The following is a 57,671-nucleotide window of genomic DNA, read 5'->3' as shown; positions in this document are numbered from 1 at the left end:
CTGATTATCGATGAAATCAACCGCGGCAATATTTCGCGGATTTTCGGTGAGCTGATTACGCTGATCGAGCCCTCCAAACGGGCTGGCGCCGCGGAGGAGCTGAAAGTTACGCTGCCGTATTCCAAGGACAGCTTCTCGGTGCCCGGCAATGTTTACCTGATCGGCACGATGAATACGGCCGACCGTTCGCTGGCGGGGCTGGATCTGGCCTTACGCCGGCGATTTACCTTCCGCGAAATGCCGCCGCGCCCCGAGTTGCTGGCTGGTATCACTATCGAGGGCGCGGAAGGGCTAGACCTCGCGAAAATGCTGCAGGTAATGAACCAACGCATTACTGTGCTGCTGGATCGGGAGCATACCCTGGGGCATGCCTATTTCATGCCGCTGCAGGCCGAGCCGACGCTGGTAAGGCTGGCCACGATTTTCCGCCAAGACATCCTGCCCTTGCTGCAGGAGTATTTTTTCGAAGACTGGGAGCACATCCGCTGGGTGCTGAATGATCAGTGCAAGAACCCAGCCGAGGCGTTTATTGTCGCGGATTCCGCGCTCAAACTGCCAAGCTTGTTTCCCAAGGTGCACGACAAGTTGCGGCAGTCGCCCCAGTGGACTCTGAACGATGCGGCATTTGCCAATCCGGCAGCTTATCTGGGTATTTTGGCCACAGTGGCCACTGGTTATGTGACTGACGAGGCTGGTGACTAATGGCCATGCATGTTGTCGTGCGTGAATACGCGCGATTAACGACCTGCCAGGTTCAGGCCCCCTCACTGGATGAAGCGCAAATCAGCCAGACTGCGTTTGACTGGCTGTGCGAACTAGCCGGTCGTTTCCGCTCGACGGGCGCCACGTTGCTGCAACTGGAAGGCCGGCAATGGCTGAAGCTGGATAATCATGTCGGCATCCTGGAAAGCCCCTGCGGTCAGGTGATCGAAATCCTGCCTAAGCACCATGACGAGGGAGATTGCAGGCTGTCTTCGCGCAAGTTGCTGTGCAAGTTGATTGCCAGTGCGCTGGATTTGCCGGCGCGAGCAACTGAGGAAGCGAGCCTTAGCCTGTACAAGACGTCGCTGGCGGAGTGGGTGATGCGGCAGTTCTTGCAGGCACTGGATCATCTGTTCAAGCGCGGTATGCGCTTTGATTATTTGCGGGTTGAGGAAGAACAGCGCTTTCTGCGCGGTCAGCTGGATGTGATGAAGCAGATGCGCCAGCCACCCGGCCGGCAGCATTTCTTCCAGATTCGCCATGATGTGTTTGTGCCTGACCGGGCGGAAAATCGCCTGCTGAAAAGCGCACTGCTGCTGGTGTGCAAGGCCACTCAGGATGCCGATAACTGGCGTCTGGCACATGAGCTGGCCGGCATGTTGCATGAATTGCCGGATAGCCGCGATATTGCGCAGGATTTCCGCCAGTGGCGGAATGACCGACTGATGGCGCATTACCTTCCGGTCAAACCGTGGTGCGAGCTGATTCTGTACCGGCAGATGCCGCTGGCGGTGGCGGGCCACTATCGCGGAATCAGTATGCTGTTCCCGATGGAGAAATTGTTTGAAAGCCATGTGGCGCGTTGCTTGCGTGGGCAGCTGAAGACTGGAGCCACACTGAAAACACAGGCATCTGGGAAGTCGCTGTGCCGTTTTGGTGACAAGCACCTGTTTCAGCTGAAACCGGATTTGCTGATCACGATTGGAAACGGCAAGTTGGTGCTGGATACCAAGTGGAAGCGGTTGTACTCGGATGACATCGAGGGGAAATATGGGCTTAGCCAGGCTGATTTCTACCAGCTGTTCGCCTACGGTCACTGCTATCTAGATGGCCACGGCGAGATGGCATTGATCTATCCGAAGTGGCGCAGATTCGATCATCCACTGGTACATTCATTCGTGTTCAGCGATACGCTGCGTTTGCAAGTGCTGCCGTTTGATCTGGATAGCGATGAGTTGCTGCTGCCCGAGGGGCTGGATTGGCCAATTAAATTTGCTTCAGCAACCCAGTTGGAGCAGGGCGCACAACAAGTGCATGACGAGGTTACGTAATGATCAGATGCGCTGCAAACCCCGTCCTTCAGGGAGGGGAAGGATAGCGCGGATTGCAAAGCAATCCAGTTTTGGGGCTTAGTTAGTGTGGCGTTTGCTGTTGCTCGATGTATTGCTTAATCCCCTGATAAGGTGTCGCCATGGCTTCTCACTACTGGCACTCACCTATACACGCTCTTGGTTCAGTCGTACTAACCATTCATCCTGTGCGATAGCTCTAGCATCATCGATTAGGTGATAACACCACCAGCCATCTCCTTCTTCTACGCTGTAGCCCTCTAGAGTTCCTAGTGATTGGCTACAAACAACATATCGCGCCAGCTTGAACAGATAATCTAGGTTCTTTGGGGTGTCATTGATGCTGACATGGCAAGGGGACGCAATGTGTAAATCGCCACGGCCCATTCCTTCACTGTAGAACGAGATTTGCGCGCCCCATGCCGAGCAACGAATACCTAAATTGAAGGATTCCGTGGTATTGATGGGGAATGCAAGTCCTGGGGATAGGCCGGTTCGATAGGCCTCTTGACGCTGTTTGTTGCATAGCAAGCGAAAGATGGCGTAACTGCCGCTATAGGTCGTCACCGAGCGTATATCCTTTCTATCAAGCAATTCGCAGATCTTCCTGAAATATGCAGAGTCCGGATTGGGCTCCGCACTTGCATCGCGCACGACTGCAATCGCACGTTTGCGATCGAGCAAATTTAATCGATGTGTACCCTGCTTGAACTGGTAGAAGCAGTGCCGTTGCAAATCATCTCCTTTCGCCAGCATGGTCTGGGCTGCTTGAATTTCCGCAAACCACTGCTTGAGAAGAAGACTGAATTGTTCTGACTCCCTGTAGCTGAGCCAGGCATCATCTTCTGGGGGCGTGTCATCGCCTGCCCAGCAGAAAAACCCGTCGAACACTTGTAAGGGCAGTAGTACAGATTTGTCGTTTGCGAGGTTTGATCTCTGAATGGCTTGTTCGATGTAAGTCGTCACTCGTTGACGCACCCAGTCACTACATTCGTCCACTTCCACACATAGGTAGCTAAGTAGATCGCCCGGTCGGGTTAGGAGCATCAATTCGTACATTCGGTGTGCGAGTTCACAGGCGTCATAGATCAGCTTGTTCAGATGGTTAGGGCGTATCACTACTCGGAGCGTTTTCAAGCTGTCGTAACCCTGCTTGAGTTCGACCGATTGCTGCGGAAGCGACCAAAGAGTCATCACCTGAATCCACATGGATGAAGTATTCGTAGGATGCGCCAGAACATGGTGCATTAGATGAGCTACATGCAATGAGTTGATGGCTCAATAGGCTGAGCCCAAGGGGGAGGCTAGGTGAGTGATTTGGTTGGATGCCTGGGCCAGACAATTCAAGCGATCTCTACCATGACTTGACGTAATAAGATACATGGTATAGCGTTATATCATCAAAAAGATCGCATTAAGAGATCGTATTCAGCTGAACAAGCTGGTTTGGCATGCGTTGCTGAGGCATGTGCCTGGATTTTTGAGAGTCTGGTCATGAGTGAAATAACAAACAAGTCACACAGATGCATCCTCCGAACTGGTAATCACTTTCGGCAAAGTATCATTTTTCCTGTGGAGGTAAAGAATCTTGACTGCTATGCATTTCAACCTCATGAACGGCATGGTTTGAATATTATTTTTGAACTTGCAAATGGACAATGTTGCGCCGCAATCTTTGGTCCATCCAGTCTTTATCTCCGGCCAGATGAGATTGCAAGGGATATTTTGAGATTTAACTTTGATTCTGCAGAAGGTTATCGTTTGGCAATGCTTGAATTGTCAAAAAAATACCATGGCGAAAATTTGAGCATCGAGGTTGTTAAGCTTATTGGTGTGATGCCATTTTCGCATGGAATGCACTTGAATTTGAATATGTTAGGGGCGCCAGTAGAGCTGAAGAATGAAATTCGTGAATGTTACCAGGCTTTTATCGGACGATTGGATCAGAGAATTCTAAGCTATTTACATTGTGATGATTGGAAAGATAGCTCGGCATATAACAGCCTTATACAAAAAACACATGGCCATTATAGACGGCAGGCGGTGCAGGCTTATCCAATATTGGGGTCTGTCTATTCACAGAAAGTCTCACTTTACAATTTCATCGGAGAAATTGATAAAAGTCGGCATGCATTGATGGCAACGATAGATCAAGGAAGGCCATTGCAGGGGCTGCTTGCAGAAGCATTGAGTGTGGGGCCAGAGACCGTAAGGTGGGTACAGAAATATGCGAATGATCAGGTATGCAAACACTGGTCATACTGTCCTGAGAAGTTCTATCAGTATCTGGAACTTATTCCGTACAATTTGCGGCCAAAGCGTGAACAGGATTTTGTGTGCTTTGTTGGTATCTGTGATCGATTGCATTTTTGGCAGCCTTTTGACAGTAAGCCTATTGTGGGTTCATGGCTTATTTATGCTGCGAGTAAGGATTGGGAATTGTCTGATGATAAGGTGTATGAAATTGAATTGCTGGCAAGAATGCTGGCTTCTTTTCATCGTGTCATCTGTTTATATGGCGTTGAGGATAGTGAATCTTCCTCGTTGCTTATTGCGGCAGCCACAAAAGCATCTGCAAATTGGCTTGTTATGGCACGAAAGTGGAATCAGGAGATGCACTTTAACCTAAAAGATCCGGAGACTGATTTGGATCTGCAAGGAGGCTGGCCAGGGTTACCTATCTGCGATTTTGAATTTCAAGGTATGAGCTGTCATGAGCTTACTACGCGCAATACACTGGAAGAAGAGGGGCGAAAACAGGGACACTGTGTTGGTGGGTATTATTCAAAATGCCAATTTGGCCAGTTTCACATATTCTCAATATCAGATGATAATGGGGAGAAATTGTCTACATTGGCAATTGAGCTGGTGAAAAGTGATGGTCAAGTGGGGGTGCGTATTGCAGAGCACCGAGGCAGGAGAAATGAGCCACCTAGCGGTCGAGAATATGAAATTGCAGATCAGCTTCTCTCTGAGTTGAGTCGGCCTATATTTTCAATGAAAATTCAAGCCATCTATGATGGAGCTGAAAAACGGAGAATACGTAGAGTGTATGCCGAAGAAAGGCAGACGCGGCTGAATTTTGCATGGATTTTAAATTATAAAGAAAGCAAGCTTTTGAGATCTATTCAGATTGCTGTGTCAAGATTGAGTGGAAGTAAAAAGGAGGGTGAAACATGGGTTATTTAGATTCACTTATTGATGACTGTAAAGTGGCGATGGATGCAATCCCTGTCCAAGAGATTGTTGTCCGTGATCTCTCTGAGCTCGATGATATCGAAAGAGCAATCTATATATTCGAACAGGTTAATGGTTCGCCAGAAGTAACTTTCTTGGCGATGTCGCAGTATAAGAGTCTGAAGGAGAGAAGTTGTCCTAAACTGAACTTGCCATCCCGTTTTCTTTATGTAGGATCAACAACAACAGGGGTTAGGAAGCGTATCGAGCAACATATTGGATTGGGGCATAAATCAACATATGCTCTTCACTTGAAGTACTGGTTTGCTGGCGAATACAAATTGACAGTAATGCAGTACAATGTTTCCGATCGCGTTCTGCAACTGATCGAGGATGATATTTCTGATAGGTTGAAACCTGCCTTTGGTAAAATGGGTGGAAATAATAAATAGTGCAGGTGATTTGAGGCAATCTAGTGTTTTTATGAGGAGGTTTTTGTGCTCAACTTGATTACTGCCCAAGATCCAAGATGTTTGAGTGATTTATTTCGTAATGGATTTCTTGTTGGGCGACGTGAGCTTATTGACCCTGATTGGGAGCACGCTTATGTGTGGATGATGGAACAGATGCAATTCCCTAATCCATATGATGCAGAAGTGCCAATGTGGTCATGGCTGGGCAAGAAGTTGCGATGCCGGTCAAGCCGGGAAGATGTTGTCATTCAGTTTCGGGTCGACGAAGCACAAGCGAAGGTTAGCGACTTTATTAACTGGCACAATGTTCTTAATAACATAAACTTGACTATTAACCAGAGGGAATTCGAGGAACTCGATTTAAACGATGTGCTAGATAGGTCGACGTGGATGCGAATTTTTGAGGATCTGCATATCTATCCTGAATATGATCCATTGTGGATTGGTACAGGAAAGCCATATCAAGTATGTACATGGCACATTTTGCTTTCAGATATCACGAGAATTAAAACCACTAAAAATGTCCTTCTTTATACAAAGAAGCGAGGTATTATCTGGCGTAATGTTGAAAAAGAAGGGCTTAGTGCTCATTTTTTGAAAGGACCTCATAAAGAGTGAGTGCCAATTCTGCTGTAGAGGGGATTTCATGGATCGGCTTCTGGTTGATTTTTCCCGGGCGCAGATGTAAATTATTCTGTGTAGCTTATGAATTTTCAATGATGAGATAAAAATTGAGGTGTACGATAGTGTTTTTTTAATCTAGTATTTATTTGGCCGTGTGTTCACGTAGTAAGTGCGATAGTCAAGTTGGTTTCAATTCAGTGGTTTGGCCTGTTCGAATGCGCCACTCAGTGACTAGAAACCGAGTCCCTTTCTTGATCAATTATTCAAATTCTATTCCAAATCGGCAATCATGGATGGTTTGACCTGACCGGAAGCTTTTTGTCTGTGAATCTGCCACGCAGCCTCTCGAGGTTATAACAACTTCTGATTCTTTCCTGCCCTTGGTTGCAGGGCGGTAACTACTAACGCGTTACTTTTGCGCCATGATTGTCCGGAGGTCTCCTATCGGTCATGAGCGGTAGGTCTGGCGTCCTCAACTCTAGGCATTCGTAGGACCACTCAACTTAAAACGGTCGATGCCTTCGTGGAAAAGCGAACACTAGCTTTTTGCCGTGAGGGGCTCAACCCATTTTGCCGGGTCGAGTCCGCTCAATGGAAGAATTCGATTTCAACCGTACAGGGCCCGCTCAACATCGACGGCGCGCCATCGATTTTTGCTGCCGTCTCGGTCGATCCATTGCGCATGATTCGCATCGGTGTTTAGCGTGGTAGCTTTAGCCTGCAACCATAGACAGTACTCGCCATAACTTTCTCTGTTTGTCACAGTATCAGTAACGTACCCGTTTCGAAGCGAAAACCCAAGTTCGGGGAAGTTCTCAGCGATCTTGGAATCTATGACTCCGCACTTCTCTGGTGAAATGAAGGCACAAAGTTTTGAACTGAATGCGACTTGAATTTGTGGGAGTTTGTTGAGTTCCGCGAGAGCACTGCCGTAGCGATCATTATGTATGTGCTCAATGGCCGACCGAATGTGACCGACAACAGCGTTTTCTCCTACATCTAAGACACCTCGCATTTGTTGTTCCTTTCCTTTGACGGTACGCCGCTGGCCTTGGTAAGCAAGGCGTATTTTCCCATGTGCGCGCGCTCGAATATCCCTACCGTCTGCGCTGCTCGCATGTCCCCAAAATAGCGTGGCGATGTATCCATGAATCACTTCAGCATTTTCGCTGGAGTTGAGTTTTTTTGTCAGGTATGCGTCAAGCATCGACATACTCGGGAAGGTGATTTCGCGCCAGTTCGGCGCCTGACCTTCTAGCCCAATCGCGGGATATGAATACGAATTTCTGCGGCGGAGAAGAACTGCATGCTCGATTACGGGGAATTTCATTAAGTGGGCCTTTGAATTTGATGTTGGAATTATGGTTGCGTTTTCTGTCTCCGAAAAAACGCGTCACTTGAACGACTTTTTATGCTATAAAACTATGTGGAAATATAAGCCAAAATATTGTTTCTTAATCAGCGTTACAATATCGTCGAAATCCAGAACTCCCGAGAAAGGCTCCCATGTCTTTCGTAAGAGGATAGAGGGGCTAATATCCCATGGAATTTGTAAAAAAATGTCAGCCTGACAAATTTTTCAAAACAGGTTGGCACGAAGTGATGCTGGCTGGTTGCAGCTAGCAACAAGAGATGGACTTGGCTAAGAATATGGTGCCATATGTCTTTGAACCCACGCAATCGCGTTTTACAACAGCAGTGTAAATCCGGTGGCTAGCCGATCGATCATTGCATGCGTTCATTCAAACCACAACTGTTGCACTTGCTCGTTGAATACGCCATGGCGTGTTGCAAAAAGGGGACGTTCCATAAGTAAACATATCTCCGCCTTCCACCTCTATCCAGCCGTTGGCCCATGGCCGTGTCGACAGTAATCGTTGATCTGTTTGTCTACCCGTTGCAGTAAACTTAAAAAGGCGATAAAAAGGATCATCGTTTGGGCGAAGTGGATGAGGGGTGTAAGTAACAGCGAGAATTTCTTTGAACCATGTCTTCCGATATTCAGTGTCACTCTCATGCTGGGGGCCTCCGAATATTTTGCATAAGGTGGGGAAGTCGATATCGATGCGCGGATCACCATGCGGATCACGTATATATGCGACACGAAAAGCAGCCGCTATGATGCCAGGATATTTCTCAATGTAGCGATCAACAAGTTTCTTCAAATGGAGTGTCGCATAATCCTCGTGTTCGATTTTCGAACCATCTGGGTCAGGTATTTTTTTAGCAAGATAATCCAAATACCATGCAACTTGAAATACAGGAGGAATGAATCTTCCTTCTCCGCATGATGTTCTTGGGTCCAATATTAATTCGCAGGCTGGAAGATTCCAGTTAACTTCACCATCCTCAGCGTCTACTTCCGAATATCCATGCAAGGGAAATTCACCAAGGTAACCGGGCACTTCATGGGTATTGGAACAAATATAGTGTTTGTATGCTTTGTGTATGAAGAAAATATTCAATGAAACCCATGGTGTGGTAGCAAACCACCAATTTAGACTCGGTGATTGATTGGTTTCGTACATGCTGCTAGCAAAATCTTTGTTTTCAAATAAACATATCCATGGGTAAGAAATTGTAGCGTAGAGGTATTGAATAATATAGCCAATTCTGGTCGAGAGGTGCCCAAGCAATGATTTGTCGAACCAGCCGTTAGTGAATGCGTTGGCAGAAATTGATAAAATCCAGAGTGAAATTGGGAGGTAAATGATTGCCCATGCTAGTGATGTCATGTATTGTGTGAAGTTGTTCTTGTGAAGTGCTCGGGCGTCTGCAGATGTTATTGATCCAAATTCACTGACGGATTTTATTGCTGCTTTCTGTTGCATGTATTTATTGCTTCTATGTATAAAGTGCATTACCCCTATAGCGGCGAATATTATGAATATAAAAGGTCTGATGATCTTGTCGAATATCAGTCGTAATAATTTGATGGGGAAATAGTAATTCCAATTGAGTTCATATTGGACTCTGTTTATGAAATCTATGTCGTTCTGGGTTATGATGCGACTATTTTTCTCGAACATATTTCACCCATTTTGACGAGTGGCTCTAATAGATTTTCTGAAATTCATAGAAAACAATTTGCACACTCACATAGTGTTTGATCATGCAGCTCCAGCACGGGTCTGATCGAACCCGCTTCGTCCCGCTGGTAGCCACCAGCCAGGTTCCAGGCGACTGGCAGGGCAAAACGTCTGCAGTATTCGAACACGATCCGATCGCGCCGCAACATCTGTTCGCTGCTCAAAAAGCCGCCTAGCGGGTCATTGATGTGGGGGTCGGCACCTGCCTGATACAGCAACAGATTACAGCCCGCGAACGAGGTCATGATCTGTGGCAGATCGGCCAGGAATTGTTCTGCATGCTCGGGCAAGGTGGTCCAGTGCTGGCCCATACTGACATGCTGAATCCAGTGTTTAAGACCCAGTCGGTTGATAATGTCCTGGCTCCCGTCCCCGTAATGCACATCGCAATCTAATATGCCAATCGTGCTGATCAATCCGAGCTCTTTGAGTGCAAGCGCGGTCACCAGCAGACCATTGAACGTGCAGTAACCGAAGGCGGCGTTATGACTGGCATGATGAAAGCCGGATACGGGAGCGATTGCCACCTGCCGGTTGCGAACGGCTTCACGTGCAGCAGCAAGCATGGCCCCAACCGTATAGCGGCAGGTTTCTGCGAGCGCAGGGTCTTTGCTGCGAAAGCCATTGGCAATCGACCCCGCGAAAATGCCTTCCACATATTCGGTCGCATGCGCCATTACCAGCAACGCATTGGTGACTGGCTCGACATCGTGGAGCTCTAAGGGAATGTCGAGTTTCTGCCAGGAGGCCAGTACCGCGCGGGGCTTGCCGGCGCTGGGCGAAAAACTGGCTACGCTGCCGATCATCTTCTCGGAGTAGAACACGGGCAATCTTTTGAGTCGGGGGGGCTGCTGACGAGCAAAGTGAGTATTCTTAGCCATCTGTGACATGTTGATTTCCCGTGCAGCTGCAATTCAGCGTTTTTGATTCTTGCCACCATATTGCGCTCTGATCAGGCTCACCGAATGAGCTCGATGGTGAATTGAGTAGCTCAACATTCATGAGCCAGCAACGCTGAGTTCGGGTAACGCATGCCTTCATCCGGCCCTATGGGTATCAGTTACCCATTCTCTGACTGTGCCGTGCCGAGTCATATCTATGCACTCAAGTGATTACTAGGTGTCATCGGGGTTCCTGGCTTTAACAGAGGTCACTCGGCGGTAGTTGCACTGAATCCCCTTCAGCGCCAGTTCACCGTAGATACAGCGAATAAAGCCTGGGTAACAGACATTGCGTACATCCGCGCACATGATGGCTGGCAGTATCTGGCCGTTGAGCTCGACTTGTTCTCGCGTCAGGTCATTGGCTGGTCAATTCAGTCACGCATCGACAGAAAACTGCTATTGAATGACTTGATGATGGCGGGATAGTGATATGGTGGCGCCAACCCAAACAGGATGTACTTGTACATTTCGATCAGGGAATGTCAGTTCAGTAGTTACGACAAGCAGAACTTCCTGCTGGATTATCGCCTGGTTCTCAGTATCAGTCGGCGCGGGAATTACCACGACAATGCCATTGCGGAGAACTTCTTCCAGTTGCTGCAGCGGGAGCGCATCAAGCGAAAAACCTATCTCGACTGGGAAGAGGTCGGGCGGGATATCTCTGATTACATGTAGCTGTTCTACAGCTCGGGGCGTCGTCTTAGTTCCGCAAACGCACTATCGCTGGTAGAGTGTGAGAGGGTATTTCCAACGGCTCGAGAATGTCTAGAGACGCTGGGCCGATTCACTCATGCTAATAGTCAGATGCATGGAGACAATATGTCACGGATTTCATTTATTTATTCTTCAGGTGATTTCGATATCAATGAGCTTGTTGCATGGGTCAAGGGGAGCGGACGTACTTATGTAATTATTGGAGGGGATAACACAACTTTCGATACGCACAGCAAGCCTGGTTCTTTGGATTACTGGCTGCGATCAAAGTCTTCGTCAAAGGATGTTCGGCAGTCTTGCGCTGAACTGATCGCGAAGATTGTTGATACTGGCCTCTTTGTTGAGGCACAGGATATCTGTCCTGAAACAGAGCGTTTGTGCAATAGCCTTCGCCTCGTTAATAAAATGTAGTGATACATAGTCGGTTCTTTATAAAGTCTGGTGTTGTTGTTTGTTCATAAAAGAGCGCGAATTCAAAAAGTAAGTGCAACAGTCAAGTGGTTTTCAATTCAGTGACTTGGCCTGTTCAAATGCGTAATTCGGCGATTTGAAACCGAGCCGTTTCCTGGGGCGATTATTCAGCTTCCTTTCCACCTCGGCAATCTGGCTTGGCTTGACTTTGGCGAAGCTGGTTTTCTTCGGGAAGTATTGCCGGATCAAGCCGTTGGTGTTTTCGTTGCTCCCGCGCTGCCACGACGAGTACGGATCGGCGAAGTAGCAATCCGCCTTCAACCGGCGGGAGATCGTCGCGTGGCCGGCGAATTCCTTGCCATTGTCGAAGGTGATGCTCTTCACCTGGCCCTTCAGCGGCGCAAGCATGCGGCAGATGGCTTTGGTGACGCCGGCCGCCTCTTTGGTTGGAACGTGGGCTATCCGGGTCAGTCCGGTTTTGCGCTCAACCAAGGTGACCAGCGCCCCTTGCTGGCCGGCCCCAATCATGGTGTCCGCTTCCCAGTGTCCGATTTCCTCGCGGGTTTCCACTTTGGCTGGGCGTTCGCTGATGCTGCGTCGATCCTTGATTTGCCCGCGCCGCTCGGGTGAGCCATACCGTTTGCGTCGCTGTTTCTGGCAGCGCAACAAGCGGTAGAGCTGACCATCCCGGCGCTTGTCGTCGGCAATGCGCTGATAGAGCCATTCATGGCTGACTCTGCATTCACTGTCCCGAAACACGCCGCTGATCTGTTCGGGGCTCCAGCCTTCTTCGAGCAACGGGACAGCGGCTTCATCGAATACCTGATGCCAGCGCGGGCGCGGGCGCCCCTTGTCCTGCAGATGCTGACGATAGCGTTGCTCCGCACGTTCGGCGTCGTAGCGGTCACGCCTGCCATTGCGGCGAATCTCGCGCGAGAGGTTGCTGTCTTCGGGTTTGCCGAGCTGCCGTGTTGTAACTAGCGGTGTCCGATGACCATAGTGGTCGCAGTTGATCGGCCCAACCCTAGGTAACGCTGCTAGTCGTTTTGATGCTGCGCGCATCAGCGCCATGAATCTGGTAGACGTCCTTGGCCAAGTCGAGGCCAATGGTGGCGATGTTCATGGTGAACTTCCATGCGCGGTTAACGCTCTCCGTCTGGACCCGGCTATGCCGGTTTAGAAGGGAGTGTCCATGCCATTAACAACGTCGCTAAAGGTACCGCCCGCAATTACCAGCCCAGCGTCTCCGCGATGGCCTGCACGCCGACCAGCGCACCACTTTCCAGGCTGACGGTACCGGCGGGGCCGTCGGCTTCGGTCGGGTTGATGCGGATCAGGGTAGTCAACTCGACATTGTCCCGACTGAGCAGGCGCTCTCCGGCGCGGCGTACCGTGGCAATGGTGGTGCCGGCCCCCAGTTCGATGATGGCCAGGCGCTTTGGTTTATCCAGCCAGCGGTTCAGCCGTTGCCGCTGCTCATCGCTGCGCTGTCCCAGCCACTCCCAGTCACCGAACATCAGGATGTTCGGCCGCATCAGGGCGCCACACTGCGGACATCTCGGCAGTTTGCCCAGCCAGCGACAATGTTCCGCGTCGATCTGCGGCTCCAGCCAGTCAGCTGACTCGATCCGGGTCGAACAGGCATCCAGACATTGCAGATGATGAATTGAGCCGTGGCACTCGCTGATGCGCTGCGCCGCAAAACCGGCTTTCTGGAACTGGCCATCCACATTGCTGGTGAAGACCGCGGCACCATGCAGCAGGCGCTCTCCCCAGCGGTGCAGCACGTGGAAGCCCTCGTGTGGTTCGGTTTCGCGGTATAGCTTGAGCCGGTGGCCATAGAATCCCCAGGCCAGCTCCGGGTCAGTACGGAAGGTCTGCGGACAGGCAACATCCATGAAACTGAGCTGGGCGCGTCCGAGTGCCGGGTAGGCCTCCCAGAATCCTTGGCCGCCACGAAAATCCGGTAGGCCAGAATCCACCCCCATGCCCGCGCCAGCGGTGATCAGCAAGCCATCGGCATGGCGAATCCGGTCTGCGGCCTTGCGGGCGGCTGCATGCAGCGGGCTGAGATTCAGTGCAGGTGTGTCAGCAGGGGCTGGCTTGGCCAGCTCTGCCGCGTAATGCCCGAGCGCGGCCTGCAGCTGTGCCACCACCGCCTGACGCAGTGTGGGGGGATCGAGTACTTCGACATCGGCACCATGCCTGAGGATGTCCATCACCAGTTCCCGCTCCCCGCGATACGGCAGTTGCAGCAGATAATGCTCGGCGTCCAGCCATTCGCCGCTCTGGTCGGCATGCCAGGTTTCGCGGCTGACGTAATGGGCTGCCTTACCGCTGAAGCACAGGCGAGCCCACTGTCGCTCATTGCCACTGAAAATCCCGTAACCACCTTCCAGTGCCTGCTGCAGTTCAGCATCCGGCACATCCAGCGCGACCTCCTGGCTCAGCGCGACCGTCTCAACGCTATCCAGCGCAAACGAGCGGATGGCATTGCGCAGATGGCACCACGCTTCCAGATACCAGGCATTGCGATAATGGGTCAGCCGCTGCGGTGAAACGATGCGGGCCGTCGCCTGCTCGGCTCCGGGGGAGCGATACTGCAGACTGAGCCGCTGTCGTTGCATCACGGCATGCGCGATCGCCTCGAAGTGTGCCGGCGCAACCGGGCGATGCAGCGAGGGCAGCAGGCGAATACGCCGCTGCACCGCATCCGGATCCAGTCCTTCCTGGGCCAGCAGTGTGCGCAGGCGTGCCTGAAACGGTCCCACGTGACCAGAAAGCAATCCCGGCTCCAGCTGGGAGAGCACATGCTGCATCGACAGCAGTGCTGTGGCTTCCTTCGCGGAGAACCAGAGCCCCGGCATTTCGAACTGCCCGGCCTGTCGGTCCGATTCGAAGCGGTAGCCCCCGGCCTCGCGATCCCAGATGATCGGCGCCTGCAGGCGATCGCGCAGGTACTCAATATCGCGCTTGAACGTGGCCCGGGAAATCTCCAGCTCATCCAGAAACACGCCAATCGGTACCACGCGGCGCTCATGCAACAGCTGATTGATGCGGAAAAATCGTTCGGACTGGCTCATGATGGCATCTCAGCAAGTCGTGCAACTGACGGTTGACGGAATTAGTCAAGACTGATTGTTCGATGTAGTAAATGGAGATTAGCGGAATAGCAAGCGAGTCCCTTCATCAACACAGCCTGCAAACGACCGTCCATTAAGCAAAGCCAGTAAGAGCTCAGGGATGGCAATAACACCAGCTTCCGTGACCGTATATTGTTCAGCACTACCAATAAGTGAGCGCTGCATCAGCCGGTATTTGTGTTTGCCGATGGATTTGCGGTTAGCTTCCAGTTCTTTGAGCAGTTTGTTCCAGGCTTGCAGCTTGTAAATGGCTAGGCTGCGATCCGGCAAGAGCACAAGAACTAGTTCCTCCCCCTGCCGTGCCCACCCCATAGGTAGGTTCACATGGTTCATATCTCTTGCCTGGCAATAGGTATCACATGGAGCTCATGCAGCAGATGATTGCTGCGAAAAAGCACTGGGACTGGTTCATATGGACAGTCTGAATGTTTTTAGCGAATTCTAGCGCTAAACTGGCTCATTGCATAAGCTCAGAATCAGTTAGTGAAGGCTCATCATGTGAGCTACTGGCTGTTTCATACTGCCTTCATCCTGTGACCTGCTGCATAAGGAAGCAAACGTGGCTTATCCGCTCCCTCCTATTGAGATACTGGATAGTGGTGCAACGCGCCGCTGCGTCGCGTTGCTGGGCGACTCCATCTTCGACAATGCCAGCTACGTCCCCGGTCAGCCCGCGGTGATCGAGCAACTGCAAGTCAGTCTGCCCGAGCCGTGGCAGGGACTGCTGCTGGCTGTTGACGGAGCCGTGACCCGCGATGTGCAGGTGCAACTCCAGCATCTGCCCGAGGAAGTCAGCCATGTGGTCATCAGCAGTGGTGGCAATGATGCCCTGCAATGTCTGTACCTGCTTGGCGACCGGGTGAATACCATTGGTGAAGCCTTGACTCAGCTGCAATGGCATATCCGCCAACCGTTCCGCCGGACCTATCGGGATATGCTGCTGCAGGCAAAGTACACCGGACGCCCGGTTACGGTCTGCACCATCTACAACAAGATCCCTGATCTGGGGCTGGCTGAGCAGGCCGCGCTCGCGCTCTTTAACGAGATCATCCTCGAAGAAGCCGCCAGCCTGCACATCCCGGTGCTCGACTTGCGGGTGATCTGCGACGAAGCAGACGACTATTCCGAGGTATCGACCATCGAGCCTTCTGCCCGGGGTGGGCAGAAGATTGTTGATGCCATCGTGACCAGCTTGCTCAGCGAACCTGATCATCACCAGTACTCGATTGCCTGAGGCAATCCAACCTTCAAGAGGACCTCAATTCATGGCCAAATTGCCCAGCGGACGAAACGTGGCGATCACTCCCGATCTGATGTTCGAGCATCTGGAAACGAGCAATTTCATGACCTGGATGAGCCTGCAGCTTGAGCCGATGTCGCCCGCGCAAATGGCCGGGTACTTCGATGTCATCGAGTTCCGCACGCCACTGGTAGATCCTCCCACTACGGCCGATGAAGCAGGGCCAAGAACCTACTGTGGCTTTGGCGTTGCAGAGGTGATGACCGAAAAGTGCTCGTGGAGCCAAGAGGATAAAGCGGCATTCATGCACTGGCTAAGCAGCAAACCAACCCAGGACTGGATTCTGGAGCAGTACGGCGAATTTGAGAAAATCCTCGCCCAGGGGCCGGGTCAGGTGCATCACTCGGTGCTGAACCAGCTTGGCGCCTCAGATCCTGCGGATCTGGGACGAAAGATGCTGGATTCCTGAGCGCAGGTTAACTGAACTATCGAACACAGGAATGCCTGATGGACCATGATGATCTGCCGCTGCTGACCTGGCGGGAACTCTGGGAGCAGCACCTGCAGCATAATGAAGCCGATCGCGAGCTGGCCGAGCGGCTTGGTATTGACTGGGCGAGCTTGACTTTGCGGCCGGAGGAGAACATTCGCCCGCCAACGGATGCGGCCATCTTGCCGGCCTGCCTGGATCTGGATAATGGCCGCCAGGTGCGGGTGAATGATTTCAGGCAATACGACCCGAATGCCCATCGCCTCTGTGGCGGGAGGATGCATCCGCTGTTGCGGATCAGCAAGCTCTTCGAAGAGTTGCAGGCGCAATCAGGGCTCTTCGATCCGGATTTGGCCTTGGTACTCGAACCGGAGTACCTGATTCAGTTCATGGCCGTGCTGGTCATGCGCAAGGATTACCGCTGCTGGGGGGTTATGGGTTTGCTGCCCCCGATAACCTGTGTCTTGGAACTGCAGGGGGACGCTCTGGATCCGGATGAAACCTGGAGCACGGTGTTTGTGATCTGGTTCCAGTCCCATTACGGCATTAGTGCCTCAACCCTTGAACGCATTCGCGCTATCGAATGGCGGCGACATGCTCAGAATTGGACGCCATAAGCGGACAGGAGAAAACCCATGCTCGGATCAGATTGGCAGCTTGCCAGAGACATTGCCGCATACTGGATGGGACAGCTGCCTCCTCCGTCTTCTCTGTGTCCGCTTTTTGTAACGCCCGAGAAGCTGGTGAGCTATCTCGATCAAATCCGATTTCGGTCAGGGCATGCGTTGACGCCGTGTGTGGGCTGCGGTGAATGGCATCGTTGGGCGTTCTTCAAAAGACTGCTTGAGCGCCATCTGATCCACAGTACGCCAGGTGATAGTCCGATTTTGCAGGCGATTCAGAGCAAAATTGACCAGCAGATTGCGAGCGATGGTGGCCGGGAAGCGTATCTGCGCAGCGAACGGGCGACGGATGAGTTTTTCGCGAATCTGCCTGAAAACACAAGTAAGCCCAAGTGGCTTCGCAACGCAGGCGATACGGGATTGGAGTAGTGCAGTGGATATCACTTTGCATTCGAGGAATGCACAGTGATATTTCATAACATGTCAGACAAGGTATTTTCTGCGTGGCCTCAGTGGCTGCGATGGAAATTGATGCGGAGAGGAAAGGATATGACGGGTTTGCACATCACGTTTGGGCTCTATCTTGACGGTCAACGTACCGAAAAGGCGCGCAATGCACTGGGTCATGCGGCGGTTGGGCCAATGGGGTTGTTGCAGATCCTGGAGGATCAGTTGGGATTGACGGCTATCCTCCCCGCTCATGCCGAACGCGTTATTCAGTATCGGGATTGCTTGCGTCGTTGTGATCGTGCTGATCGCTTTTTCCATCAGAGTTTTGCCACGGATCCGTTGGGTACAGCAGCCACCTTGCTTGAATGGCGTGATCAGTGGTCCCTGCATGGCTGGAATGGACAAGTTGCCGCAGATGCCCCGTTGCGACTGGTAGATATGGCGGATGTGGAGGTGCTGGCTGCTGTTTCGGTAAGTCCGAATGTGGGGCAGCGTTTGCGCCGCGTGAGCGAACAACTGACAGTACGGCAAGCCAGAATTGATAGTCTTCGCTGTATTGACCCCCTGGCGACATTGCCCCTGACATGGCAGACCGTGCTTGCCAAACTGCCCGTTAAAGTGGAGCAGAATCTTCAGGGGGCCGGACACGGTTTTCTGGGTGAACTGCAGCAGCAGCTCAAACTGGCTAAATCCGGTCTTAAGGGCAATGTGCTCAAGTGGCGGGATGATGGTTCGGTACTTGTCGTGCAGTCAGAGACGGAATGCATTGCCGCATCCTGGTTGTCGGTACATTTGCCCGATGAAGCGGAGACGTTGCTGGTTGCAGGCGAAGCAGGGGCCGTCCTCGATGGTTATCTGGCTAGCGCAAATCAGGCTCGATTGGGCTTGAAAGCTAGCAGCTCATGCCGTCCTGCTTTGCAGGTATTGCCTATGGCGCTGGCGTTGCTTTGGGACCCTCTTGATTATGGTGCGCTGTTGCAATTTCTTACCCATCCCATCTGTCCGATTCGGTCGATGGCTCGCCGCAAGCTTGCTGAGAAAATTGCGGATGCGCCGGGTGTGGGGGGGGAGCGCTGGCAAAATGTTCTGAATGAGATCGCCGAATACTATGGTCCAGAACAAGCGGAAGCCGTACGCGCCCAGATTACAAGCTGGGTTGAACATCGACGTTTTCCTCTGGAGGAGGGGGTTCCTGTCGAGGTGGTTCTGGAACGGGTCAGAAATTTGCAGCGATTTTTCCGGCATCGCCTCGGTGATGAGGATGTTGCTGCACAGCTGGCTTTTCAGGCGGGTTATGCCCAATGCTCGGCATTCTGTGAGGCTCTGGATGAGTTGCTGAGACAGGGAGAATTTTCTCTGCGGCAGCGGCAATTGCAAAAACTGGTTATGCAGGTCGTTGGCGCGGGCGCACTCAATCCGCTCGGTGATGCTGAAGTAGGGGCTTGTCTGGTCACCCGTTATCCAGGAGCCGTCTTTGAACAGTCGCGACGCGTAATCTGGTGGCAGATGGGGATGCCGGTTTTGCCGAGCAATTTGCCTTGGTCCAACCAGGAAGTTCAGTCGCTGGCTCATGCAGGATGCCAATTGCCTGCTGTGGGTGATCAGTTGGATCAAGCTGCAGTGGAGTGGATACGCCCTGTGATGGCCGCGACGGATCAGCTTGTACTGGTTCTGCCCCCGCCGGGTCGTGAGGTGCATCCGCTCTGGCAGATGATCTGCTCGCTGGTGGACGAACCTGTGATTCAACCGCTTGAGCGCCTCATCGAACAAGGCGGGCAGGGCATGGTTCCTCTGAAGAACATCCGCCTGCCGTCAAGAAAACGCTGGTGGTCTCTACCGGAGGACGTGTCGGTCGAATTGCGAGCAAAGGAATCTTTCTCGAGCCTCGAGTCGATGCTGTTCAACCCCTATCAATGGTTGCTGAAATACCCCGCAGACCTCCGCCCTTCACGAAGTATCACACAGGGTCATTCCTTCCGGATGCTTGGCAATCTCGCGCATGCGCTGGTTGAGCGTTACTACCGGCGAAGCGATGCACTGCAGATGGACGATGCCCAATTTGCACAGTGGTTCGATGAAGAATTCCGCACGCTGATTATGCAAGAGGGCGCCACTTTGCTCGCACCGGGAAAACGGGCCGAGCTCGAAACGTTTCGTCGACGCCTAGAAAACGCCATGGTGTCCCTGCGAAAACTCGTTGAGTCATCCGGTATTGTGGATGTCATTCCCGAACAGCCCTTGTCCGGAACCTTCCCTGGTGGCGCGCTGGCTGGCTATGCCGATCTGGTGATGACCAATCAGCAAGGTGCTCGGGCGGTGGTCGACATGAAGTGGGCGGGAGCCACGAAGTATCGGGGTAAATTGAAAGCTAATCAGCATCTGCAGTTGGCGGTGTATGCCGAGTTGCTGCGCCAGGACACCAAGGCTGCACCGTCCGTGGCGTATTTCATCCTTGATCGGGCCCTTTGCTTGGCTGCGGATGATCATGTCCTGCAAGGCGCCGACGTGGTTAATTCCGCAGATGGTGAGGACACCGCCCAACTTTGGCGACGGTTTATCAACACCTGGCGCTGGCGTGCCAAGCAGATTCAGGAAGGCTTATTTGAGGTGGCCATGGATGGAACCGAGCCGGATGAAGACTCGACGCCTCCCGACAATGGCCTGGCAATGGAATATCTGAACGAGGCCTACAACGACTACCGCACCCTGGCCGGATGGAGCAACTGACATGAGTATGAATGCCAAGATCACCTTTATCAGTGCCGGTGCCGGGAGTGGCAAGACGCACCGGCTTACTCAGTTGCTGCATGAAGAGTTGCAGAGCGGTAGCGTGCGGGCATCCGGAGTGATTGCAACGACGTTTACTAAGAAGGCTGCGGCCGAATTGCGGGAGCGGGTGCGCGAGCATCTGCTGAAGCAGGGGAGCTGGGGCCTGTCCAATGCAATTGGACAGGCTAGGATTGGTACCGTGAACAGTGTGTGCGGGAAGCTGATCGAGCGTTTTGCCTTTGAAGCGGGTGAATCGACGGAGTTGCAGGTACTGGAAGAATCGCAAGCCAGCTTGTTGCTCAGCAGGGCTATTGATGCGGTGCTGGACGAACAAGCGATGCGTGAGCTGCTTGCGTTGTCTCATCGGCTGGGATTGGAGGACGAATGGAAGGAAGCGTTGCAGACGCTGGTAACGCAACTGCGTACCAATGATATCTCCCTCGGAAGAATCGCGGGTTTTGCCGAACAGAACTGCCAGGCACTACTGAGCCATTTCCCTGCTGTAACCAAACAGGATCTGAGCCAAGCCTTGTTGCAAGCGATCCTTGCTGTACTGCCCGTCATCGAGCTTATGGCCAATGAGGGCGGAAAGGATGTCACGAAGAAGTATCTGCAACAACTCCACGTGTGCACTAAGGGACTGCAGAGGGGGAGTTTGCCCTGGAGTGACTGGGTCAAGCTCTCCAAAATGAAACCCGAGGCAGCACTTAAAGCACAGGTTGAATCGATTACCTTGCTGGCCGAACGCTATGGGGAACACCCTCAGCTCCAGCAGGATCTGCGGTCATATCTCAAAACCATGTTCAGGCTGGCTGAGCAAGCTCTGGAAAACTATCGCCAGTATAAGCAGGAGCTGGGGGCACTCGACTTCGCAGATCAGGAGCATTTGTTGCTGAATCTGCTCGATCAGCCCGACGTTGCTACGGTGCTTCGTGATGAACTCGATCTGCTGATGGTGGATGAGTTTCAGGATACCAGTCCCATTCAGCTTGCCTTGTTTCTCAAGCTGGCTTCCTTTGCGAAAAAGGTTTATTGGGTTGGTGACATTAAGCAGGCAATTTATGGTTTCCGCGGCAGCGACACGGAGTTGATGCTGTCCATTATCAATGCGCTGCCAAAGATGGGGGCGAACAAGGAGGTGTTGCCATATTCCTGGCGCTCGCGCCCGGAACTGGTCAACATTGTGAATGCCGTGTTTGCCCCCGCATTTGCCAATAGTTTGACGAAAAATGAAGTCGAGCTTAGTCCGCGTCGTGCCGAAACCATGCCAAAGCCGGCATTCGGCAACTGGATTTTGCACGGAAAGAACGTATCGGATGACGTCCGTGCCGTAGCTCGTGGCGTGATTCAACTTGTCCAATCCGGTTACACCATTTTTGATAAGTCCCAGAAAAAACTGCGGCCGGTCCAATATGGCGATGTCGCTATTCTCTCTAGGACCCATGATGGCGTCGTCGCGTTGGCGGCCGCGCTGTCTGCACAGGGGATTCCGGTTGCAACTGCCCAGCCTGGCTTGCTCGCAACCCCGGAGGTGACCTTGGCTTTGGCCTGTTTGCGCCGGCTGAATGATCCGACCGATACCATCGCGACAGCCGAAATCGTCGCTATGCATGACGGACTGGAGCCGGAGGTTTGGGTCGCAGATCGTCTTCGCTATCTCAGGAAGTCCACCAAGCCTGATCAATGGATGGAAGTGGCGTGCGAAGATCATCCCGTCCATCCGCTGCTGGCCAAAATTGTGGCTCTTAGGGCTGATTTGCCGGTGATGTCGCCCACTGAAGCACTGGAATCCGTCATGGCCATCTGCCAGCTGCCGGAAACGGTGAGCGCCTGGTCTGAGACTGGTGATCGTGCGCGCGTCCGATTGGCCAACCTGCAGGCTTTGAGCGAATTGGCGCGACACTATGAAGAGGTCTGCCAGGTAGGGCAGATGGCTGCGTCGATTTCTGGGCTGCTGCTTTGGCTCGGAGAGCAGGCTGACAGTAATCAGGATATGTTGGCAGAACCTGCGGTTGATGCCGTCAGGATCATGACGCACCATGCGGCCAAGGGGCTGGAGTGGCCGGTGGTGATCCTCACTGATCTGGCCAAAGATGTGAATAGTCGTCTCTGGGGTATTAGTGCCCAGTCAACCAGTACTTTCGATGTGCAGCGGCCTCTGGCAGATCGATTTATCCGCTACTGGCCCTGGCCATTTGGGAAACAAAGGACTGTGGAATTGGCTGAGCGCATTGATGCGACACCGATAGCCGCAGCGTTCCAAGCATCTGCCATCGAAGAATCCAAGCGCTTGTTGTATGTCAGCATGACGCGTGCTCGGGATTTGCTGATCCTGGCGCGGCAGCGCAGGAAGCTTTCTGGAGAATGGCTCGACACTGTAGCTGCAGACTGGCTGCTGCAGGATGAAGAGAGTGACTCGATTACTCTGCCTTCTGGCGAGCAGATTTCAGCCATGCGCTGGGAGCTTGATGCAGGTAGTCTTGCAACCCAGCAGAAGGAGGAGGGGGAAGGTGTGTTGTTCGGCTTTGGCACTGTTTCATCCGCGCGTGACAAGATTCCGCTGAAATTTAATCCCTCGCAGGCCGCCTCAATGTCTGCAAGTGCAATGGATACGGTCCAGCTTGGTGAGCCTTTGGTGCTTTCTTCATACGAAGACAAGGATGTGCTGGGTACCGCTATCCATTCGTGCATCGCTTTGTCCTTCACAGATCATCAGGTGCCCTTGAGTGAAGGCGAAGTGGTTCGAGTGCTTGACGGGTACGGAATGCAAGGCGCAATTTCAGCGAACTTGCTCAATCAACGCATTCAGGAACTGCATCAGTGGATCGCTGGCCGCTGGCCTGCTGTGACAGCTCATGCCGAAATTCCCGTGCAGAGTGTGCTTGCGAATGGGCAGATTCTGAATGGGCGTATCGACTTGCTGCTCGACACGGCGGACGGCTGGATTCTGATTGATCACAAGTCCTCGGTGCTGGAGCCGGGGAAATGGTCAACGCTAGCTCCGAAATATGCGGCACAGATGTCGGCCTATGCATCTGCCATTGAGAAAGCGACGGGACGCAAGGTGGTGGAGGCATGGCTTTTTCTGCCGGTTGCGGGTGGTTGTGTGCGGATGTCGGTCGGTGCGATGGCAGAGGAAGTCGTTATCGGATTTTGCGCCTAGTGCTCCAGCCATAGCCGTTAAACTTGAGCGCAGCGAATCGGCTTGGGTGGCTAGGAGCTTGTGGGCGGGGCTCGAACGGCTGGCCACAGCAGGTGCAGAGGGTGCTGGACATCGAAGTTCTCCATATAAAAATCATATGGGAACTGCTGGCCGGTGGCTGCAATCAGGGAGACTTGATGCGAGGCGATGCAACAGGACGGCACGATCTGTGGGCAAACCACAAACACACCCATTTGCACCCGTTTAAAGGGCTACCGATTGGCCTCATCCTGAATGACACGGCACTGCTCGATGATGTCGGCAAAGCTCGGCTGATTCAGCGCCAGCAGACCATCCTTCAGCATCGCGGCGTAATCGTTTTCGAGCGCCATCATCGATTCACCCATGGGGATGAGTTGCAGTTGACCACTGGTGGCGGCGAAGTAATCTATCCTGGCGCCGGCAGCGTCTTTCTCGACGAAGAACACCGATTTGTGTTCTGCAACGGCCCGAGCCAGCGCCTGGTCGGCGCAGGCCGCTGCGAAGTGTGGCGTTTTTGCGATGGCGGCCAAGTCGTACCAGTGCCGCGAATAGCGTTCGCCGCGCAGCCGTCCCTGCAAGCAATACACGTGCGCTGCGGTGGCCTTTTCCCAGAAGGTGCGCTCTGCCGCCATCACCAAGGGCTGGGCGACGGGGAAGGTGATGTCTTCGATTTCCGGCGCAATGTCGCAAGCCACTGGCTGAACATGATGCGGCTCGCCCGTGGCGCGGGCACCAAACTCCAGCTGGATCGTGGGCGCTGAATAGCCGGTGCCGGTTTTGACCGCCGGATACGACAGGATCAGCTTGTCCCGATCTTTGCCCTCCAGCGTCAAGCTTGCGTTCAACCCATCTTTCGCCAGCGCCGCAGCAATGACCGGTTTGACCGTCGCATCGATCCAGTCGGGCAGGCGGTGGCGTACCGCGCTGCTGATCTTTCTCTCTTGGTTGGCGGAAGCAGGAATGGGGTTGCCTTCCTTCAACAGGTCGGCTGCCAGTTCGCGGATGTCATAGGTGAGATCCACGTCCTCAGAAAACCGATCGATGATGCGATAGACCTTGGACAACGAGGTGCCACCCTTGAAGGTGAGTTTGCGGGCCAAGTCAGATTCGTAAATGGCGGACAGCACCCAGACCACCCAGATGTCTTTCTCGAGCAGATGCGCGGGCCGCCCGCTGCGGGCGGCAGCAAACTCCAGGGCTTCAACCTGATCTTCCCGGCTGAGCGAAAACCAGGACTCAGCCATGTGCCGTGGCCTCGCTGACCACTTTGGCCATCCAGCTCGGCAGTGCGGCCCTCACGCCACGCACAGCTTCCCATTCGGACTCGGGCAGTTTTGCGCGCAGTTGCTTTAGCGCCGCCGGTGCGCCCTCTGGCCCCAGCCATGACAGCGCGCGGATCACCTTGCCCGCAGGACGTTTGCCCAGCAGCAGTTGCCAGCGGTTGCCGTGCTTGAGCTCCACGCACCGACTACCGAGATGCAGGGTACGGGATGCGCCGGAGGTGAGAAAGACCTCGCGGGTCGGCACCTGCGTGGTCAGTCCCAGCGCATTGGCTTCAGCCGCGCCGTTTGCCACGACCGTTTCACCGCAACTGGCCTCGATGGCCTGCACCACGGACTCGGTGGATGGCGGGCGGGAACCAAACCGGCCCTCATGGGGTGCGACATAGGCCCCGCGAGTCACGCGCAGAAGCTTCCCTTCCTGAGCCAGCCGGGACAAGGTTTTATCGATGGCCGCCCGCGAGCCCAGATGCAGGAACTCCTTGGGCGACAACAGCCCCCCCTCGGGCATGGCCCGGGCGGCAGACAAGATGTTCTCGGCAAGATGACTCATGGTTACGGCTCCTTTTGTCAGAAGTATAAATTAGTATCTGACATACTGCAATTTGCAGCAGACGTGCCCAGCTAATGGCCGCAGAGATGCCTCCATGGCCTCGGTAGCCCGGATCACGCACAAAAAGGGGTATTCGCCGAAAGCCAACACGGTTTCGGCCAGAACATCGAATTCACGGCCTTAAGGCCGAGGCGTTACTATCTGGTTCAGCCATGTTGCGCAGCAGGTAATCAGTTGCCTGATCCGAAGTGACCCGTTTCGTGCTTACCCGAAGCGTGTCTGCAATCACTTCTTCCAGAGCCACGGACTGAGGAAGCATCCGTGGGTGGGTCTTGCTGTCTTCTGCACAACGTAGGCGGATGTGAATCCGCCTCGGTCTGGTCAACCTCGGGCTATCAGCCTTACGACCTCAAGCCCTCCCTTCAGGGAGGGGGGGTTGACGGCTCATTTGGAATCACCCTTCTTTCTAGATTTCCGAACCCGCTGGCGTAGAACCAAATCATTAGTCTGCGCCATCTGAACAGGGTGGCTAAAGGGCATATACATAGTATCGTAAGGCCGACCGATGTCATCCAGCGTGCGGCGCAATTTACCGTGAACTGCGCCATTTTTTCGCGCTGATTTTGGCGCAGTTTCATAAATAGCGCCATAATTGCGCCACATGTATCCCGAACGGCGCCACAACGCGATGTCATCTACCTCAGAGTTACTGAACAGTATCCAAGCATCCAAGAACGGATTGACACTGGCCGAACTGCTGACCGCGCACCCCGGCATCGCCAGGCGAACTGCGCAACGCCTGATCGCAAAGCTGATTGATAGCAGGCAAGTCAAAGCTGAGGGCGAAGGTCGGGCTCGTCGCTATTTTCGTGCAGATACTCAATCTGGCAGCGGTGTACCAGCCACCATAGTCGACCGTTTCCCGCCTTTCATTCCACTGTCTGCCGATAGCCAGGACATCCTTGCCTATATCGACCAACCTCTGGAGGCACGCAAGCCGGTAGGCTACCAGCGAGATTTGCTTGATGCCTACCGCCCCAATGAGACATGGTATTTGTCGGAGCCGCTGCGCCGCCAATTACATCGGATGGGCAGGACGGCTGACGCTCGAGAGCCTGCGGGTACCTACAGCCGCGCCATTCTGAACCGATTGCTCATCGACCTGTCGTGGGCGTCAAGCCATCTGGAGGGCAATACCTACTCCCGGCTCGACACGCGTGAGCTCATCGAGCATGGCAAGGCTGCACGGGGTAAGGCGGCCATCGAAACACAGATGATCCTGAACCATAAAACAGCGATTGAACTGCTGGTCGAAAACATCGATGGCGCGGAACTCAACCGCTACACGCTGATGAACTTGCACAGTGCTTTGGCAGAAAACTTGCTGCCCAATCCCGCCGATGAGGGGCGAATTCGCCAGCACGCCGTCGATATAAGCAAAAGCGTTTATCGCCCGCTCTCAACACCGCAGCAAATCGACGACGCACTGGAGGTGCTTTTGGGCAAAGCCAACCAGATTGCCGATCCGTTTGAGCAATCCTTCTTCATGATGGTGCATTTGCCCTACCTGCAACCTTTTGCCGACATCAACAAGCGCACCTCGCGATTAGCCGCGAATCTGCCGCTGTTCCGAGCGAACCTATGTCCACTAACTTTTTTGGATGTGCCGGAGCAAGCTTACAGTCGAGCCACTCTCGGCGTATACGAAATGACTCGCGTCGAGCTTTTACGTGATCTGTATGTCTGGGCCTATGAACGTTCTACACAGGAATATCTGGCGATCAAACAAGACTTGGCCGAGCCAGACCCCCTTCGCTTGGCATGGCGTGATTTCATCAAGCAAACCATTCGTGAAGTCATTCGGCATCCGGAACTTGATTCGTTTTCCTGTATTCAGCGTGCCGTGGCTGAACGTATTCCCGAGGGTGAACAAGCTGCCGTACAAGCACTGATTGTTGAAGAACTCCGCAGGCTGCATGAGGGGGTGCTCGCGCGCTATGGCTTACGACCGTCCGAGTACACTACTTGGAAGGCCGCTCATCGGCATTAGTCCATGCCGTTGCTCCAGGATCAATGGACTACTACACCTGGCGCAAGGCCGATGAATGATTCGATACCTTGTTCTCTGATTTCAGAAAGGAACAGATCAAAGGCGTCCTGATCGCTTTCGAACTCACCATCGAAGATGGTGGAGTTGTTGTATTGATCCACGACCTCCAGTGTCCAGCCTGAATCTGGCAGGCGATAGATGCACACCTCCACCGTCTGATCGTTCTCAGTGTACTTCTGTTGCAGAGGAGAAAAGATCAGCTCGATATCATTATGCATTCCATGCCTCTAAACAGTTGAAGAACCGAATTGAATGATAGCAGGCAAGGCATGTAGGCGTAGTCTTACGCTCCCAGCTGTTTCATGAGTACCTGCTCAGCCTCCGCAGTCATCACCATACTGACGGCCATGCATGCGCGAGTCATGCCCACAAACAACCGACGCCGAGTTTGCTCATCCAGTTCGGTGAAATCCAGCTCGGTTAGCACGACAGCGGGCGATGATTGCCCTTTATAGCGGCTGATGCTGTCGATCAGGAGTTCCCCGTCCCGCCAGATCGGATTGCCGTCCTTGTCAAAACTGCCGGTATAACTTTTGACATTCCAGCTACCCAGTTGGTCCAGGGAACATAGTGCGGAGTGGTGATGGCCGCGGAAGGTCAATACCACGATGTCTGACAAGGGATAGCCTGCTTTTTCGAATTCATTCACCGCAGCACGGGTCGCGCTAAAAAGGTTATTGCCAGATTCAGAATACAGTCGGATGGACGGGAGCGAGCCTTCCAGAGGTGAAAGGGCTTCGATCACCCGGGTGCCCAGTCCCAGCGCGTTGATCATGGCGCAAACCATGCGAGGTGTTCGATAGTTATCTGGACTGTCGATGCAAATTGCCTCGGGAATATCGAAGGGTTCGCGGCTATAGACGCGTTGATCTTCGTCGCCCAGCACATACATCCGACCATTCTCTTTGAGTTGCTTCGCCAGAGCCAAAATCCATTCCGGTTCGAAGTCCTGCGACTCATCCACGATGAGCAGGTCATACCGTGGCTGAAATTCATGCTCGAGATAATGACGCTCGGACTCCTGGAAAAACGCGGGATCTGCAAAATCGGGTTCACCTTTCCGTTGGCGCCAGAGGCTGACACACCCTTCATGAAACGTTTGTGCCTGCACGCGGGGAGGCAGACTGGCAATCATTCGGTCTGCAAGGGCTCGGTTATAACAGACGTATAGCGCGTGTTCCTTAGCCGTAGATTGCTCCAGCAGCTGGAACGCAAGTTGCGTTTTTCCAGAGCCAGCTGTGCCTTGAACTTGGATGATGCCGCTGTTGTGACGAATCCTCGGTATCCAGGTAGACAGCCCACCAGCGAGTTGATGGACAGTATTTGCAAGCTGTTTCGCACGGGCTGACAAGTCCAACCGGATCTGGAATAGATTTTTCAGGAAAGCCGTAACCCGCTCGCCTTGTGCCGACAAACTTGTTTCAGGAAGCACTTCTCGCACCCGCTGTGCCAGTGCATGGCATTCTCTAGAGTCAACAATCAAGGACCGGGGTAGCGCCAAGCCTGCCCCCATGAGGCAACGGTAGTCCGGTAATACAAGGAACATCGCTACATGCGCTTGGTTGATTCCTGCTTCCTTCAAACGACTTTGCAGTACACGTTGCTGGATTTGGCACTGCCTGCTGACATTCTTCTCGCCGGACGTGTAGAGCTTGAAGTACTGCCCATCACGTTCCAACACATCCCCTGCCTTGATTTCGCAGATGACGAGATCGCCATTACCGTTCATGACGACGACATCTAGTTCGCCATGATGTTCGCGTCCAGCATCGATGAGTGCCCAATCCAGGTGATGGAAAACCGTATAGTGATCTGAAAGTTGCTGCTGCAGTTGCTCGATGATTTGCAGTTCACGATACATACCGCCATGGGTTTTCACCGAGGGCAGAGAACTTGGATGGAGTCTGGCCATGCTGAGTGCCGTGCGAGGTGATGATTACGGAAAATAACAGAAGCATGACGTTCTGTGTTTGCTTGTGTGAGCCGGGTTCCTATCGAACACGCTCTGTGTGGCATACGCAATGTGGTGCTGGGCATGTGCGCATGGACATTTAATGTCTATAACCTTCGGAAGGTGTATATGATCCGGTTGTAGATTCAGTGCAATAACCTCACAGCCCAGTTGCTGATAGAACGTTATGACACAATGGCACTCCTCATACCCGACCAGCCCATTCAGGACACGGAATCGGAACTTGGGCTACCAGATCAGGTGATATTGCCAATGCCGCAGGACGATTAGGAAAATCTGCTCATGTTGCTTACTTTTTGAATCCGCGCTGGGTTATTCGAGGTGTCCAGTTGTGCAAAGAATATAGATTCGTGGAATTTTTCAAAAATTCATTGAAGTAGCCTAGACTTTTGTCGGTTGAATTCTTCCTTGCTGATTAGTCCTTCATGAAGGAGGATGGATAATTTTTTGATTTCATCAGCAACATAGAGTCGTTCCTCTGTTGATACAGGTTTCTTGGGCATGATTTTGTCTTGAAGAGATGCCATGATATTTACAATACTCTTGATGGCCATATAAATGGCGAAGCAGATAAAGAAAAAAGCAATTAGGTATTGCATGGCCCTCTCCTGGATGTATTGTGTCTAATTAGGAAAACCAATCAGCAAGTTTCGCAGATGCCCGTGCTTTGACCTCTTCGTCTATGTACATGGCGACGGTGGCGAGGCGGTGAGAAGCACGGGAGTTATAACGTTAAACCCATAGCAGCAACGACGACCTGATGTGTTACTGATTCTGGCGGATATGAAAAGATGATTTTTCATGACGTTATATTACGTGAATGTAGTTCTGAGAAATGGTTCACAAGCTTGTGAAAAGGGGGATGGTCTCAAGGTCCATGTGATGAATTGAATCGCCCCTGCTTTCATAGCAGGCCAATGAAATTCCTGTGTCGGCATGAAGAAAGCTCATGGGGGTGATCCAGCCTTCTTCTTCCGGGGCTTCTTTTCATGAGTGGCGACGACTTTATGCAGGGCGCGATGTTTATTTATGTCGCCTCATCATCCGCGTACCGGTTGTGCATCCCTTGCGTCTACTCAAGCAGGCGGTCGATGCGATCCTGGCATCGATGAGCCCGGAGTTCGACGCTCGTTATGTCGCCGTCGGCCGCTCCTCGATTCCACCAGAGCTGCGGCAGCGGGTGCTGTTGCTGCAAGTGATGTCCTGCGATCCGCAGCAAGCGTCCGCTGGTCGAGCAACAGGATAACAACCTGCTGTTCCGCTGTTTTTCGGCTTGCGCATTGACGACCCGGTCTGGGATCACAGTACCTTCAGCGCCAGCCGTGACCGCCTGCTGGAGCAAACCCGGCTGCGGCAGTTCTTTGACCGGATACTGGCACTCGCGGATTGGGCGGGACTGGTCACTGACGAGCATTGCAGCGTCGACGGCACGATGATTGAAGCATGGGCCACGCACCAGTTGAAGACCGACTCGGAGGCGCAACTGTATAAGAAGGCCAAGTTTGCCGAGGCAAAGCTGCGCCACCTGAACCACATCCTGATGGAGAACCGCAACGGCCTGGTGGTGGATGTCAAGGCCACCCAAGCGACCGGCACCGTCGAGTGGGAAGCCACGGAAACGATGGCGGGGCACACCTTGAAGCCGAGTTGCACGCTGGGTTAAGACATAGATTACGATCTGGACAGTCACACATTGGTGCTCAAGGCACTGGGTATTCAGACGCACACCGCTACCAAGAAAATCGGTAGCGCAGTGGATGGTCGAACCAAGCGCAGCAAGGGCTACAAAACCGGCCTGCAGGTACGCAGGCGGATTGAGGAAAGCTTCGGTTGGCAAAGACGATTGGCGGGTTCCGCAAGACCCGCTTCATCGGCACCGCAAAGGCGTAAGCCCAGGCGCTGACGATCTTTGCGGCGTGGAATCTGACCCGGATGATGACGCCGTGCGGGTGGCGGCAAGGTGCAACATAAGGACGATTGCATCGTGAAGCCGACAAATAGCAGGAAAAGCCCGAAAACTAGTGAAGGTAAGGCTCGAAATAACGAGTTTTTACCTTTGACGGGAAAGGGCGTTTGCAACTGTAAGGCTACAGGAAGTCATTACTTCGGAGTGATGTCTTTTTCAACATCCTGTTAACCCCCTTCGGGAAGTCTGGGCGGGGAAACTAGATGGTATTTACATCCACAAGGTTAAACAGTCTTAATCCCCTTCGGAAAGTCTGGGCGGGGAAACTCGCCGGCGGCGCACTCAGCTTCACTGCAGTGTCTTAATCCCCTTCGGAAAGTCTGGGCGGGGAAACGACAAAATGTCCACTGCTGAGTTGGACGGAAGTCTTAATCCCCTTCGGAAAGTCTGGGCGGGGAAACCAAAGTAAGCACGTCGGTCATTGGTGTGTTTTTGTCTTAATCCCCTTCGGAAAGTCTGGGCGGGGAAACGTTGGCAGGCCGCGTGCAATTCACTAACAGGTCTTAATCCCCTTCGGAAAGTCTGGGCGGGGAAACTCTACCCTCTGGAAGCCGCGTGTTTATTGGCTTGCAGCGGGTGTTTGCGAGGCAAGTGCAACGTTTCTGCAACAAGCACCCGAAAACTGTTCCATCTTGCCATGAAAATGGCAAAAAGCGCTGCTTTTTCAATGTGCGAGGCAGCATTACTGAGACACTTTCGCAAATGGTGGGTTTCGCCGAGGTTGGCTGTTGCTTGCGGTCAGGCCGGCGATGGATTTGCGTCCGTCGCGTGCTTACAAAATCAGCTAGGACGACGGTCGCCGGTTCGAACGCTCGACGCGGGTGTGTGCACCGCACTTCGGACAGTTGCTGTTATGCGACTGATCGCGCAAGGAGTCAAGCCCGCGCGCCAGCAGGGCAACGGTCAGGATGGTTCGTGCTCGCAGCGGGTGCAGTGATACATCAGTGGCGCGGATTAGGTGTGCTGGATAAGAGGAACATGATGTGCTACTGGTGGATGAATGCGGATGACTCCGGTGCGCTCAAGATTTGTCGTGGCCATCTTCGTCGGCGTAGAACCAACCCTCTTCTTCCGAGCGGGAATAGTCGTCCATGTCGGACTGGGCGTCTTGCCATTGTTCCTGCCATTCCGGATTTTCATCCTCCGGCGCCGCTACGATCTCGTATTTCTGGTTGTGCGGGTGAAGGATTTCCTGCTCCGTCTGGTTGGCGTGTTCTTGCCAGTTCCGCAGCAGCTGTTCTTCCAAATGCACTTCGAGCGCTGTGTCCTGTGCGGCGAGATAGGCGTGTTCTTCCCAGTCCTGCAGCAGCTGTTCTTCCAAATGCGCTTCGAGCGCTGCGTCCTGTGCGGCGAGGTAGGCGTATTCTTCCCGGTCCTGCAGCAGTTGTTCTTCCAGATGCGCTTCGAGCGCGGCGTCCTGTGCGGCGAGGTAGGCATGTTCTTCCCAATCCAGCAGCCATTGCTCTTCCAGAAAAGCGTCGAGCGATAGTGCGCGCAGCGCTAGGGTGGTGCTGACGATTTGCGGGTGCGGGTGGTTCGGGCTGTGCATGGCCTTTCTCCTGGGCTGGGGTGGATGCTGGAAGTATTTACCCCTCTGGCAGCAACCGGGCGTTGGCAAGCTTGTGACGTGGTGAGAATGGTTGGTAGCGGTGCGGTTAGCCGAGCTGGTAGTGACTCACGTCGCTGGCGCGGGTGGCGGGGCCCAGGGTACGGATCAGCGGGACGTCTTTCGGGCATAGCGGGTAATAGCGGATCAGATCGCAGCGGGGATCGATCAGCCGCGCCAGGTTGCGGCGGAGTTCTGTGAGCTTGGGGGCGGTCAGCCAGCATTCGAACACGCTTTCCTGCACGCGGAGGCCCCAGCCTTCCAGTTCGCGCGCCACCCTATAATGCCGCTGGCGGTGGCTGATGTCGTAGGCGATGAGGTAGAGGTTGCTCATTGATGCGTATATCTCTGTAGGTTCTGATTATCAATGGCTGCGCAGCAATACCCTTAATAAATGCTGTACGGGTAGTGCCGATGCAGTCAGCCTATCTGCCAGTAGCCGGGGTCTTCCGGGCGTCGTCCTTCGCCTTGCCAGTGCACTTGATTGCGGCACCAACTGCACAGTGGATAGGCGCTGAGGATGTCCAGCTGCGGATCCAGTACCTGTTGCAGTTGCACCAGTAGCGCGTCGAGTTCGACATTGCGCAGGTATATTTCATAGGCACTGAGCTGCACCCGCTCGCCATGACGCAGCAGCAGGCGGGCCGCCGCCTGCCGGCGTTCGTCGTCGGCAATGTCGTAGCAGATTAGCCAGAGTCGGCGCACGCTCATGATCAGCGCCAATGAAAGCCGGAATAGGCCACATCCCGCCCCAGCAGCACATCGGCGTAGTGACGCACCTGCCAGGCGATCAGCCGCTGGTAATCCCCCCGGCCGGCGCCGGGCAACTGAATGGGCACGCGCAGGCGGGCTTCGATGGCGGCAACAATCTGCTTGCGGCCAGCCACGGACAGCCGGGTTTCGCTACCGGGCTCCAGCAGCTCAATCGGCCGTACGCCGCTATTGGCCAGTTGCAGGATGACGCTATCCACCAGTGGGGCGCGAAACTCTTCCATCAGATCCGCCGCCAGCGCGGCAAAGCCGGCCTTGGGCACATGCAGCGCCCCCAGCCAGGGCGACAGGCCGCGCCGGCTGATAAAGCTCCACACCATGCGGTACAGAATGCCGTAGCCATAGCTGAGTACGGCGTTGCCGACGTCGCGCGGGGGCTGGCGATTGCGCCCGGCGAAGCCCCATTCGGGCGGGAACTGCTGGCGCAGCAATTGAAAATACGCCCGGGTCGCCATCCCCTCGCAACCGCGCAACTGGTCGAGACTGCGTGCTTCGCGAGCCTGGTCTTTCATCTGTAGCAGGATGCGGGCGTGCTGTTCCAGCTCGCCCAGCTGCTTGCTGCGCCGGTAGCGCTGCAGCAGAGTAAGCATATTGTGGATTTTGGCGATGACGTGGGCGCGGGCGAAATTGTGCTGCCAGCGTTCATTCTGCAGGCGTTCGAACTGATTGGCCTGCAATTCGGTCGCGCCGCGTGGCAGATCCAGGCTGCCAGCCGGCTCGCCATGCCAGGAATGAAAATGCACCGCCAGCTTGCGCTGGTGGCAATAGCGTAGCAGCGCCGTGCTGACTAGTGCATTGCCATAAATCACGATCTGGTCGAGCGTGTGCAGCGGAATGCTGGCGCGAACAGCATCATGCTTGCCCGTCACCAGCAGTCGCTCGCCTTCTTTCAGCAGCGAAATCCCCTGCTCGTGTACATACAGGCTGCGCTGGATCGGGCTTTGCGCGTCCTTCTCGGTGAACAGCCGCCAGCCCTGCTCGGGAAAATCGGACTCGCTGTTATCCGTGTCGGGTTCATCGGGCAATAGTCGCTGGGCTGGCGTTACGGCCGCGCAGTGCTGGGGATTCCCTGCTGTGAGCGGGGGCGCGAACAGCCTGGTGGGATAGAAAATACGCCTGAACTGGACCATTTTCGGGTGTCCTTGCGGTAGTCGAGACGGGTTTATGCTCGGAAAGTGCCGACGGCGATTTTGGTTTTGCGCTGCTGCAGAATTTCGCGAACATAGTGATAACCATCTGCCGCCGTGGCCTCAATTGGCTTGTCAAGCAACTGCGGAATCAGGCTGCCGTGAATCAGAAAGCGATGACCATCGCAATACTTCATCACAAAGCTTTCCGCGCGGCCGGACAACTCCATCCACGCCTGCCGCAAGGCACGGCGCAACATCTCGCACAGCGCATCACGGGCACCGGCCAGCTCGCACGCCGCTGCCATCGCAATCAGCTTCAGCCCCTTTTTGGCCTTGAACACCGTCACCGCCAGCACGCGGCCATCGCACAGCGCCAGTTGCCAGCGGGCGGATTCATCCAGCAGTGCCGCGTGGTCCGCAAAATGCAGTCCGCCCGCAACATCCCGGTACGCATCCTCCAGCAAGGCCCACACCTGCTCGAGGTAATGGCGCATCGATTGCTGGCGGGTAAGAGAGATGATCTGGCGCACTGGCTTGCTCCACAGGAAGGATGTGAAGCAAGTCTAAGGCGGGAGGCAAGGGGAGGTGGACGAGACAAGCTTGCCGCAACCGTAGTCGGGGGGCACTCTGGGCTGGGCGGGGAAACGACGCGTGCTTCTTCGGGCTGCTGAACGCGCTATCTTCCCCTTTGGCAAGACGAGGTCTCCACACCGCATTGCAGTTGTCATTCCTCGTTCCGGCCTCCCGCAGGGATCCCCTACGGTCAGGTTCGGTATCCTGTGGCTAAGCCTGAAAGATTGCGACCACAGGTAACCTGGCGGGATGCCGGCATGACGGCCGGATTTAATGACTGACTGAGCGGTGTTGCCAATCGGGCTGTACGCCGATCCGACTGAAGCTCAGTGGCTTTGGCAACTTTCCATTTCAAGGGGACAGGGTGGAGCTGGGGTGAAAAGGGGGTAGTGGCATTTTCAATCAGCTAATCCCGACTGGAAAAATCAGGGCGGGGAAACATAGTGCATTTGGCATGGCTAAGGATGCACGCGTCTTAATCCCCTTCGGAAAGTCTGGGCGGGGAAACGAGTAAACGAATTCCACTGAAAGCGTTGGGCGTCTTAATCCCCTTCGGAAAGTCTGGGCGGGGAAACATGCAACTCTGGGTGTGGTTGCAGTAGCTGGGTCTTAATCCCCTTCGGAAAGTCTGGGCGGGGAAACAAGTCGTTCCTTGGTGATCCGCCGGCAGCAGAGTCTTAATCCCCTTCGGAAAGTCTGGGCGGGGAAACTTCGCAACATTTTCATGCAGGCAACCAAGATGTCTTAATCCCCTTCGGAAAGTCTGGGCGGGGAAACTGATGATGTAAAAAAGACAATCGCTAACTTCGGTCTTAATCCCCTTCGGAAAGTCTGGGCGGGGAAACAAACAACCCTGATAGAGACTCCTATTGCCTTGTCTTAATCCCCTTCGGAAAGTCTGGGCGGGGAAACTCTACCCTCTGGAAGCCGCGTGTTTATTGGCTTGTAGCGGGTGTTTGCGAGGCAAGTGCAACGTTTCTGCAACAAGCACCCGAAAACCACTCCATCTTGCCATGAAAATGGCAAAAAGCGCTGATTTTTCAATGTGCGAGGCAGCATTACTGAGGCACTTTCGCAACTGCCTGGTTTGGACTGTGTTTTCTGCCATGGGCTGTCGCCCTGCTTGGGGCGGGTGTCGGACGGCGGGTGGATTGCGTGGGGCGAGTTCACCGCGTGATATGCTGGTTGCAGCAGCATAACACTGCTGGCGCGGCAGCACGGCGGCCTGCTGATGTTCGGTTCTGGTCAGGTGGGTATATGTCTACAGGCATTGTTTAATATTGCCCGTATCGATATACCCGTTGTATTTCCTGTCGCTTACTCCGCTGTGGACGCGGCCGTATGCTGGCGCAGTGAGGCCGGCTGGTTCAGCACTGGCTGGGTGGTGTCACTGCCCGCTCGGCCGGGCAGCGACAGTCCGGTCAGGATGATCTGCGGAGCGTCCTTGCCGCCGAGGGTGTAGCGACAATTGCCGCGTTTGGCTTGGGCCGGAATCAGGCGCAGGGCGACGCATTGCCCGGCAAAGGCGTTGTGCAGTTTGTCGCGAATGTCGGTGATGACGACACGGATGTTGTCTTTACCCTTTTTGTCGTCCGCCATACCGGCTTTACTGAGCCAGAATTCGCCATTGGCGAAACGCTGGCGTTCTGCGGCATCGACATCGTTGCGATTATTGATATCCCGTCCTTTTGCAATCCAGTACAGCTCTTCCAGTCGTGACCAGTCATGCGTGATGTCTTCGAGATTGAATGATTTGCCCTGTAGCTGGTATTCGGCAATCAGGGCGTACAGTGCCATTTCTTTAGGGGCGAGAGGGATGGTCTTGCCGCGACAGTTCAGCGTGCTGCCGGCGACGTCAATGGTGAGCTGTGGTTCGCAGCCGCCGTATTGCATTTCTTCGACCAGGGCGGCAAACGAGAGCGGGCGGGCCAGCAGTTTGTTGGCGCTTTTGCCCAGCAGGGTGCGCATTCGGACAAAGGGTAGCTCGGCGAGGACGATGTTGGCGTCGTCGGTGTTGAGCGGGGTTGGGGTTTTGCCATCGCGGGTGTGCAAAATTTGCGAGGCGAGCGGTTTGTAGAAGAAGTCTGTGTGGCTTTCAAATTCGGTGGGGGTGACCAGGACATGCGATAGCCGATCCTGGACTTGTCCGTACATCGACATGGCGTAGCCGAGCAGAAAGCCCATGCTTTTCCGTCCACCGGCAATCGAGGCGTGAATGGCCCTGTCGTCGTTTTTCGTGAGTTCGCGGACCTTGGTGACTATGGCGTCGGCCATGGTGGCGCTGCTGTCGGGGTCGGTGATGTCGAGCAGGTCGCCGTCGAGGCCGGCGGCGGCTTCAATGCGGATTTTGGGCAGGGGGTGGCCGTTGCCATATTCGCGCCAGAAGCGGGCGAGCATTGCGCGATCGGGGTGCAGCAGTTCGTTGTCTGCGTGCTGCTTGCCTTTTTGCGTGCTGAGAATGTGGATTTCTTCGGCATACCAGTGTTCGTGGACGGCCAGGGCGTAGAGTGTTTCGGTGACGATCTGGGGGCTCAGGCCGGTGACACAGAGTAGCGTGCGCTTTTTCTGCTTGTTTGTTGTGCCTGCAGGAGCAGGGGATGCGGGCTGGGTCTGCGTATTCTGGGTGGTCATCGGTGTGCTCTGGGTGGTGTGGGAATGCCGGCAGTATTGATGAGCCCCGCCGACGTGCGCGAATGACAAGCTTGGGATGCCGGCAAAGGGTGCTGTCGAGTGTGGCGCATCGCTGCGGAGGGTTATTGTGGGTATGCCTCTACATGTGGTGATTCTCTTTGCGTATGGGTGCATACATTGCTGATGCTTGCCTTGATCTGCCCGTGCCCGAAGGTGGTTTTGTTCCCCAGATGCAGCCATTCGGCTAGCCCTAGCCAGGCGCCACATTCCGTCAGTCCGTGGCCGTGGTAGTCCAGCTGGCCGATCAGTCCGCCAAAGGGCATCCAGCTGTGCTGGCGGGCGGAATAGCGGGGCTGGCTGATCCAGCGGATTTGCTTGTCGCGCAGGGTCACGGTGCTGGCGGCCTGTTGGGCTTGCCGCCGCAACACGCCGGGTAGCCCGGCTTGCAGGTGCGCGAGGAGCAGGGAGTCGATGCGGTGCAGCAGCCGGGTGATCAGCAGGGGCATGTCGGGGGCTTGCCCGAGGTGATCACCCTGGAGCTTGAGCAGGAGGGGGCTGAGCAGTTGCAGCCGAAGTTGGCTGGTTTCTGTCGCCTGCCAGGCTTGGTCGAGGCTGAAGGGGCAGAGTTGTTCCGGGTGATGGCACGGTGCGGTGGCTCCGGGGGTAATGGATTCCACCCGCCGCAGACTGAATTGGCCGCGATCCGGCCCGACGCCGAGTTGCCCCCAGTGGCGCACGGCGGCAATGACGGCGCTGGCATGTGCGATGGCGTCGCCGATCAGGATTATCTCGAAGCAAAGGTCTTGCTGGGCGCCGTTGTGCAGGGTGTGCGGTGGGCGCAGTACATAGGGACGCGGCAGGTTGTCCGTGCTGCGGTCGTCATTGCCGTAGAGCGCGAGGTAGGCGGCGGGTTGGGTATCGTGCAGGGCTTTGCCGAATCCGCCATGCCAGGCTGACCCAGGGTTGTGCGGCGCACGCATGGCGGCGGCGCTGGCGGTGAAGCGCAGCCGGAGTACGGGTAGCGCCGCGAGGGCTGGCGGAGCTGGCGGCAGCGTGGTTCGGGCGGGGCTCTGCATGGCGTTGAGCTTGCGGCAGGTGAAAGAGCTGATTATGCACCGGCTGGGGCGGAATTGCCCGGCGCTGAGTTGCTGTGGTCAGCTGCGACAAGCTTGTCAGGAATTCTTACAGCCTGTGCGCTTATACCATGCACTCATCCCAACCACCACGGAGCGAACACCATGAATGCCACCGCACTGATCCGCAATAACGACCTCATCGAAAACCCGGTTCCGCGCTGCGCTTGCGTGCTGGTGCTGGATACCTCCGGCAGCATGGATGGCGAGCCGATCGCGCAGCTGAACGAGGGGGTGCGTACTTTCATCGAGGCGACGAAACGCGATGAAACGGCTCGTTATTCGGTGGAGGTCAGCGTCATCACCTTTGGCGGCCGGGTGAAAGACATCTCACCGATGACTCCGGTGCATCTGATCGAGCAGATTGATCATCTGCACGCCGACGGTAGCACGCCGATGGGCGAGGCGGTTGAACTGGCACTGCGCCGGCTGGAGGAGCGCAAGGCGGAATACAAGCGGAGCGGTACCAGTTATTACCAACCCTGGTTGGTGATCATGAGCGACGGGACACCAACTGACAGTTGGCAGATCGCAGCACAGCAAAGCAGTTCGGCTGAGCAACAGGGCAGGTTGGTGGTGATGCCGATCGGGGTGGGCGGGGGCGCAGACCTTGCCACGCTTTCTGCCTTTAGCGGCAAGCGGGGTGCCAAAGCCTTGGGCGGTTTGAAATTCAACGATTTCTTCCTGTGGCTGTCGGCCAGCATGAGCCGGGTGAGCGCAAGCACGCCGGGCGAGAAGGTGGTGCTGCCGGCATCGAATGGCTGGGATGCGATCTGATCCTGCGGCTGACCCAACCAATCCATTCCACTTCCCGCACAGGAGTTCCTCATGGACAGCATCTGCGTATTTGACCCACAAGGGGTTCCGCAACAACTCGCAGCGCAGCTCGGTGAGGGAGGCGAGGGTGCGGTATATCGCCTGCAAGTGCGCCCCGATGTGGCTGTCAAGGTGTATCACCCGGATGTCCTGGCCAGGCATGGCGTGGCCTTGCGGGGCAAGATTGAGGCGCAAGTGGCGTTGTTTCAGCACATTCCCGCCTTGCAGCAGTTGCCACTGGCCTGGCCGCGCCTTTCGGTGTTCAACGAAGCAGGTGAGTGGGTTGGCTATGCCATGAAAGCCGCAGAGGGGGTACCGCTGAAAAAGCTGGCTCATCCGGTTTTGCAAAAACAGGTTTTCCCAGGGCTGACCCGCCGGCAGATAACGCGGCGACTGATTTCGTTGCTGGGCACGATTGAAGTGCTGCATCAGTATCGTATCTTCGTGGGGGACATCAATCTGAACAACTTCCTAACTGAGCCGGGCAAGGATGACACGGTGTGGCTGATTGATTGCGACAGCATGCAGGTGTTTGACGAGCAAGGGCGACATTTTCCCTGCCGGGTTGGGGTTGCGGAATTTACTGCGCCAGAGCATCAGAAGCAGAGTTTCGACACGGTTGTGCGTACGGCGGAAAGCGATGTGTATTCACTGGCCATTCTGGTCTTCCAGTGCTTCATGTTGGGGCGCCATCCATTTGACCAGATCGACGGCGGCACGCCTGTGCAGAACATGCGCAAGGGGCATTTCCCATATGGCAAGACGGGTATTCGCCCGGGAATGCCCGGTGGGATCCCTCCCGGTCCATGGTATCTGCAGTGGAGCTGGCTGAGTTTCAAACTCAAGAACGCGTTGTGTGTAACGTTCCGCGAGGGGGGCTTGCAGCCGACGCAGCGGCCGCGAGTACGCGATTGGCTGAAGTTGCTGAAAGAGTATGAATACTCGATCAGTAATGGGCTGGGCGGCTTGTGCGATGAATTGCGCCCGCCACTTCCCAAATCACAAGCCGGTATTTCACAGACCGCACCAGGGCTGTCGAATTCCCGGCCGGTATTTTCTACCCCGTTCCCCATTTGAAGGAGGCTGCTCGTGCGTTGCTTGCCAAGAATTCGTCCGTCCGCCACGTTTGCTGCCCGCCGCTTGCAGGCGCGTGAGCGTTTGCGGTCCGCACGCGGTATCACACCTGAGCCCCCTGTCATGCCCTCCTGGCAGGGTGCAGCAGCAACGCTGGTTGGTGCTGCGCACCTTAAGCATCAGCCTCCCGTGCCCTGTCAGGATGCTGCGCTGGTGATGACCGGCAAGCGACCAGCGGTGATTGTTGCGGATGGGGCTGGGAGTGCACGCCGTTCACACTTAGGCTCGCAAGCTGTGGTGGAGGGCTTGCAGCGGCTGTTCCAGACCTTGGGCGGCGACTATGCCGGCTTGCTTGATCCGGTGGCCGCTCCTGAAGAAGCTCTGCTGCGAAAGATGGCGTTGGTGATTGTGAAACATGCTCTGGGTTTGCTGCAGGATCTGGCGCGTCGTGAAGATCACACCGTTGCCGACTACCGCAGCACACTGGTGGCGGCGATCGGTGGCCGTAGCCGCTGGATGTGGATCCGGGTCGGGGATGGGGCACTGGTCGTCCGGCGAAATGGCGCTCTTGAACTGGTCGGGGAGGCCGGCAAGGGCGAATTTGCCAATCACACCCGTTTTATCGATGAGGCGCTACAGCCTGATGATGTGCAGTTCGGCTTGATCGCGAGCCATCAGCTAGAGGGTATAGCCGCCATGAGTGATGGTACAGCAGAGCGGCTGGTCAACCTGATTACCGGTGATGTGGCTGGGCGTTTGGGTGAATTCATGGGGGCAGCGCAGCGCAATGAGTTGACGGGTTTGCTTCTGCACCGTTTCTTTGCCGATGTCGATGTTTGGCAGCGAACCACCGGAGATGATCGTGCTTTGGCAGTGCTGGGTTGTTGAAAGCTAACTTTGGTTGATGACACACATTGTGCTTTCAATTGTTGACATCTATGTAAGCAACGTGAGAGTTTTCTTATGTTTGAATTCAATAGATCGCAGTGCCCAGAGCGAGTTTAAATCTTGCCTGTGAGGGGTAGTGCATTCTGGAAACGGTAGATTTATAGGAATTAAAAGTGACTACAAATTCAAGGCGAAAAATACTGCTGGTGGTATCAGGTATGTCTCCTCAAATTGTGACGGAGACACTTTATGCGTTGATAACGCGCGCAGATAATCCTTGGATTCCGGATGAGATCCAGGTTCTTAGTACACGCGATGGTTGTGATCATGCAAAAGCTGAATTGCTGCACCCTTCGCGCAACAAGTTTGGTCAGTTCTGCGCGGACTATCTTCCTGAAGGAAAAAGCATCAAATTCGATGAAACCTGTTTTATGACTTTTAAAAATGGAACCGAAGTACTTAATGACATAAAGAACCTTGAAGATAGCGCCGCTGTGGCTGATGCCATTGCAGCGAAGGTGTGGGACCTGACCAAAGATGAGGCAACTGAAATTCATGCCTCGATTGCTGGCGGGCGCAAGAGCATGGGTTTTTTGCTTGGTTACGCCATGTCTTTGTATGGCCGGCCACAGGATCGCTTGTCGCATGTGCTGGTTAGCGAAGACTTCGAAAGCAGCAGGGATTTTTACTTCCCGCCGAAGCAAGCTGTGATTGTTCATGGAAGGAATGACAAGCCACTCGACACCTCTGCGGCACAAGTGATGCTGGCTGAAATTCCGATTCTGTATTTGAGGAAGCGGATACCGGCTGCATTGAAAAATAGGCCAGCCTCATTTTCTGAGCTGGTTAGCTCGATGAATATAGGCATGGAAAACCCGAGCATTGAGATTCGTATTGAGTATAAAAACAAGCGGCATGCCGGAAGGCTGCAGTGTCATGGGAAAGAAATCCCGCTATCCCCAATCGATTTCTCAACTTATCTGTTCATTTTGAAGAAAATGGCAGAGGTGCGTGAATTTAACTGGCTTGACATCACTGTTGATGAATGGGTTGAGATCAAGTCGTTTGGTGATCTGGTTGGCGATGATTTTGAGGATGAATACATCAGGCAGTTTGATGCTGGAGCGGATGATCGAGCGCAATTTTTCTACCAGAGGAAGAATGCTATCAAAGAAAAGTTGGAGCAAGTTCTTGGGGATTATGGCGATCGATATCTGATTAAAACGATCAGAGGCAAAGGTCACTATATTGATATATCAGGTGTTGATGTCACGATTAATGGTGAGATTTTCCCAGGGGTGGAGTCATGAGTTCAGTTATCAAAGCTACATTTGAATTGGTAACGCCAATGTTCCTAGGCGGCGGTGACGCTGACCAGAAAGCAGAATTTATCCGCCCACCTTCTGTTAAGGGGGCGCTGCGATTCTGGTGGCGTGCGCTTAACTGGGGACGGATAAGTCAAGGCAAATCACAGCCTGAGGCTTTGAAGCAGCTTCATGACGAAGAAGCCCGTTTATTCGGGCTGGCGGCTACTGAGGCAGATGGCCGCCAAAGGGGGGGGCAAGGGGTGTTTCTTTTGACAGTTTCACAAGAGGATACTGTCAAAATTGAAAAGCAACCATTTGATCGAATGACTGATGGTCAGTTTTATCTATTGGGGATGGGTATCGGTAAATATACCCATGATTCTGGAAAACATTGCCTGCGTAGTGCATTGGTTAATGGGCAGTTTGGTGTGCAATTGCGTTTCCGACCTGGTACAAAGACCGAAGATAAAAAATCGGTTGCCGATGCTATGTATCTGTTCGGGTTGCTGGGTGCTCTTGGCAGTCGTGCCCGCCATGGCATGGGTTCGGTCTCTCTTTCTGCCTGGGAGGGCGATGATCGCGGTGTTCCCGCTGATTTTACTGGGTATAAGTCTGCGCTCAAATCAATTATTAAGCTACAGGGCGATACTCCACCCTATACCGCATTTTCCAAGGACACCCGCATTGATATTTCTTTGTGTGGCAAAGACCCCTTCCAGTTACTCACCGATGTGGGTGCCGAGCAGCAGCTTTATCGCAGCTATGGGCAGAGCGGCAAAGTGAATGGCAAACCCGCTGAACGCAATTTTGCAGAGGACCACGATCTGATTCTGCAGGCAACCCAAGGCAACCGGGTTCAGGAAGCGCCACAGCGGGCTGTTTTTGGTTTGCCCCACAATTATTTCTTCTCCAGCACCAAGGGGAAGGCGGATGTGAATTACGCACCAGATCGACACGACGGCCGACGCGCCAGCCCACTTTTCCTGCATATCCATCAGTTGCCGGATGGTTGTGTCTGCGCCGTGCACACCCTATTGCCGGCACAATTTCTGCCAGAAGGCGCAAGTATCCAAATCAAAATCAAGTCCGGGCGTACCCATTCGGATGTGCCGGCAGAGGTTAACTGGCAGGTGCTACACGACTATCTGAACCGCAAGCGCTTTGAAAAACGCGAAACCCTTTTTGGAGCCCAGTAACGTGCCAAATACCGAACAGCAATATTTCCACTTTACGCTGGGCCCAGTCCAAGGATTTGTGGCCCAGGCTCGCCGCACGCGGGATTTCTGGGCGGGGTCGTTTCTGCTGTCCTGGCTGGCGGGTGTGGCTATGGCCGAAGTGCAAAGACAAAACGGTGAAATCCAGTTTCCTATTCCGGAAAGCGGCTATCTGGACTGGATTACCGGCAAGAAAAAGGACGGCGAGCCCCCGCGTCAGGGTGGTATTCCCAACCGCTTCAAAGCCTTTAGCGCCAAAGTGCCCGCCGATTTTAATGGCGCTCTGGTTGAAGCCACCATTCGCGAAGCGTGGATTGCTCTGGCCGAGCATATCTGGCATGAAGACCAGCTGGCCGATGTAGCAGCCAAAGACACCCGTACCATCTGGGATCGGCAACATGGGCACTTCTGGGAAATCAGCTGGGCACTCAGCGGCGATGCACAGGCTAGTTCCCTGCTGGATCAGCGCAAAAACTGGCGTTCCCACTATCCCCAGCCGGAAGCTGGCGTGAAATGCATGGTGATGGATGGCTGGCAGGAATTATCCGGCGCGACCCGGCCAGGACAATCCAGTGGCGAGCGCCATAGTCTACTGAGTCAATTCTGGAACACCTTGCGCGAACAGGAACTCAGCGGCATCAAGTCCGATCTGGCCAAGCAGGAACATCTTTGCGCACTGGCCTATGTGAAACGCCGCTTTGTGCGTCACTTTGATTCATTCGAAACCACACTGGGTAGCGGGCTGAAGCTGAAAGGCTGGAAGCTGCAACCGGGAGTTCCATCCGTCAGCTATATGGCCGCCGTACACTGGCTGGAAAAACTCGTCCAGTCTGCCACGCACGGTGAACTGCAAACACTCTACGCTGCAGCGAAGGCTGTAAACAAAGATCACAGCGAATGGGAAACCCGCGTCGCTTGCCTGCAAACCGCGCGCGAGCAGTTTGCCGATCCCGAATTAGCAGGCCGTTTTTTGGCACTGGATGGCAATCTGCTATTTGATCATGTGCTGGAACATGCCACCGCCTATGACTACGACACCCAGAAAGTTGCCGGCTTGCAAAAAGCACTGGGCGATTTCAAGCGTCTGCACGCTGACTTTGACGAACCGCTGTCGCCCTTCTACGCCATTCTGTTGATGGATGGTGATTCGCTGGGTAAACATATGGCCGACGCAGAAAACCAGACCCCTATCTCTACCGCCCTGAATGCCTTTACGTCTGCGGTGCCTAGGATTGTTGAAGGCCATAACGGCTTTCTGATCTACGCAGGTGGCGATGATGTGCTGGCTATTCTGCCGCTGGAAGATGCCATGCGCTGTGCAGCTGCAGTCCGGGAGTCCTATCTTAACTGCTTCAAGCCCTATCCGAAAATACCAACCACCATTTCGGCAGCCATTGAATTTGCCCACGTCAAAATGCCGCTGGGCAAGATTCTGCAGGATGCCCACAGCCTGTTGGATGATGTCGCCAAAGACGATGCCGGCCGCGATGCCTTGGCGGTACGGGTCTGGAAGCCGGGTGGAATGACGGTGGAATGGGCGCAGCCATGGGAGATTGCACTCGACCCGGAGGGAAAGTTGCACATTGAGAAGCTTGTCGAGGAGTTCCGGGTGCAAGATCAGACGGGCGCTGGCGATTTCTCCAACAAGTTTTTCTACAAAATCGGCGAGCGTTTTGAATTGCTCAATCCAGCTCAAAAGGCCGATGGCACGTTTGAAAATCGCATCTTGCAGGATGACGAGTCACTCGCGCTAGTGGCGGTGGATTTCAAAAACAGTGGCCAAAATCGTGATCTGAGCATGGAAGAAGCCCGTAGCAAAATTGGTGAACTGCTCCGGCAATGTCGCGCGGTCACCCGCGAAGCGGGCAAGGCTAAAGAAGCATGGAAAACCAGCGAACTGCTGAAAGCCGATGGCGCTTTGCTGGTGCGCTTTCTGGCACAGAAGGGAGTCAAACAGTGACGCAAGAATGGACATTTAGTGCGGTAGACACCTTATTCTTCAAGGAATCTCGCCCGATTGAATCCGTGGGTGGCAGCCAGCTATCCAGCTTGTTTCCGCCGCCTGCCCGTACGGTGATTGGCGCAATCCGTACAGCCATTGGCGAAGCCCATGGCGGCGACTGGACGGGCTATAAGAATGACCCGCAACACCCGCTGCGGCAGATTATGGGCACGCCGGAAGCACTCGGTCCACTGCAATTTTGCGGCCCCTACCTGATGAACCAGGGGAAGCGCCTCTTTCCGCTCCCTCTGAATTATCTGGAAAGCAAAGATGGCCAGACCCGACTGCTTCCGGCTCCCGATGCCGTATTTTGCGATCTGGGCAGAGTACAGCTCCCCGTAAAGCAGAACACCAAATTGGAAGGTGCCAAACCGAAAGAAAACGCCTTTATCAGTGCCGAGGCACTGGCTCAATTTCTCGGTGGCAACGCCATACCCGCCGAGCAGATTTTTGCTGCTCACCAGCTGTTTGCCCAAGAAGAGCGCCTTGGCATTGCCCGTGATAACCGTAAGCGGGTCACCGGCGACGGCTTGCTGTATCAAACCCGCCATATTCGCCCCATCAGCAGCAAAGAGGTGAACCTGCAGATCGGCATCAAAATCACCGGTCTGGATGCCGGCCCGCTCCCCGAAAATGGAATGGTGCGTCTTGGTGCCGAAGGCCGGCTGGCCGCCTGGCAGCGGCGTGACAGCAAAGGCCTGCCCATGATTCAAAAACCCGCCAATGCCACAGGGCTGCTGCTCATGCTGCTGACCCCGGCCCGCTTTAGTGCCGGCTGGTGCCCGGACGGGTTTGTCCGGCAGGACGAAGGCCGGCGTGAAGTCTGGATAGGCGAAATCGCGGGCATCCGGCTCAAGCTTATCAGCTGCGTGGTGGGCAAGCCCCAGCGCGAGGGCGGATGGGATCTGGCGGGCCATGCCCCGCGTGATCTGCTCAGTCTGGTTCCGGCCGGCAGTTGCTATTTCTGCGAACTCGTTGACAGCAAAGATTTGCAACACGCCCAGAAAACCCTGCATGGCCTGCAGATCGGACAAGACACCGAATATGGTCGCGGCGAGCTGGCCGTCGGCTACTGGTAATCACACATTCAATACGCAATTAGGACAACACCATCATGATGCAATTTGAACTACTCGGCCTGTATGCCGAAACCTCTATCCACGCTGGTGCGGGATCTTCCACCGGCGTGATTGATTTGCCGATCATGCGCGAAGCCCACACCGGCTGGCCCTGCATCTTTGGCTCGGCCGTCAAAGGCGCATTGCGCTGCAAAGCCGAACAGGGCGCGCTGGATAAAGACAGCATTGCCGATGTATTCGGCCCGGACACCAACAATGCCAGCGACCATGCCGGTGCACTGGCCGTGGGCGATGCTCGCCTGCTGCTGCTACCGGTACGCAGTTTAACCAGCCACTTCAAATGGGTGACTTGCCCAGCCCTGCTGAACCGTGCCGCAGACGATGCCCGCCGAATGAATAAAAACGTGCCTGCCATCAAGCTGCCAGACCAGAAAAACGAAATCGCATTGCATGCGGCCGACAGCGCCCCCCTGTATCTGGAAGAGTTCCAGTTTCAGGCACAAAAGCACGATCTCGGCACGCTGATTAACTGGCTGGCCGGCTTTGTTAATACGGACGAAAACTTTGCCGAACGGCTGCAAAAGCAACTGGTTATTGTGTCCGACGATATGTTTGCCCATCTGGCGCAATATGCCACCCCGGTCAACCCGCATATCGCAATTAACAACCAGAGTAAAACCGTGAAGTCCGGTGCACTGTGGTACGAAGAAACCCTGCCACCGGAAACCGTGCTGTATATCGCACTGGCCGCTAGCCCCGCCCGCAGCCAGCGGCGCGAACAGGTGAGTGCCGCCAGCGTATTGGGCAAGGCACTGCAACTTTTCCCGCTCGAGGCCCCTTATCTGCAATTGGGTGGCAATGAAACCGTCGGCATGGGGTGGTGCCGTGTTAGCAAAGTGGGAGCCTGAGTATGCAAACCCTGCAACAACTACGCGCCAAACACGCACTGCAAAAAGTACAGGAACTGGTGCCGCTGCGTGAGGGCGACAAACACAAAGCCCGTGCCTCCGAACTGCCCTTTATGATTCACGCCAATGGCCTGGGGCAAGCCGCAGCCTTTTTCCGCAGCAAGGATAAAGACGGCTATCCGGAAGTTTACGCAGTGCTGGATAGCTGGCTGCGCAGCGAAGGTCGCCCTTTTTCCGGTAAGCCTGATCTGCTAACCGCCATCACTACCTGCGATATGCACACCTACCGCCTTGCACAGGCCGAAGCCATGCACTACATGGACTGGGTCAAAAAATTCGCCAAAGCCTATCTCTAAGGTGAGTCCCATGACATTACCCATCTACCAATCTGCCTTAGGCAATCACCCCATCGCCAAACACCAGCATGCCAATACCGGCTTGTGGTTCACCCGTTTTTACAACCGCTATATCCCAACCCGCGACGGCGGGGTAGAAGTGGGCGACGAAGGCAAACGGCAATGGCTGGAAACCGTGCAAGGCCCGCAGGGCAGCAAAGAGCAACTGCAAGCCTCCGCCCAACGCTTCGAATCTCTTGGTAAAGCTCTGGGCGCAGAAGTGCGGGACTTCAAAGGCGACTGGCACTTTGCCACCGGGCTAGGTTTAAGCCATCCGGTTGAAAACGGCATGACCTGGCATCACACGCTGGGCGTACCCTACCTGCCCGCCAGCAGTGTTAAAGGCCTGCTGCGCGGCTGGGTGGAAGCCTGGATGGAACACGCCAGCGAAACCGAGCGCAACACCCTGATTAACCGCTGGTTTGGTGCGGTGAAAGGGGCGAATGATGCAGAAACTGACGCCGCCGGCGGGCTGATTTTCTTTGATGCCCTGCCTCTGGCGCCGGTCCATCTGGCCAGCGACGTGATGACTCCGCACATGGGCAAGTGGTACGAACAGGGCGGAGAAATCCGCAGCGAACGCGACTTTGCCGACAAAGCCCCGGCCGACTGGCACAGCCCCGTTCCGGTGCCCTTTCTGGTGGTCAAAAAACCCGAATTCCGTTTTATGATCGCCCCGCGTTTAACCGGCAATGCAGCAAGTGATACGCAAGCCCGGCAAGATACCACGGCCGCCATGCAGCAACTAACGCTCGCACTGGAATGGATGGGGGCCGGCGCTAAAACCGCTGCAGGCTATGGCCGCTTCTTCAACGAAGAAGATCTCAAAAGTAAAAAATTGCACGAATCGGGGATCGCCACCGGTGGAGAAGTCTGGGAAAACGCAAAAGTGAGCTGGAACATAGGCAAATCAGCAATGACCATTCTCTCGGCGGCAGGCGACAAATTATCCCTTACTCTGCCCAAGAGCAAGGAGACACTCGAGACACTGAGTGAAACCGCGCAAAAGCGCCTGAAAGATGGCAAGAAGCATTTAGTCGTCAAGGCCACAGTTGAAAAGCTGGGCAATCAATATTCGTTGATCTCCCTGACGGAACTCCCACCCAGCTGAATAACGGACCAATTCTGTCCTGCTTCCGAAAGCGGCCATTTGAGTTCAGAGTGACCTTAGTTGTGATACAAGGTCGATCACCGCCCAAAGGCCTAGATATTCATAAACGCCAATCCTATGCAAAGGAAAGTCTGATGTCGCCCCTGATGCAACTCATGCCATCTTCGCAACTGCAAGGGCATGTACTGTGTTTGCCTGAGCTGGCCGTTGCGTTGCCGGATACGCTGCAGGCAACATGGTTGCAAGTGGGGGCAGAGACGCTGATTACCTTGCATCAGGAACTGGATAAAGTGCAAGGCCAGCCGGACTGGATTCTGGGTGACGAATCCACTCCCGCCTTGCCTTGGCTGCTGGCCATCGCGCGTTTTCCTGATGCCGGGCGCGCATTCAGTCAGTTTGGTGGCTGGTGTGTTCTTAAGGGTAGAGGAGGTACATCGTCTGAATCGGGTGACACTGTGCCGCTATCCGCCCCCCCAGCAACACCTGTTGTTCCACTGATCGAATGCGGAATCACGGCAGATAGCTCGCGGTGTGCGCCAACGGAGGCGGTGTCCGAACCTGCTATAGCCATTGCCCTAGAGACAAACCAGCAACCTTATCTGGCAGCGATGCCTGCTAAAGATGCGCTTGTTGAAATGCAGGAAAATAGCGATAAGCAGTTACTGTTCGAACTCTTCAAACATACCGCTTGGGAGGATACGACGGACAATCGCGCCCAGTGCGAACGCATCGAACAGCAATTACTGAAACGCGCTATCTGCATGCCATCTCTAGCCAGTGAAATAACCCAAATGCGCAAAAAAGGCGAAAAGGCTCGTGCGCTGGCAGATGAATTGCTTCAGCGCTGGAATAAGCACGGCGACACACCGGAGTTCCGAGCCTGGTTTGATGCTGCCAAAAACAGTGAAGGAAAGTGGGTTTCCAAACACCTCGACATCACGTTGAATAAACTGCAGAAGTTCCTGCAAAAACAGGCCGTTCGCCATAAAGCTTCGGCAGGCAGCTACACCAGTCATTTACCTTCCGTGGTACTGGTGGAGGGGCATCACCCAAACAGCCTTCGCTACCTGCAACCTGCCGCGCAATGGGACATCCTGATTGATGAAACTGGCCAGCATTTCGACCAGAAGGCCGACGATCTGCCCTACAGCGACAAGGACCTAGGGCGCATTGTTGCGCTTGCGATTCCGCAAGGCATCAAACTACCTCCACTCAAAAAAGGGTTTCATGCTGCCGATGAATCCGCTCAAGAGGTGGATGACGCCGTGGCCTGCTTGATGTCAGCACGGGTCGGGCTGTTTGGCTTTACCGCCAACGATGCTGGAAGTCAGGGCATTCACTGGATTAACCATGTTCGCCAAGTGGTGCGCTGGGTGCTGATGCAACTTCCCTTTCGGTCAGATTGCCAGAATGTCATTCAATGTCACATTGAAAATCGAGGTCAGTACAAGAATGGCATGCGCCTCGACGCGCTCGAAGAAATCATCAGCAGTGAATTGCACGACTTGGACCCGGAGCGCTTCCAGCGCCTGATCTTGCGGCTCAACATCATTGGCAAAGAAGGCCATCCATATAACGGCTATGTCGATGCTGTGGCGTTTACTTGGGGCAGTCCGGCAGCCGTTTCTCGCGATCGGCTCAAAAAATCGCTGCTGCAAGGACATTGCCTGCTGCGTCCGGATCAAGCCGCCATGGAGCGCCTGTATCTGGCGATAAGCCGCCAGGCCACCCTATCCGCCAGCGACTGGTATGCGCTGTGTGGTGCACTGGATGAAGAAAATTCGAGCGGTTTGATTCACAGCTACCTGCATGAGCTCGGCCAAAGAACCCGTAAGTCTCCGCATCAATGGCGGCATTACCTCGACGCCGTCCAAACTTCATTGCGGCTGAAGCAATACCGGCTGACCACGCTGGCTCATGCCTTGCAATGGCTTGATGACTGGCGGCCGGAGGGCGAGCAGTTCAGTGGCCCGCTGCAACTGGAGTTTGCCGCAGCACGTCTGGCTCTCGCCAACCATCGTGGGCGCATCGAGCCAGAACTAGTTAGCCGCTGCATTGAACTGGCCCGTGAACTGCGCGATGAGATGGCGCCGCAATGCTGCGAAACCCTACTGCGCGTTGCAACGCTTTCCACCAACTATTTCGATTTCGACCTGCTGCGCACTGAACTCGAAGACTGGCGACAACAACCCATCGCCACGGTTGGCAAACTCAACCGCGCCAAGCTTTGCTCGGCATTGGGGCAACTGTACGCCTTCAAGGGTGAGCTCGACACTGCGCTGACTGAGTTCGATCAGGCTTTGACTACTTTTGCGAGCCTGAGCGACCCGATCCAGGCACAGCGTGAAGCCGGTCAGACCAGCGTGTATCGCTTGATCGTCTTAATGGACGGACCGCTTGGCGATACTGAACTGGAAGCTGAACTAACTCGACACTTCCGTGATGTCACTCGTAAGGCCAATCTACCAGATGCCGCCCGTTCACTTGCTGCTAGTGGACATGAACAGCGATTTGACCAGCATCTGCTGTTGCGCGCCTGCATTACTCGACCGGCATTGATGCACGCGGTAATCACCGACTACCTGGCCACGCAGGATAAATGGGAACGCGACATCGATGACCATCCCTGGCCGCTCATCAACGCCTACCGAGCCTGGCTTCTGGTCAATTCGGGTAAGGCTGCGCTCGCAAGCGAATTCATTAATCAGGCCATCGACGCCTGCACTGCTGACGAAGCCGGGCTTACCCTGCGCTGGATGGGTCTGGTTTTGCATCGTTTGGCCGAGCGGCTAAAACTGGAAGGTGTCAATGCGACAGGCGTCTCGCTGACCTCGTTGATCCAGGAACTTCCTAACGTGCCGCAGGCAGGTTTGACGCTTGCCGAGCCCTTGGCGCTACTGCGCGCCACCCTGCCATTTAACTTCCATTGAACATCTATGCTTAAATGTATCGCCACCCAGCCACTTGAATTTTGGTGGGTGGGCGCACGTTAGGAGGAAATACCTTGCTCCGTCACGAAGCAAGCCCAATTTATGTCTGCATCATTTCCAGGTTCAACCAGCCGGAGCTGGAAGCCTGCCTCACCCGTAAGCCAGACGATCTCATTCTGATTGTCAGCAAACAGATGCAGGAAGACGCCGATCGGTTTACCGAAGTGCTGAAAACCGAATTGCCGCAAGTGACAATCCATCGCCCTGATAAAATCCATCAGCTGGTTGCCGAGGACATTGAGTGTTGCCAGCGTTGGGTTCACGAAGTACTGCAGCCGCTACTGAATGACGCTCAGTTTGCCGGACGCCCACGTCGACTGAATTTTACTGGTGGAACCAAAGCGCTTACCGCTGTGCTGCTGACTGCGCTAGATTGGGATGAACTAGACTATAAAGCGCAGGATGCATTCGATATCCAGAGTTTGAGCGTCGCTCCTGATGTATGCGGTTACGCTGTCGAGCGTGTCCCCTTTGTTGATGCCAGCCCAAGCGCTATAGCCAGACTGCATAACGTGCAAGTCAGAGAAAATCACACCAATCCCCTGTGTGATAGCCCGAACAGCCTGCTACTGGCGCAGAATATCTGGAATGCGCTCACCGAACGTGAACCCGCGCTCGAGGCCCTGCTGGCCCGTTTGGCCAAAGTCTGGAGCGAAGGCCGCAGCAAACAGGACTGGAATTCCCCTAGTCTTACGTTGACCTGGAGTGAGCTTGGTAATCCGCCGGATGCCGCCGAGCGCCAATGGCTTAATGCGTTTTCCGCGCTCGCGCCGGATGAGATTAGGGATATGGGCGAACATTTGGTTGTGCCCGGTAACGCAGCCAAAAAGAAGGGTAGACACTTGCGCGCTTGGATTAGCGGAATCTGGCTGGAACAACTGGTACGGCACTGGGTGATCGAGGCCGGCATTCCTGAAGCGTCCGTCATCAGCAACATCGCCGGATCGCCCGACAGCGACGATTACAAACGTGAACTGGATTTGCTGCTCAACTACCGAGGGCAAGCCCGATTGATCGAAATAAAAACCGACTTTCCTCCCGGCAAAGATAGTCAAGACATAGAAAAGCAGATCAGTAGCTTGGGTGACCGTTTTGGTAGAACCACCAAACTGCTATTCATTGGCCCACAAGGCACACACCAACTCGATAGCGGGAAAATCAACAAATCGCAGCTCATTACCAAGAAGAGCTTCAGTCAGCGGTGCAAAGTCAGTGGCATCACTGTCATCTACAGTAAAGAAGAGCTGTTCGCCAGCATTCGGGGTACATCTGGTGCATGAGCCTTGTGGCTTTTTCCGGTTAGCGGTGTTGTTTCGATTGCCCCTTTTGCACGCGATTCAGTGGTCGACTACGCCTCTTCGTACAAGTGATCTGAAAATGCCTGCAATTTTCTCGATAATTTCATCGCTTCGCCTGTAAGGCTGGAACCCCTGTCGTAGGTGCTGACAACTGCGACTTGTGGTATTCGCCCACTTGCCTCAGTTTGATTCAAAGAGCCAGTAAACCGATTCACTTTCTGAGACAGGCAGGCTTAGTGAAATGTCCATCATCGTTAGGTGAATGCGCCAATATGTTGGCAGCCTCGACCCTACCTGGATATCCTCTTCAGACTCTGGCAGGCAGGTGTATTTACCTGCGGAATCCGCTTGCGATTCTCTGTGAACAGATGTCCAGATTGCGCCGCTTAGTTGGTATATGCTCGATGATGAAGTCGAAAAATGCGGGGATGTTGTAATGGTACTCGGCTGAGTAATAGATCGGCTTGCGAATGGAGAGTCCAGTTGCTTCGCGCACGCGCTTCTGGATCGAAAGTGCTTTATCGTCCAGAAACTCCCGCAGTGCAGGCAGAGGCTTGCGTCGCTCGTCGTCCCAGTGCCTCCCTTTCATGGCAATATCAGCCTGATTGATTACCACCATCACCCGATCCGCCGCCAAATAAGGCAGCAAGGTATCGTTGATTAGGCTATAGGTCGCCCCCAGATCACGACCACTGCCATCAATCACCACCAGTGCAAGGTCGATCAGTCCGAATACGCCATCCTGATGCGTGTAAGTGCGTGTTAGCAGATCAATCATCGCCTTCTGGTGGCGCAGATCAGCCGCAATGCCATCGCCCAGCCCCGGCGTGTCCCACAGGCGGATGCGTTCATTCATTCTGTAGTGATCGATACCCATAGTTTCAGGCTCGCATCCACGACCCACACGGGCAATCTCACGCAGGAACAGCGCGTTCAGCGTCGATGATTTTCCGGCGCCGGTTACACCAGTCACCATCACATCCAGCGGGTAAAAGCGGGCGTGATCCAGCTTTCGGGAGATGTCGCCGAGGCGGTAGGTGCTGTATTGACTCATGCAATGTCTCCTGAAGAGGCTGTTTGCTCGGTGTGCAATGAACCCTGAAGTTATCGAGGCGAAAGTGTGTGGAACGAAGTCACCAGAAACTACTGAAAAACCCCACTACAGCCCCGACGGCCCCTCCGATTGCCTTGCCAATCGTCCTTCCGGTTTCCCCGAAAAATCCGCCGATATTTCCCCCGATATCTACGCCCTTGCTAGCGCACTCGGTGACGGATTGCCACATGGTTTTTCGGGTTTCCTCTATGTAATCCTCCAGCTCATCGTTGTCCTCCCACATTTCCTGCTGCTTGTTGGTAGTGTCGACCAGCACGATCCGCTTTTCTGCCGGCGCATTGCGCACGATGAAATACAGCAATTTGGCGAGGTTGTACGGATGCTGGCATTCGTAGCCCTCCTTGTATCCCGCGGAAAAATACATCGGCTCAACGCTCACGCCAGTGCTTTCCTTGATCCGGCGCGCCACCGAAGTAACCTTCTCGTCCAGGAAGGTGGAAAGCGGTGGCTGCGGGCGATTCGCCTCGAAATCCCAGTGGCGCCCCCTCATCGCCATATCCGCCTGGTTCAACGCCACAATCAACCGGTCAGTCTGGTTACCGAGATTCGGGATGACAATTTCGTTGATCAGCTGAAATGCCGTACCCATATCGCGGCTGCCTGCATCCAGCAGTACCAGCACCACATCAATCAGCGGTTGGCCATTCTGATCCAGCTCGTTGAGCTTGCTGATGATCCCTTTGGCATGACGGTTGTCGGCCTCCTTGCCATCGCCCAGCCCCGGGCTATCCCAGATCACCAGATTGCCCAGCTCGTATTTGGCGATGTCCATCGTCTCCGGTTCCGGGCTGGTGCCTACCCTGGCCACCTCGGTATCGAACAGCGCATTGATGGTGCTGCTCTTGCCCACCCCGGTTGCGCCTGTGATCAGCAGATTCAGCTTTTGTGCTTTCAGGTGCTGCAGATTGCGCAGCATCTTCACTTTTTCCGATTCCGGCGCGTTGGAGCTGAGAATGTCGTGCTCTAGGATCGAGAAAATATCGTTCTGAGCCTGAGCGATGGTCTGAGTTTCGTTTTTCATGTGCGTTCTCCTGGATGTGGATACAGATTGGCTTGAAGTTATGATGGCAGAGCGGTGAAATAAAACGTGGCCAGCAAGCTTCTGGTTATTACACGCTGTTTTCCTCATCGCGGATGGCATCGCAGACGCCGAGCACTGCGCCCATAGTTGCGCCCACGGCCGCACCGGTGGCGGTAATCGCCCCTACCGCGCCGAAAATCGGTAACGCCGTAATCAGTGCCACACCGCCAGCGGCTCCCAGGGTTGCCTGCTTGAGAATGGAAACAAAGGTCATGGTGTGTACTCCTCTATGTGTTTTGCTGATGATGGGAAGCATACAAAAGGCATCGCCTCTGGACGCGTAGCCAAGCTTGGCTAGCTGGAAGGCCAGCCCGGTGCATCGTGCATAGGCGTAATCTGATAGCGCCGCAGTGAACAACTGACCTGCTGCATCTGCTCGGTCGTTAACTCCTGGCCGCGCCAATGCTCAGGCACATCAAGCGACAGGAAATAGAACCCTGCCCCGCAGTCACAGACTTGCCCGGCCAGATGCACCGGTAGCGTGCCGATTACCGTATCGCCGGTCTGTATCAACGCCACATCCAGATGTGTCACCCAACGATCTATCGGTAAGCCTCTGGCTTTCGCCCAAGCTATCGCCCCCGCATGGCGCGAAACAAACCAGATCGTCATGTGGCCGCCCTCGCCGAAGTGCCTTGCTGCAGCGAAATCACAGCAGCTATGGCAAGAATGGATGCTAGCAACTGTGGCATAGTCGGCTTATCTCCTTGCAGAGCTTGCACTGGGGAAACGATTTTGCGTGCGATCTGGGTAACGATATGTCGGATGAAACGGGCCAACCACACCACATCGGTGTGGTGAATCATGTTCTGCGACATCCAATTACTATCCGGTGTGCAGATCTTGATGTGATGGGGGGGCGTTTGCCGCGCGTTTCGAACATGCCGCGTCTGATCACTCAAGTGGCCGATAAGCAGGTAATTCACCGTCTTGCTCCTGCAGTGTGAGGATGCACGAAGTATTAACGACTAGCGTTTATCTGCGGGTATGACAAGCTTGCGGGATTTCAGTTGAGCACTACATATTGCGCTCTAGAAATAGTCGGAGAGGGCAAGTCTTAATCTCCTTCGGGAAGTCTAGGCGGGGACTGCGTCACCCCTATCCAAGGAGAGTGGACATGAATTGCGTTATTCGGGAGAACAAATCATCGGCTTCCTACGTGTCCAGTCCCGCTCGATTGATTACACGCTTTTTGAATAACTCGGGCCTTTGCTTCTGCCAATGCTTCATCGCTTGAAGGGGGGATTGGTGCTGTAGCGCCCGCTGTGGCAAATGCTGGTTATAGAG

General features: G+C 54.6%; 49 protein-coding genes, 3 pseudogenes and 2 CRISPR repeat arrays (1 of these 54 running past the window's edge). Of the genes and pseudogenes, 27 read left to right on the top strand and 25 right to left on the bottom strand.

Going from position 1 to position 57,671, the window contains the following annotated elements:
• A protein-coding gene (locus tag INR99_RS17570; protein WP_228098379.1) for an McrB family protein crosses the window boundary here: on the top strand, nt 1–702 show its end. Its footprint begins 1,695 nt before the window's first position; 702 of the gene's 2,397 nt are visible here — the last part of the coding sequence; its start codon lies off the left edge, out of view; it ends in the stop codon at nt 700–702.
• Nucleotides 702–2,033 (top strand): McrC family protein, encoded by a 1,332-nt coding sequence (locus INR99_RS16145; protein ID WP_194117409.1) that lies wholly within the window; start codon nt 702–704, stop codon nt 2,031–2,033. The genes INR99_RS17570 and INR99_RS16145 overlap by 1 nt, the downstream gene beginning before the upstream one ends.
• A 165-nt stretch (nt 2,034–2,198) precedes the next feature.
• Here INR99_RS16145 and INR99_RS16140 read toward each other — a convergent pair whose 3' ends face one another.
• On the bottom strand, nt 2,199–3,260 hold the full coding sequence (locus tag INR99_RS16140; RefSeq protein ID WP_194117408.1) for a hypothetical protein: 1,062 nt from the start codon (nt 3,258–3,260) through the stop codon (nt 2,199–2,201).
• Between the two features lie 285 nt (nt 3,261–3,545).
• On the opposite strand from INR99_RS16140, the gene INR99_RS16135 reads away from it, so the two are divergent.
• From INR99_RS16135 to INR99_RS16125, 3 genes are read left to right on the top strand one after another with little or no spacing between them, the layout of a single operon-like run.
• Nucleotides 3,546–5,240 carry a PcfJ domain-containing protein gene (locus tag INR99_RS16135; RefSeq protein WP_194117407.1) on the top strand — a complete coding sequence of 565 codons (1,695 nt, stop codon included), beginning with the start codon at nt 3,546–3,548 and terminating at the stop codon, nt 5,238–5,240.
• Nucleotides 5,228–5,680, top strand: a complete 453-nt coding sequence (locus tag INR99_RS16130; RefSeq protein WP_194117406.1) for a GIY-YIG nuclease family protein — start codon at nt 5,228–5,230, stop codon at nt 5,678–5,680. Before INR99_RS16135 ends, INR99_RS16130 begins: the two co-directional genes overlap by 13 nt.
• A gap of 45 nt (nt 5,681–5,725) precedes the next feature.
• Nucleotides 5,726–6,319 (top strand): DUF3841 domain-containing protein, encoded by a 594-nt coding sequence (locus INR99_RS16125; protein WP_194117405.1) that lies wholly within the window; start codon nt 5,726–5,728, stop codon nt 6,317–6,319.
• A gap of 613 nt (nt 6,320–6,932) precedes the next feature.
• Here the strand turns inward: INR99_RS16125 and INR99_RS16120 are convergent.
• The 3 genes from INR99_RS16120 to INR99_RS16110 form a co-directional block, all read right to left on the bottom strand.
• On the bottom strand, nt 6,933–7,655 hold the full coding sequence (locus tag INR99_RS16120) for an 8-oxoguanine DNA glycosylase OGG fold protein (RefSeq protein WP_194117404.1): 723 nt from the start codon (nt 7,653–7,655) through the stop codon (nt 6,933–6,935).
• Nucleotides 7,656–8,067: 412 nt separating this feature from the next.
• Complete coding sequence (locus INR99_RS16115) at nt 8,068–9,156, bottom strand: hypothetical protein (RefSeq protein WP_194117403.1); 1,089 nt, start codon at nt 9,154–9,156, stop codon at nt 8,068–8,070.
• 242 nt (nt 9,157–9,398) lie between these two features.
• Nucleotides 9,399–10,304, bottom strand: a complete 906-nt coding sequence (locus tag INR99_RS16110) for an arginase family protein (RefSeq protein WP_194117402.1) — start codon at nt 10,302–10,304, stop codon at nt 9,399–9,401.
• Nucleotides 10,305–10,547: 243 nt separating this feature from the next.
• Here INR99_RS16110 and INR99_RS17565 point away from each other — a divergent pair.
• Both INR99_RS17565 and INR99_RS16100 read left to right on the top strand, forming a co-directional pair.
• A pseudogene (locus INR99_RS17565) lies at nt 10,548–11,127 on the top strand (IS3 family transposase); the annotation flags it as partial.
• 50 nt (nt 11,128–11,177) lie between these two features.
• Entirely contained in the window at nt 11,178–11,483 is a 306-nt protein-coding gene (locus tag INR99_RS16100) for a hypothetical protein (RefSeq protein WP_194117400.1), read from the top strand.
• 93 nt (nt 11,484–11,576) lie between these two features.
• Here the strand turns inward: INR99_RS16100 and INR99_RS16095 are convergent, their stop codons facing one another.
• The 3 genes from INR99_RS16095 to INR99_RS16085 all read right to left on the bottom strand — a co-directional run bounded on the left by INR99_RS16095 (nt 11,577) and on the right by INR99_RS16085 (nt 14,959).
• Nucleotides 11,577–12,545, bottom strand: a complete 969-nt coding sequence (locus tag INR99_RS16095; RefSeq protein ID WP_194117399.1) for an IS30 family transposase — start codon at nt 12,543–12,545, stop codon at nt 11,577–11,579.
• A 167-nt stretch (nt 12,546–12,712) separates the two neighbouring features.
• The gene (locus INR99_RS17560; RefSeq protein WP_228098378.1) at nt 12,713–14,566 is read right to left on the bottom strand and encodes a Sir2 family NAD-dependent protein deacetylase; all 1,854 of its coding nucleotides are present in this window, start codon (nt 14,564–14,566) and stop codon (nt 12,713–12,715) included.
• 78 nt (nt 14,567–14,644) lie between these two features.
• Nucleotides 14,645–14,959 carry a hypothetical protein gene (locus INR99_RS16085; protein WP_194117398.1) on the bottom strand — a complete coding sequence of 105 codons (315 nt, stop codon included), beginning with the start codon at nt 14,957–14,959 and terminating at the stop codon, nt 14,645–14,647.
• Between the two features lie 226 nt (nt 14,960–15,185).
• On the opposite strand from INR99_RS16085, the gene INR99_RS16080 reads away from it, so the two are divergent.
• The 6 genes from INR99_RS16080 (at nt 15,186) to INR99_RS16055 (ending at nt 23,361) form a co-directional block, all read left to right on the top strand.
• On the top strand, nt 15,186–15,860 hold the full coding sequence (locus tag INR99_RS16080; protein WP_308431508.1) for an SGNH/GDSL hydrolase family protein: 675 nt from the start codon (nt 15,186–15,188) through the stop codon (nt 15,858–15,860).
• 31 nt (nt 15,861–15,891) lie between these two features.
• Nucleotides 15,892–16,335 carry a hypothetical protein gene (locus INR99_RS16075; protein ID WP_194117397.1) on the top strand — a complete coding sequence of 148 codons (444 nt, stop codon included), beginning with the start codon at nt 15,892–15,894 and terminating at the stop codon, nt 16,333–16,335.
• A gap of 38 nt (nt 16,336–16,373) precedes the next feature.
• On the top strand, nt 16,374–16,973 hold the full coding sequence (locus INR99_RS16070; protein ID WP_194117396.1) for a hypothetical protein: 600 nt from the start codon (nt 16,374–16,376) through the stop codon (nt 16,971–16,973).
• 18 nt (nt 16,974–16,991) lie between these two features.
• Nucleotides 16,992–17,408 carry a hypothetical protein gene (locus tag INR99_RS16065; protein ID WP_194117395.1) on the top strand — a complete coding sequence of 139 codons (417 nt, stop codon included), beginning with the start codon at nt 16,992–16,994 and terminating at the stop codon, nt 17,406–17,408.
• 120 nt (nt 17,409–17,528) lie between these two features.
• Nucleotides 17,529–20,156 carry a PD-(D/E)XK nuclease family protein gene (locus tag INR99_RS16060; protein ID WP_194117394.1) on the top strand — a complete coding sequence of 876 codons (2,628 nt, stop codon included), beginning with the start codon at nt 17,529–17,531 and terminating at the stop codon, nt 20,154–20,156.
• A 1-nt stretch (nt 20,157) separates the two neighbouring features.
• Nucleotides 20,158–23,361 (top strand): UvrD-helicase domain-containing protein, encoded by a 3,204-nt coding sequence (locus tag INR99_RS16055; RefSeq protein WP_194117393.1) that lies wholly within the window; start codon nt 20,158–20,160, stop codon nt 23,359–23,361.
• A gap of 251 nt (nt 23,362–23,612) precedes the next feature.
• Here the strand turns inward: INR99_RS16055 and INR99_RS16050 are convergent, their stop codons facing one another.
• Nucleotides 23,613–24,626, bottom strand: coding sequence for a nucleotidyl transferase AbiEii/AbiGii toxin family protein (locus INR99_RS16050; RefSeq protein WP_194117392.1), 1,014 nt, complete (start codon nt 24,624–24,626; stop codon nt 23,613–23,615).
• On the bottom strand, nt 24,619–25,215 hold the full coding sequence (locus INR99_RS16045; RefSeq protein ID WP_194117391.1) for a DUF6088 family protein: 597 nt from the start codon (nt 25,213–25,215) through the stop codon (nt 24,619–24,621). Before INR99_RS16045 ends, INR99_RS16050 begins: the two co-directional genes overlap by 8 nt.
• 739 nt (nt 25,216–25,954) lie before the next feature.
• Here INR99_RS16045 and INR99_RS16040 point away from each other — a divergent pair.
• Nucleotides 25,955–27,265: a Fic family protein gene (locus INR99_RS16040; protein ID WP_228098377.1), complete on the top strand. Its 1,311-nt coding sequence runs from the start codon at nt 25,955–25,957 to the stop codon at nt 27,263–27,265.
• A gap of 20 nt (nt 27,266–27,285) precedes the next feature.
• On the opposite strand, the gene INR99_RS16035 is transcribed toward INR99_RS16040, so the two are convergent.
• The 3 genes from INR99_RS16035 to INR99_RS16025 all read right to left on the bottom strand — a co-directional run bounded on the left by INR99_RS16035 (nt 27,286) and on the right by INR99_RS16025 (nt 29,896).
• Nucleotides 27,286–27,543, bottom strand: coding sequence for a hypothetical protein (locus tag INR99_RS16035; RefSeq protein ID WP_194117390.1), 258 nt, complete (start codon nt 27,541–27,543; stop codon nt 27,286–27,288).
• A gap of 65 nt (nt 27,544–27,608) precedes the next feature.
• A complete protein-coding gene (locus INR99_RS16030; RefSeq protein ID WP_194117389.1) occupies nt 27,609–29,237 on the bottom strand; it encodes an AAA family ATPase in 1,629 nt (542 codons plus the stop codon).
• A 428-nt stretch (nt 29,238–29,665) separates the two neighbouring features.
• A complete protein-coding gene (locus INR99_RS16025; protein WP_194117388.1) occupies nt 29,666–29,896 on the bottom strand; it encodes an SHOCT domain-containing protein in 231 nt (76 codons plus the stop codon).
• Between the two features lie 390 nt (nt 29,897–30,286).
• Between INR99_RS16025 and INR99_RS16020 the strand changes: the two are divergent.
• Nucleotides 30,287–31,268: pseudogene (locus INR99_RS16020) on the top strand (IS5 family transposase).
• Between the two features lie 159 nt (nt 31,269–31,427).
• A CRISPR array of direct repeats spans nt 31,428–31,799; the repeat unit is 36 nt; unit sequence GTCTTAATCCCCTTCGGAAAGTCTGGGCGGGGAAAC.
• A gap of 485 nt (nt 31,800–32,284) precedes the next feature.
• On the opposite strand, the gene INR99_RS16015 reads toward INR99_RS16020, so the two are convergent.
• The 7 genes from INR99_RS16015 to cas6 all read right to left on the bottom strand — a co-directional run bounded on the left by INR99_RS16015 (nt 32,285) and on the right by cas6 (nt 39,050).
• Nucleotides 32,285–32,812 (bottom strand): hypothetical protein, encoded by a 528-nt coding sequence (locus INR99_RS16015; RefSeq protein WP_194117387.1) that lies wholly within the window; start codon nt 32,810–32,812, stop codon nt 32,285–32,287.
• 106 nt (nt 32,813–32,918) lie between these two features.
• Nucleotides 32,919–33,203, bottom strand: a complete 285-nt coding sequence (gene cas2, locus INR99_RS16010; RefSeq protein ID WP_194117386.1) for a CRISPR-associated endonuclease Cas2 — start codon at nt 33,201–33,203, stop codon at nt 32,919–32,921.
• 86 nt (nt 33,204–33,289) lie between these two features.
• Entirely contained in the window at nt 33,290–33,580 is a 291-nt protein-coding gene (gene cas2 / locus INR99_RS16005) for a CRISPR-associated endonuclease Cas2 (RefSeq protein WP_194117385.1), read from the bottom strand.
• 2 nt (nt 33,581–33,582) lie between these two features.
• A complete protein-coding gene (gene cas1 / locus INR99_RS16000) occupies nt 33,583–34,770 on the bottom strand; it encodes a CRISPR-associated endonuclease Cas1 (RefSeq protein WP_194117384.1) in 1,188 nt (395 codons plus the stop codon).
• Nucleotides 34,771–34,802: 32 nt separating this feature from the next.
• Entirely contained in the window at nt 34,803–35,300 is a 498-nt protein-coding gene (locus INR99_RS15995) for a hypothetical protein (protein WP_194117383.1), read from the bottom strand.
• Nucleotides 35,301–35,815: 515 nt separating this feature from the next.
• Nucleotides 35,816–36,255: direct repeats of the CRISPR family, unit length 36 nt; unit sequence GTCTTAATCCCCTTCGGAAAGTCTGGGCGGGGAAAC.
• A 405-nt stretch (nt 36,256–36,660) separates the two neighbouring features.
• Entirely contained in the window at nt 36,661–37,974 is a 1,314-nt protein-coding gene (gene csm6, locus INR99_RS15990; protein ID WP_194117382.1) for a CRISPR-associated ring nuclease Csm6, read from the bottom strand.
• Between the two features lie 122 nt (nt 37,975–38,096).
• Nucleotides 38,097–39,050, bottom strand: coding sequence for a CRISPR system precrRNA processing endoribonuclease RAMP protein Cas6 (gene cas6, locus INR99_RS15985; RefSeq protein ID WP_194117381.1), 954 nt, complete (start codon nt 39,048–39,050; stop codon nt 38,097–38,099).
• A gap of 162 nt (nt 39,051–39,212) precedes the next feature.
• Between cas6 and INR99_RS15980 the strand changes: the two genes are divergently transcribed.
• The 12 genes from INR99_RS15980 (at nt 39,213) to INR99_RS15925 (ending at nt 54,171) form a co-directional block, all read left to right on the top strand.
• Entirely contained in the window at nt 39,213–39,884 is a 672-nt protein-coding gene (locus tag INR99_RS15980; protein ID WP_194117380.1) for a vWA domain-containing protein, read from the top strand.
• Between the two features lie 51 nt (nt 39,885–39,935).
• Nucleotides 39,936–41,000: a protein kinase domain-containing protein gene (locus tag INR99_RS15975; RefSeq protein ID WP_194117379.1), complete on the top strand. Its 1,065-nt coding sequence runs from the start codon at nt 39,936–39,938 to the stop codon at nt 40,998–41,000.
• A gap of 120 nt (nt 41,001–41,120) precedes the next feature.
• Nucleotides 41,121–41,885 (top strand): PP2C family serine/threonine-protein phosphatase, encoded by a 765-nt coding sequence (locus tag INR99_RS15970; RefSeq protein ID WP_194117378.1) that lies wholly within the window; start codon nt 41,121–41,123, stop codon nt 41,883–41,885.
• A 173-nt stretch (nt 41,886–42,058) separates the two neighbouring features.
• Nucleotides 42,059–43,195, top strand: coding sequence for a CRISPR-associated ring nuclease Csm6 (gene csm6, locus INR99_RS15965; RefSeq protein WP_194117377.1), 1,137 nt, complete (start codon nt 42,059–42,061; stop codon nt 43,193–43,195).
• A complete protein-coding gene (gene cmr1 / locus INR99_RS15960; RefSeq protein WP_194117376.1) occupies nt 43,192–44,388 on the top strand; it encodes a type III-B CRISPR module RAMP protein Cmr1 in 1,197 nt (398 codons plus the stop codon). Before csm6 (INR99_RS15965) ends, cmr1 begins: the two co-directional genes overlap by 4 nt.
• Nucleotide 44,389: 1 nt before the next feature.
• A complete protein-coding gene (cas10, locus tag INR99_RS15955) occupies nt 44,390–46,366 on the top strand; it encodes a type III-B CRISPR-associated protein Cas10/Cmr2 (RefSeq protein WP_194117375.1) in 1,977 nt (658 codons plus the stop codon).
• Nucleotides 46,363–47,487 carry a type III-B CRISPR module-associated protein Cmr3 gene (locus INR99_RS15950; RefSeq protein WP_194117374.1) on the top strand — a complete coding sequence of 375 codons (1,125 nt, stop codon included), beginning with the start codon at nt 46,363–46,365 and terminating at the stop codon, nt 47,485–47,487. The genes cas10 and INR99_RS15950 overlap by 4 nt, the downstream gene beginning before the upstream one ends.
• 35 nt (nt 47,488–47,522) lie before the next feature.
• Nucleotides 47,523–48,395 carry a type III-B CRISPR module RAMP protein Cmr4 gene (gene cmr4 / locus INR99_RS15945; RefSeq protein WP_194117373.1) on the top strand — a complete coding sequence of 291 codons (873 nt, stop codon included), beginning with the start codon at nt 47,523–47,525 and terminating at the stop codon, nt 48,393–48,395.
• Between the two features lie 2 nt (nt 48,396–48,397).
• Complete coding sequence (gene cmr5, locus INR99_RS15940; protein ID WP_194117372.1) at nt 48,398–48,751, top strand: type III-B CRISPR module-associated protein Cmr5; 354 nt, start codon at nt 48,398–48,400, stop codon at nt 48,749–48,751.
• 139 nt (nt 48,752–48,890) lie between these two features.
• Nucleotides 48,891–49,901 (top strand): type III-B CRISPR module RAMP protein Cmr6, encoded by a 1,011-nt coding sequence (gene cmr6 / locus INR99_RS15935; protein WP_194117371.1) that lies wholly within the window; start codon nt 48,891–48,893, stop codon nt 49,899–49,901.
• Nucleotides 49,902–50,035: 134 nt separating this feature from the next.
• On the top strand, nt 50,036–52,831 hold the full coding sequence (locus INR99_RS15930) for a hypothetical protein (RefSeq protein ID WP_194117370.1): 2,796 nt from the start codon (nt 50,036–50,038) through the stop codon (nt 52,829–52,831).
• A gap of 74 nt (nt 52,832–52,905) precedes the next feature.
• Nucleotides 52,906–54,171: a PDDEXK family nuclease gene (locus INR99_RS15925; protein ID WP_194117369.1), complete on the top strand. Its 1,266-nt coding sequence runs from the start codon at nt 52,906–52,908 to the stop codon at nt 54,169–54,171.
• 349 nt (nt 54,172–54,520) lie between these two features.
• Here the strand turns inward: INR99_RS15925 and INR99_RS15920 are convergent, their stop codons facing one another.
• The 6 genes and pseudogenes from INR99_RS15920 to INR99_RS17555 all read right to left on the bottom strand — a co-directional run.
• Nucleotides 54,521–55,243 (bottom strand): GTPase family protein, encoded by a 723-nt coding sequence (locus INR99_RS15920; RefSeq protein ID WP_194117368.1) that lies wholly within the window; start codon nt 55,241–55,243, stop codon nt 54,521–54,523.
• Between the two features lie 79 nt (nt 55,244–55,322).
• A complete protein-coding gene (locus INR99_RS15915; protein ID WP_194117367.1) occupies nt 55,323–56,324 on the bottom strand; it encodes a GTPase family protein in 1,002 nt (333 codons plus the stop codon).
• A gap of 88 nt (nt 56,325–56,412) precedes the next feature.
• Nucleotides 56,413–56,598, bottom strand: coding sequence for a hypothetical protein (locus INR99_RS15910; RefSeq protein WP_194117366.1), 186 nt, complete (start codon nt 56,596–56,598; stop codon nt 56,413–56,415).
• An 80-nt stretch (nt 56,599–56,678) separates the two neighbouring features.
• Complete coding sequence (csx16, locus tag INR99_RS15905) at nt 56,679–56,996, bottom strand: CRISPR-associated protein Csx16 (protein WP_194117365.1); 318 nt, start codon at nt 56,994–56,996, stop codon at nt 56,679–56,681.
• Nucleotides 56,993–57,310, bottom strand: a complete 318-nt coding sequence (locus INR99_RS15900) for a hypothetical protein (RefSeq protein WP_194117364.1) — start codon at nt 57,308–57,310, stop codon at nt 56,993–56,995. Before INR99_RS15900 ends, csx16 begins: the two co-directional genes overlap by 4 nt.
• Before the next feature lie 229 nt (nt 57,311–57,539).
• A pseudogene (locus INR99_RS17555) lies at nt 57,540–57,671 on the bottom strand (IS481 family transposase); the annotation flags it as partial.

This window comes from Chitinilyticum piscinae (genome assembly GCF_015223195.1).
GTDB classification, from domain to species: Bacteria; Pseudomonadota; Gammaproteobacteria; order Burkholderiales; family Chitinibacteraceae; genus Chitinilyticum; species Chitinilyticum piscinae.
The sequence above is the reverse complement of the archived record's forward strand: the minus strand, read 5'-3'. Positions and strand labels throughout refer to the sequence as shown.

What these genes read in the sequence shown, in the direction of transcription:
- INR99_RS16145 (WP_194117409.1), top strand. Translation starts at nt 702, where the DNA reads ATGGCCATGCATGTTGTCGTGCGTGAATACGCGCGATTAACGACCTGC.
- INR99_RS16140 (WP_194117408.1), bottom strand. Translation starts at nt 3,260, where the DNA reads ATGTGGATTCAGGTGATGACTCTTTGGTCGCTTCCGCAGCAATCGGTC.
- INR99_RS16135 (WP_194117407.1), top strand. Translation starts at nt 3,546, where the DNA reads ATGAGTGAAATAACAAACAAGTCACACAGATGCATCCTCCGAACTGGT.
- INR99_RS16130 (WP_194117406.1), top strand. Translation starts at nt 5,228, where the DNA reads ATGGGTTATTTAGATTCACTTATTGATGACTGTAAAGTGGCGATGGAT.
- INR99_RS16120 (WP_194117404.1), bottom strand. Translation starts at nt 7,655, where the DNA reads ATGAAATTCCCCGTAATCGAGCATGCAGTTCTTCTCCGCCGCAGAAAT.
- INR99_RS16115 (WP_194117403.1), bottom strand. Translation starts at nt 9,156, where the DNA reads ATGCAACAGAAAGCAGCAATAAAATCCGTCAGTGAATTTGGATCAATA.
- INR99_RS16110 (WP_194117402.1), bottom strand. Translation starts at nt 10,304, where the DNA reads ATGTCACAGATGGCTAAGAATACTCACTTTGCTCGTCAGCAGCCCCCC.
- INR99_RS16100 (WP_194117400.1), top strand. Translation starts at nt 11,178, where the DNA reads ATGTCACGGATTTCATTTATTTATTCTTCAGGTGATTTCGATATCAAT.
- INR99_RS16095 (WP_194117399.1), bottom strand. Translation starts at nt 12,545, where the DNA reads ATGCGCGCAGCATCAAAACGACTAGCAGCGTTACCTAGGGTTGGGCCG.
- INR99_RS17560 (WP_228098378.1), bottom strand. Translation starts at nt 14,566, where the DNA reads ATGAGCCAGTCCGAACGATTTTTCCGCATCAATCAGCTGTTGCATGAG.
- INR99_RS16085 (WP_194117398.1), bottom strand. Translation starts at nt 14,959, where the DNA reads ATGAACCATGTGAACCTACCTATGGGGTGGGCACGGCAGGGGGAGGAA.
- INR99_RS16075 (WP_194117397.1), top strand. Translation starts at nt 15,892, where the DNA reads ATGGCCAAATTGCCCAGCGGACGAAACGTGGCGATCACTCCCGATCTG.
- INR99_RS16070 (WP_194117396.1), top strand. Translation starts at nt 16,374, where the DNA reads ATGGACCATGATGATCTGCCGCTGCTGACCTGGCGGGAACTCTGGGAG.
- INR99_RS16065 (WP_194117395.1), top strand. Translation starts at nt 16,992, where the DNA reads ATGCTCGGATCAGATTGGCAGCTTGCCAGAGACATTGCCGCATACTGG.
- INR99_RS16060 (WP_194117394.1), top strand. Translation starts at nt 17,529, where the DNA reads ATGACGGGTTTGCACATCACGTTTGGGCTCTATCTTGACGGTCAACGT.
- INR99_RS16055 (WP_194117393.1), top strand. Translation starts at nt 20,158, where the DNA reads ATGAGTATGAATGCCAAGATCACCTTTATCAGTGCCGGTGCCGGGAGT.
- INR99_RS16050 (WP_194117392.1), bottom strand. Translation starts at nt 24,626, where the DNA reads ATGGCTGAGTCCTGGTTTTCGCTCAGCCGGGAAGATCAGGTTGAAGCC.
- INR99_RS16045 (WP_194117391.1), bottom strand. Translation starts at nt 25,215, where the DNA reads ATGAGTCATCTTGCCGAGAACATCTTGTCTGCCGCCCGGGCCATGCCC.
- INR99_RS16035 (WP_194117390.1), bottom strand. Translation starts at nt 27,543, where the DNA reads ATGCATAATGATATCGAGCTGATCTTTTCTCCTCTGCAACAGAAGTAC.
- INR99_RS16030 (WP_194117389.1), bottom strand. Translation starts at nt 29,237, where the DNA reads ATGGCCAGACTCCATCCAAGTTCTCTGCCCTCGGTGAAAACCCATGGC.
- INR99_RS16025 (WP_194117388.1), bottom strand. Translation starts at nt 29,896, where the DNA reads ATGCAATACCTAATTGCTTTTTTCTTTATCTGCTTCGCCATTTATATG.
- INR99_RS16015 (WP_194117387.1), bottom strand. Translation starts at nt 32,812, where the DNA reads ATGCACAGCCCGAACCACCCGCACCCGCAAATCGTCAGCACCACCCTA.
- cas2 (WP_194117386.1), bottom strand. Translation starts at nt 33,203, where the DNA reads ATGAGCAACCTCTACCTCATCGCCTACGACATCAGCCACCGCCAGCGG.
- cas2 (WP_194117385.1), bottom strand. Translation starts at nt 33,580, where the DNA reads ATGAGCGTGCGCCGACTCTGGCTAATCTGCTACGACATTGCCGACGAC.
- cas1 (WP_194117384.1), bottom strand. Translation starts at nt 34,770, where the DNA reads ATGGTCCAGTTCAGGCGTATTTTCTATCCCACCAGGCTGTTCGCGCCC.
- csm6 (WP_194117382.1), bottom strand. Translation starts at nt 37,974, where the DNA reads ATGACCACCCAGAATACGCAGACCCAGCCCGCATCCCCTGCTCCTGCA.
- cas6 (WP_194117381.1), bottom strand. Translation starts at nt 39,050, where the DNA reads ATGCAGAGCCCCGCCCGAACCACGCTGCCGCCAGCTCCGCCAGCCCTC.
- INR99_RS15980 (WP_194117380.1), top strand. Translation starts at nt 39,213, where the DNA reads ATGAATGCCACCGCACTGATCCGCAATAACGACCTCATCGAAAACCCG.
- INR99_RS15975 (WP_194117379.1), top strand. Translation starts at nt 39,936, where the DNA reads ATGGACAGCATCTGCGTATTTGACCCACAAGGGGTTCCGCAACAACTC.
- INR99_RS15970 (WP_194117378.1), top strand. Translation starts at nt 41,121, where the DNA reads ATGCCCTCCTGGCAGGGTGCAGCAGCAACGCTGGTTGGTGCTGCGCAC.
- cmr1 (WP_194117376.1), top strand. Translation starts at nt 43,192, where the DNA reads ATGAGTTCAGTTATCAAAGCTACATTTGAATTGGTAACGCCAATGTTC.
- cmr4 (WP_194117373.1), top strand. Translation starts at nt 47,523, where the DNA reads ATGATGCAATTTGAACTACTCGGCCTGTATGCCGAAACCTCTATCCAC.
- cmr5 (WP_194117372.1), top strand. Translation starts at nt 48,398, where the DNA reads ATGCAAACCCTGCAACAACTACGCGCCAAACACGCACTGCAAAAAGTA.
- INR99_RS15930 (WP_194117370.1), top strand. Translation starts at nt 50,036, where the DNA reads ATGTCGCCCCTGATGCAACTCATGCCATCTTCGCAACTGCAAGGGCAT.
- INR99_RS15920 (WP_194117368.1), bottom strand. Translation starts at nt 55,243, where the DNA reads ATGAGTCAATACAGCACCTACCGCCTCGGCGACATCTCCCGAAAGCTG.
- INR99_RS15915 (WP_194117367.1), bottom strand. Translation starts at nt 56,324, where the DNA reads ATGAAAAACGAAACTCAGACCATCGCTCAGGCTCAGAACGATATTTTC.
- INR99_RS15910 (WP_194117366.1), bottom strand. Translation starts at nt 56,598, where the DNA reads ATGACCTTTGTTTCCATTCTCAAGCAGGCAACCCTGGGAGCCGCTGGC.
- csx16 (WP_194117365.1), bottom strand. Translation starts at nt 56,996, where the DNA reads ATGACGATCTGGTTTGTTTCGCGCCATGCGGGGGCGATAGCTTGGGCG.